The sequence below is a fragment of the Loktanella sp. Alg231-35 genome (genome assembly GCF_900143545.1).
Classification (GTDB): domain Bacteria; phylum Pseudomonadota; class Alphaproteobacteria; order Rhodobacterales; family Rhodobacteraceae; genus Yoonia.
The window spans coordinates 459,168-514,727 of the sequence record NZ_FREV01000002.1; the positions used below are offsets into that span (position 1 = coordinate 459,168).

A 55,560-nucleotide genomic window follows, 5' to 3' on the forward strand; every position below is an offset into this window, starting at 1 on the left:
TGCCGGAACCCGGCTTGATCCAGACACGGGCAACAGCGTCTTTGCGCTTGCCTGTGGCATAGGACCGGCCCAGCTCGTCACGGACGGGCTCGCGTGTCACAACAGTTTCGACCACAGCTTCTGGTGCAGCTTCCACACCTTCAGCGACTTGGCCCAGCTCTTCGAGCGAGTTTACTTGATCGGCCATTATGCAGTCCTCGTGTTCTTTTTGTTCATGGACTTAACGTCCAGAACTTCGGGCTTCTGGGCGTCCATGCCATGCTCGGCACCTGCAAAGACACGCAGGTGTGTCATTTGCTGGCGCGACAGCTTGCCACCGGGCAGCATACGCTGGACGGCTTTCATGATGACGCGCTCAGGGTGCGCACCTTCAAGGATGTCGGCCTTGGTCTTGGACTTGATGCCGCCGGGGTGGCCAGTGTGCCAGTAATACTTTTCATCACGCTTTTTACCAGTCATCTGGATTTTCTCAGCGTTGATGACAATCACGTTGTCGCCCATATCCATGTGCGGCGTGAAGGATGGTTTGTGCTTGCCGCGCAAGCGCATTGCGATGATCGAAGCAAGACGACCCAGAACAACGCCTTCAGCGTCAATCAGGATCCATTTCTTGTCGATATCCGCAGGAGTTGCGGTAAAGGTTTTCATATCTCACCAAAGGTTTGGGGTGGCCTTGCTGCCACGGTCATTCAGATTGGGGCGTTATAGAGGGTGCGTGGACGCAGTCAACCACCATTGGTGTCGAAAAATATAGCAAATTCAACGCACTATAAATTAGGTATTATTTTACCCCATACTCACGTCGCAAGCTGCTCGGCAGGTTGATCCAAAAGCCTGCGCAAGACGTCCATCGCCTCTGTAAACGCGTCATGTGACATAAACCCGTTGATAGCAATGCGCACCGCATGCACCGACCGCCCGTCACGCAACGTGAAATCCTCGGCCGGCTTAATAAGTACACCCGAGGCCTCCGCCGCTTTGCAGAATGCCGCCGCGCGCCACCCACGGGGAAGCTCTAACCAAAGGAACGGCACGTCCTCGGACCAATTCAACCGATGCCCACCCAGCACATTCACCGCCGCCCTGATATCCATTGCCACCCTGCCCTTCACGCCCTCGATGATCTCGGGCAGTTCCGGCCTTGCGAGCATATATGCATAAAGATCGGTGATCATCCGCGACACGCCAAACGAATGATAGGTCGATGTCCGCACCAGCGCCTGCCCCCAACCCTGCGGTGCAATGGCAAACCCGATGCGCAGTGCAGCCGTCAGCGTTTTTGCAGGCGAAGACACATACCAGCCCAGTTCCGGCAGCAACGCGCGATAGCTGGGGCCAATACGGTCCGTTTTCATCAAGCGGTAGCAATCATCATCAATGATATGCACGCCGTAACGTTCAGCCACCCGTGCCATTTCAGCCCGGCGCGATGGCGCCGTGGGCTTTACCGTTGGATTGCAGACCTCCGAGGCGGTGAAATAGACCTGCACGCTTTTTGATTTGATCAGCTCTTCAAAGACCGCAACAACGGGCCCTTCGTCGTCCCATGGCAGGGGCACAACCTCGGCCCGGCAAAGCAGTGCAGCCGAACGAAACCCACCATAGCTTAACTCGTCCACCGCGATGACCGGATTTGCGCCATGCAGAATTGTTTGCAGGATCATCACAATGGCGCTTTGACCACCGTGCGCTGTGACAATGTCGTCGATACCAAAGTGACCAACACTGTCCGGTGAAACTTCATTCTGAAAAGCCTCTCGCGCAGCAAGATCAGTCTCGCGGGTGGGATAGCGCAGCAAATGTTCGGGGTGCAGTTCGCGCGAAAGCGCCTGCATGCCATCGCGGATCAACTGGGATTGGCCGGTGTCGGGCACCTTGGGGCTTAGCAGGTGAACACGATCGGGCGCGTTATTTGGGGTGTCCAACATGATCGGGGGGCGGGCAATGGCAACCGCACTGGCAGCGCCGCCCGCCACATAGGTCCCACGACCGACACCGGCAACCAGACGCCCTTCGTCAATCAGCACCGAATATGCCCGCGCAACCGTGCCGGGCGTCACCCCGACCCGGTAGGCCAGCTCTCGAACCGGGGGCAGCTTTTCACCTGCGTTCAGTTGTCCTGATACAATCCCTTCCCGAATAGCCTGTGCCAGTGATTTATACTTGGATTTCCCGGCATCGGCGACATTCGGTTGCCAAATTGTATCCGATACAATCATTTCATAGACCTTATGAATTCTACTTTGTACCACTCATGTGTAGCGATTTACTACATTGTGTCAATACAATTGAAGGAGTAGTCCCATGTCACACGCGCTCCACACCGCGCAACTTGAAACTTTGAACGCCCAGTCCAAGCTGCCTTTGGCGGCTGGCCTTGCTGTCAAATTTGCGGTGATTGTGACCAATTGGGAAACGCGCCGCAACACCCGTCGTTCATTGCAGAAACTGGAGACGCATTTGCTCCATGATATCGGTATTGATCGCTTTTCTGCCCAGGCAGAGGCGTCCAAGCCGTTCTGGCAGGGCTAAACCCCTCCTGCCACTTCCTGACTGGGCCGGAACTATTCCGGCCCCTTTTTATTTGGGCGGGATCGAATAGGTTAGGCTGGCCCGCGCAACGGGCGCTGACTGCCCCGCGCTGGTGATCAATGCATCTCCCACTGCCAGAACGCGCCCCAGTTTCAGCAACCGCACATCGCAAATCAGGTCAGCACCTGCTGCTGGTTTGCGCATGAAATCAATCGAGCAACTCGTCGTTACAGCCAGCGCCACAGGACCGATACGCGCGAGAATGGCCAGATACATGCCTACATCCGCCAATGAAAACATCGACGGCCCTGACACCGTTCCACCGGGCCGCAAATGCCGCTTGCCCACTTGCAAACGCACGCGCACCCCGTCCTCGGTCAGCTCTTCAATCAGAAAGTCATCGCCAAGCTGCGGGAATTCGCGCGATACAAATGCCTGCAGCGCCGGAATATCCATCTTTGGTTTCATCTGTCTTCACCCTGGATTACGTTAATGTAAATCCAACAGAAGAGAACCAGAATGACAATCCTGCATCGCGACGACACTGACGGCATCGCCACCCTCACGATGGATGCGCCGGAACGGCTGAATGCCCTGTCTGACGCGATGCTGGCAGAGCTGCAAAGCGGATTTGACGCGATCGCCGATGATCGTGATGTGCGCGCGGTCATTCTGCGCGGGACCGGCAAGGCGTTTTGTGCCGGGCATGATCTAAAGGAAATGCAGGCCGGGCGGCAGGCCGCAGATGGCGGTGCCGCCTATTTCGCAGACCTCTTTGGCCGTTGCGCCACAATGATGCAGCGGATCCAGTCCCTGCCCCAGCCCGTCATTGCCCAGGTGCATGGCATCGCCACCGCCGCAGGCTGCCAGCTGGTCGCAACCTGTGATTTGGCGATCGCTGCCGACGAAACCCGTTTTGGCGTCAATGGCGTGAATATTGGCCTGTTTTGTTCCACCCCGATGGTCGCATTGACCCGGAATATCCCGCGCAAATCAGCCTTTGAAATGCTAACCACCGGGCGCTTTATCAACACCCGCGAAGCGCAGGAACTGGGTTTGATCAACCGCGCTGTCGCCGCCAGCGATCTGGACAGAACCACGCAAGATCTCGCCGCCACTATTGCGGCGAAACTTCCCGTTGCGGTCAAGATCGGCAAACAGGCGTTCTACGCGCAGGCGCAAATGACAACGGCCGAGGCCTATGCCTATACCGGTGATGTCATGGTGCAAAACATGCTGGATGCCCAGACCAACGAAGGGATCAACGCTTTCCTTGAAAAGCGCGACCCTGATTGGTCCTGAACCCATATTTTCCAGTTCCGATCAAACATCCGCCAGAGGCGTCCGCCCTTACAATCCGTAGATCCCGCTGAATTTTTCCTCAAGATAGTCCAGCAAAGGCCCTTCACTGGGTGCTGCCCCTGTCGCATGACCAATCGTCTCAACCGGCGTGCGCAATCCACCATACTGCTGGACAGCCTCGCGCAGCCAGGCGGTGGCCGGTCCGGCGTCACCCTTGGCCAGTTGATCATCCAGATCAGGCAGCGCCTTGCGAAGTGCCTCATGCAGACATCCTGCATAGACATTACCTAAGGTGTAAGTCGGAAAATACCCAAACAGCCCTTCGGACCAATGCACATCCTGCAAGACACCATCAGAGGGCTTATCAACCGCATAGCCAAAGTCAGCCTTGAAACGGTCGTTCCACGCCGCCTCAAGATCAGCCACAGCCAAATCACCGGCCATCAACGCCCGTTCCAGATCAAAGCGCAGTAGCACATGTAGGTTGTACTGCACTTCATCAGCCTCGGTGCGGATAAACCCAGCGCTGACGCGGTTGACCGTGGCATAGAAAGCATCTTCATCGGCAATCCCGAAATCACCAAATTGATCGCGCATCTGACCATAAAGCCATCCAGTGAACGCTCGGCAGCGCCCTAGCTGGTTCTCATATATGCGGCTCTGGCTTTCGTGAACGCCCATCGACACGCCTTGCCCGATGGGGGTCAGCAAATGGGCCGCGTCAATGCCCTGCTCATATGTGGCATGGCCGACCTCGTGGATGGTCGAATAAAAGCAGTTGAACGGATCGGTAGGAGTGGTCCGCGTCGTGATCCGCACGTCAAGGCCTGACCCCGACGAGAACGGATGCACCGCCTTGTCGATGCGGCCTTGATCAAGACTATAGCCAAAGACGGCTGCCAACTTCTCTGACAGGGCAAGCTGGGCTGCATCATCATAAGTGCCCGAAAGCTGCGCAGGTGCGGGACGGTCAAGGATCGCTGCGCGCAGGGCCACCAGCCGGGGCCGCAACGCATCAAACATCGCACTCAGGCTTGCACCTGTGGCGCCAGATTCATAATCGTCGAGCAAAGCATCATAAGGTGCGGCATCGCCAGCGATCGCTGTCGCCTCTTCGCGACGCAGAGCCACCACCTTTTCCAGCATCGGCAGAAAGGCCGCGACATCCTCATCCGCGCGGGCCTGCGCCCAGACACGGTGGGCCAGTGACGTGGTTTTGGCCAGTTCTGCGGCCAAAGCTGCGGGCACCTTTGCAGTGCGCTCAAAGCTGCGGCGGATATGGCGCAGGTTCGCGGTCGCGACCGCGTCAGCGGGTTCTGCGGCCGCAAGCCAATCGCCAATCCGCGGATCAATCCGGCGGGCATGCAGGATATTGGCCATCGCGCCATGTTCCTCGGCACGTTGTGGTGTGGCGTGCGCGGGCATCATGGTTTCCTGATCCCACCCCAAACGACCAGCAATCTGGCCCAAGGCCTCGGTCTCGCGCTGGAAGGCCATCAATTCATCATAAGCGGTCATATCTTAGCCTCGTACAGATTGGGGGATGGGATATTGGGTTAGAAAGCGACCGCGCAAGATCAGCGCCCATAGGACGACCGCACCCAACTGATGCACAATGGCAATGTGCCAGGGTGCGGAATAGATGACGGTGAGAATGCCCAGCACGACCTGCAACAACATGACCGCCATCACGGTATTAAAGGCAAAGCGCGTGTGCCCATTGGCCAACTTGCGCGCGCGTAGCCAGACAAAGATGGCATAGGCAAAAAGGCCATAACCCGCCATCCGGTGCATGAATTGCACAAGACCTGCGTCTTCAAAGAAATTGCGCCAGATAGGAGACAAACCAAATGGTTCAGGCGGCAAGAAAGCACCTGCCATCAAAGGCCAGTCAGGGTATGCGCGGCCAGCGTCAATTCCTGCCACAAGCGCACCCAGAATAATCTGCAAGAAGGCAAATGCCACCAGAATACTTGTCAGACGCGCCAGCCGCGCATCGCCGCTGCGCCGGGCCTGCAGCAGGTCAGCCTGACTGCGCCCAAGCTGATAGATGTACCAGGCAATGAACCCAAAGATCACAAAGGCAAGGCCAAGATGCGTGGCCAACCGGTAAGAGGCCACATCAAGCATGCCGTCCTTCAGCCCTGATGAGACCATCCACCAACCAATAAAGCCCTGCAAACCACCCAAGGCCCCAATGAAAAGCAGCTTTGGGGGCCAGCCAGTGGGGATTTTGCGGGTTGCAGCAAAGAAAAGGAAACCGGCAGCCCAGACAAGGCCCATCACCCGGCCTAGCTGCCGGTGGCCCCATTCCCACCAGTAGATGGTCTTGAATTCAGCAAGGGTCATGCCCTTGTTTTGCAGCTGATATTCCGGAATGGCACGGTATTTGTCGAATTCTTCGGCCCATGCCGCCTCTGACATTGGCGGCATCGCCCCGGTCACAGGTTTCCATTCGGTGATGGACAGGCCGCTATCGGTCAGGCGAGTTAGGCCGCCCACAACAATCATCACCACAACCAGACCAAAAAGGATCATCAGCCAGCCCCGGATCAGCCCACGGGCGCCTTGCCCTGCACGATCGATCACACCGGGGGCCGCGACTTGTTTTGGGGTGTCGCCAACTTCTTCAAAGATGCTGCGTTTCTCTGCCATCTCAGGCCTCCGAATTGTCTTGAGCGGAACCTATGCCTGCATTTGCGGGGCTGCAAGCGACAGGGTGCCACAGAAGCGTCAGGTAAGGTGGATCCTGATCCACCTTACATCCCATCAGCCGCGTTCTTTCCAGCGCACCATCTGGCGCATGATCCCATGCAGCATCTGCACATCCGCTCGCGTCATCGGCATCCGCGACCACAGATTGCGCAGGTTCACCTTCATGTTCTCGGCCTTATGTTCGGGAAAAAAGAACCCCGCAGTTTCCAAGCGCTGCTCATAATGTTCGCTCAGCTTTTCGATCTCGATCTGCTCGGCCCAGTCACCCAACGCATCAACGCGCGAGGCCGCTGACGGCACATCGGCCCTGCGCCATTCATACCCTGTCAGCAAGACACATTGTGCCAGATTAAGCGAAGGAAATTCAGGGTTCACCGGCACTGAAATAATCGCATTCGCCCGCGCGATATCATCGTTTTCCATGCCCGAACGCTCAGGCCCGAACATCACTGCAACCTTCTGGCCTTGGGATATGCGTGCGCGGGCATCGGCCATCGCGGCCTCGGGCGTTAGCACCAATTTGGTCAACCCCCGTGGCCGCGCAGTGGTTGCATAGACGTAGTCACAATCGGCAACTGCACCGCCCGTGTCGTCGAAAATCTGCGCTTCATCCAGCAACCGCCCCGCCCCGCTGGCCATGGCGACCGCCTTTTGGTTTGGCCAGCCATCGCGTGGCGCCACAACGCGCATCCGGTCCAGTCCAAAGTTCCACATGCCGCGTGCAGCAGCACCGATGTTTTCGCCCATCTGCGGGCGGATCAGAACATAGGCTGGTTGCAATGTCGGGCTGGGCATCAGGCTTCCTTTGTCGGTTCGCGGCGTGATACGCTGCCCTAAATCCCAAAGCAAGGATGGTACCAATGGCCTATGACGCAGGATACGCAACACTGATGCGCGAGACGCTCGGCGATGAGCCGGGGCTGTCTGAAAAGAAGATGTTCGGCGGACTTTGTTTTCTCAAAGATGGCAACATGATTTGCGGCGTGCATCAGGGTGGCGGTATGGCGCGCGTGGGCAAAGCGGCAGAGCCAGAGGCGCTCAGGATCGACGGTATTACCCCGCTTTCCTTTACCGGGCGCAAGATGGGCGGCATGGTTGATGTCTCAGAAGATGTTCTGGGCGATGATGAAAGCCGCGCCCAAATCGTCGCAATGGCGCTGGAATATGCGCGCAGCTTGCCGCCCAAGGCATAGCCAAGCCTGCAAAACCTCGCTAAAAGCGCCCGAACACTGGATCATTTCGGAATACCTCTCATGTCGGACGCTCAGGACCACCCGCAACTTTACCTGATCAGCCCGTCAGAGTTCGATCTGTCCACCTACCCCGCGCAACTGGCGGCCTGTTTGGACAGTACAGAGGTCGCTTGTGTGCGGCTTGCCTTGGGCAGCACAGATGAGGCCCGCATCGCCAAAGCGGCGGATGCTCTGCGCGAAGTCACCCACGAACGGGATGTGGCCTTGGTCATCGACAGCCACATCATGCTGGTCGAACGTCTGGGTCTGGATGGTGTCCACCTGACGGATGGCGCACGCACGATCAAGAAAGTGCGCAAGGACCTGGGTGATGATGCAATTGTCGGCAGTTTCTGCGGCAATTCGCGCCACGATGGCATGACCGCAGGCGAACTGGGTGCCGATTACGTCAGCTTTGGCCCAATTGGCACCAGCCCACTTGGCGATGGCCGACAGGCCGAGCTTGAGCTTTTTGAGTGGTGGTCGATGATGATCGAAGTGCCCGTTGTGGCCGAAGGTGCATTGACCGCTGATCTGATCCGCGCACTGTCGCCTCATACGGATTTCTTTGGCATCGGCGATGAGATTTGGAGTGCCGAGACACCCGCTAAGGCGCTCTCAGATCTGCGCCACGCCATGCTGGGCTAGGCTGCCGCGCACATCATCCTCCATCGCTTTTGCAAGTGCTTTGCGGTCCGCAAAATCGGCCACCTTGACGGGCGGATGATAGATTACCGTGATGCTGCCCTGCCGTTTGGTGGCCAAAGTTGCCAGCAAATGCGGCGCGAAATCCATATCGCCCCACCAGCCATAGAACCGCGGATCAGCCCCGTCTGGTGCCGCATAATTCAGGGTGACAGCCTGAATATTGAGCGTGTCGCGCAGCGCGGGATCAAAAAAGGCAGCAAAAAGTGCCGGTTTGAAAGGCAAAACCTGCAAACCATCGGTCGAGGTGCCTTCGGGAAAGAACAGCAGTTTGTGCCCTGCCGACAGCCTGTCCCGGAACAGGCCGATCTGATCTGCCACCTCTGCCCGGTCCCGCTTGATAAACACCGTGCCCGTTGCCCGCGCCAGCCAGCCAATACCGGGCCAGCCTGCCACTTCGGATTTAGAGACAAAATAAATCCGTTTGCGCGCATTCAGCGCAAAGATATCCAACCATGACGAATGGTTTGCCACAACCGCCCCCGCCCCCTCCATCGGCGCGCCTTGGATGCGATAGCGGATGCCCAAAAGCGCCAAAGAGGACCGGCAGACGAATTGGGTGATGAAAGGTGTGACCGGACGGCGCAGACCGTATAGCGGGCGCTCGAACAGCCGGACTAGCAACAGCACGGCCAACCCGCCAAACACAAGCGCAACCAATGGTACCGCGCGCAGCACCACCCGCAACCACCCGCCAAACCCGAATTGGGCAGGTTGCGGGCCGTTTTCACCGTACCAGGTCTCAGCCACGTGCCGCCCCTTTAGTATAGATGGATTTCTGCAAAGCGTTGATCGCCTCATGTTCAAGGATCAGACAGACATCAACAGTGTTGAAGTCGTGATCCACAAACGCACCATCACCCACAGTGGCACCAAGGCGCAGATAGCCCTTGATCAGCGGGGGCATCGCGCGGACAGCAGCCAGGCGGTCAAGCCGGTCTGCGGCTTGCATGTTCATATTCAAGGCCGTCGGGCCAATCGCCCGGACCCGCAAAGCGTCAGGTGCGCTGTGGCGATGGTGCAGCAGGCTCAGCGGGCCTGCCAGCGCATCTGCATCCGTGCCATGAAACGAGGCCACGCCAAACATCACTTCAATGCCGTGGTTGGCCACATAGTCCGCAAGCCCTGCCCATAGATGTAGCATGCCAGTGCCCCCGCGATAGTCAGGGTGCAGACAAGAGCGGCCCAACTCCAACAAGCGCCGCCCGCTTTCACGTAGCGGACGCAGATCGTATTCTTCCTCGCTATAGAATCGCCCCGCCTTTTGGGCCATCTGGGTTGTCATCAAACGGTAAACACCAACGACCTGATCGTCAGGCGAACGTGTTTCATCAAGCAACATCAGGTGACCGGCATATGGATCGAACGTGTCACGCTCAAGTCGCGCTGCGTGATCGACCAGCGGGCCATCGCCGCCCAGCTCTTTGACAAATACCAAATAACGCAGTCTTTGGGCTGCTGCGATGTCTTTCGGACTCTTCGCCACTTTAGTGCGAAACTGCGATTTCCCGCCTGTTTCTACAACTTTCAATGGGCTGCTTAACGGATTGTTTCCCAAATTAAACAGTCCTTAAGCAATTTTGCTTCATCAAAGAGATGGTCATTGACATGTGATCCCGGATGCACCCATAGGTTGTGTAGTACTCACACACTTGCGATTTCGAGCTTTACAGTTTTGCCTTCTATCACAACCTTTCCCATCTCCCGAAAGTTTACGGTAATTCTGCCATTGATATTTGACTGGACCTGTCCAACCCCCCATTCGGGTTGGTCAGGATGGCGGACCAGCATGCCAGGCTCAAGAAAATCGTTGGTTTCTTCCATGTTCCCTTCTTAGAGCGGAGTTTTTCCGATGCAACCTGATTTAGCCGCACTTGTCGGCTCACGCATTTGCCACGACCTGATCAGTCCAATAGGCGCCATTGGCAACGGGGTCGAACTTTTATCACTTACCGATGGCGACACAGGCGCCGAGATGGACCTGATTAATGAAAGCGTGCAAAACGCCTCTGCCCGGATCAGATATTTCCGGATCGCCTATGGTGCGGCCAGCGAAGAACAATTGGTCAGCCGGCCCGAAGTGTTGTCGATTTTGTCTGCCTCTGCACGCGGTGGTCGGTTCAACTACATCTGGCAGATCGATGGGGATCAGTCGCGGCGGCGGGTGCGCTGTGCCCTTTTGACACTGCAGGCCCTTGAGTCAGCATTGCCCTTGGGCGGCGATTTGCAGGTGCAGCAGGATGGCGAAAGTTGGGTTGTCCGCGCCGACGGACCTCGGATCAGCGTTGACCGCACGCTTTGGGACAATCTGCTGTCACCGCAGATCGGTTATCACCACACGGCCGCACAGGTGCAGTTTGCCTTGCTGCCAAGTGTCTTGGCTGAAGCGGGACGCAAGCTCGATTTCATTGAGCATTCAGACAGGCTCATTGCACGATTTTAGGCGCGAACTGTCCCGTCACCTGTCACGAGATACTTGAAGCTGGTCAATTGCACCGCTCCAACCGGCCCACGCGCATGCAGTTTGCCTGTCGCAATCCCGATCTCGGCGCCCATCCCAAACTCGCCTCCATCGGCAAATTGGGTTGAGGCGTTGCGCATCAGGATCGCACTGTCGAGTTCCTTGAAGAAATGTGCCGCAGCCTGATCATCGGCGGTGACAATCGCGTCGGTGTGGTTTGATCCATGGGTGCGGATATGGTCAATCGCAGGGTCAACGCCGTCGACGAGTTTGGCGGCACAGATCATATCAAGGAATTCCTTGCCAAAATCATCAGGCTTGGCCTGTATCGTGCCTGCAATCTTGGCCAGATCACCATCCGCGCGCACCTCAACACCCGCTTTGACCAAGGCATCAATCAGGATCGACCCATGCTGTGTGTAGAAACGCCAGTCGATCAGCAAGCATTCCATCGCCCCACAAATTCCAGTGCGGCGGGTCTTGGCGTTCAGCACGATCTCGAGCGCCATTGCAGGGTCAGCGGTGGCCCCCACATAGATGTGGCAAATGCCCTCAAGATGCGCAAAAACGGGCACCCGCGCTTCGCGCTGTACCAACCCGACAAGGCCCTTACCGCCGCGCGGCACGATGACATCAATATGATCGGTAGCTGTCAGCATAGCCGACACCGCAGCCCTATCGCGTGTGGGCACCAGTTGGATCGCCGCCTCTGGCAGGCCGGCTTGCTTTAGACCAATTTGCAGGCATTTGTGGATCATGGTCGCGGAATGAAAGCTTTCTGATCCGCCACGCAGGATCACGGCATTGCCAGATTGCAGGCAAAGTGCGCCCGCATCAGCCGTCACATTCGGGCGGCTTTCGTAGATCACACCGATCACCCCCAAAGGCGTGCGCACGCGCTGGATATGCAGGCCGGTGGGCATGTCCCACTCGGTCATTACCTCGCCAATCGGGTCGTGTTGTGCGGCCACATTGCGCAGACCGTCGGCCATCGCGCGAATACGCGGTTCATCCAGCATCAGACGGTCCATCATGGCCGGGCTAAGGCCCTTTTGCTCGGCATAGACTTGATCTTCGGCATTGGCGTCTATGATCTTTTGCCGGTGTTCCCAGAGCGCATCTGCCGCACCAATAAGGGCCGCATATTTACGCTCGGATCCTGCCGTTGCCAGCACTGCCGCAGCGGCGCGGGCATCTGCACCAATCTTGGCCATCATTGGTCCGATTGCATCGTGATCGTTCATCGCATCATCCATTCAAAGTACCATATCATCGCGGTGCACCAACGCAGCGCGGCCTTCATAGCCCAACACCGCCACAATGTCAGCCGACCTGCGGCCCATAATCTGGCGCGCCTCTGCACTAGTGTAGCGGATCAATCCTTGGCCCAGTTGGGCGCCATCCGCATCTGCAATCGCCACCAGATCACCACGCCCGAAACTGCCCTGAATCTGCGTGACCCCCGCAGGCAACAGGCTTTTGCCCCGCTGCAAGGCATCACGGGCCCCAGCATCGACCATAACGGTACCCTTGGGCTTCATCGCCGCAATCCAGCGTTTGCGTGCTGCTTGCGGGTCCGTTTGGGCGGTAAACCATGTGGTCTTGGCGCCACGTTCCAATTGACCGAGAGGATTAAGCGCAGTTCCCAAGGCAATCGCCATGGCGCATCCCGCCTCGGTCGCAATGCGCGCGGCCATAATCTTGGTGATCATCCCGCCTTTTGACAGACCAGAACCTGCGTCGCCCGCCATGGCTTCAATCTCAGGAGTAATTTTATCTACGATATCAAGATGTTTTGCCGTGCTCTTAATCTTTGGGTTGGCAGTGTAAAGCCCATCCACATCCGACAGAAGGATCAATTGGTCGGCACCGACGGTCACGGCAACCTGTGCCGCCAAACGATCATTGTCACCATAGCGGATTTCATCGGTGGCAATTGTGTCGTTTTCATTCACAATCGGCGTAACACCCAAGCCCAGCATCGTTTCCATTGTCGCGCGGCTATTAAGATAACGGCGGCGATCCTGCGAATCTTCAAGCGTGACAAGAACCTGACCCGTGACAATGTCATGCGGGCCAAGGGCCTCTTGATAGGCGCGCGCAAGGCGGATCTGGCCCACGGCCGCGGCAGCCTGGGACTGTTCCAAGGCAAGCGAGCTGAGTGGCAGGCCCAGAATACCCCGCCCCAATGCGATGGACCCTGACGAGACAATGATCACATCCGTCCCGCGCGCCCGGATCCGGGCCACGTCTGCGGCAAGTGAGGTCAGCCAATCCTGCCGCAAGTCACCGGTTTCAGCATCGACCAGCAGGGCCGAGCCGATTTTGACAACAAGCCGTTTGGCGTCTTTCAGGGCTGCCATGGTTCTGCCTCGCCCTGCTCCTCCTCCGCCGCTTTGCGGTGGCGCAGCCTGTTGTCGTCAATCTCGGAGCGCAAGGCGCGCAGCACGTCGGGGATGCCTTCGCGGCTGACGCCAGACATCATCATCACGGGGCCTTGGGCCACAGCGGCAATCTCATCGCGTAGGAACTCGCGTTCTTCATCGTCCAGCGTGTCGATCTTGTTCAACACGGTGATTCGGGGCTTGTCGGCCAATTCACCGCCATAGGCCTCTAACTCTTCGATGATCGTCGTGAGGTCTTTGGCAGGGTCGCCAGATGTCCCATCAATCAGATGCAACAGGACCGCGCAGCGCTCTACGTGGCCAAGGAACATATCACCAAGGCCGCGCCCTTCGCTGGCCCCTTCAATCAGACCGGGGATATCGGCGACGACAAATTCCACATCATCAATGCCCACAACGCCAAGGTTGGGAATAAGCGTGGTAAAAGGGTAGTCGGCGACCTTTGGGCGCGCATTTGATGTGGCCGCCAAAAACGTGGATTTGCCTGCATTTGGCATGCCCAGCAGGCCCACATCGGCGATCAGTTTCAGGCGCAACCAGATCGTCCGTTCAATGCACTCCTGCCCCGGATTGGCCCGGCGCGGCGCTTGATTGGTGGCTGATTTGAACTGCAGGTTGCCCCAGCCGCCGTTGCCGCCTTTGGCAATCACGATCTTTTGGCCCACCTCGGTCAGATCCGCGATAACGGTTTCTTCGTCCTCGTCAATGATCTCGGTCCCGACTGGCACGCGCAACACCTTATCAGCGCCATCCTTGCCTGTGCGCTGGCTGCCCATGCCATGCTGGCCATTGCCCGCGAAAAAATGCTGCTGATAGCGAAAATCGATCAGAGTGTTTAGGCCCTCAACCGCCTCAACAATCACATCACCGCCCTTGCCGCCGTCACCGCCGTCCGGGCCGCCATATTCCATAAACTTTTCGCGCCGGAACGAGATGCAGCCCGCACCACCGCCGCCGGAGCGAATATAGACCTTGGCAAGATCGAGGAATTTCATTTTGTTGGCTTTCTTGGACTGCGTCCTGCAGCCGATAAACTACTGTGCGGCGGTTCTCAAGCGGTCCCAGACCGGTTGCGGCAGGCGGTACTGATGCACCAGTGTGGGTAAACGCGCGGGGTTGCGTGTGTAGTGGGTCTGCCAATGAACAAACCCGAGTTTCCGCAAGATCGCAGCAGAGGCCGGATTGTCGTGCCAGACCGAGGCATAAAGGACCGTCCAGTCATAATCGGCGAATGCCATGGCAATCGCATCGCGCGCAACCCGCGTGCCGATGCCTTTGCCATGGACCTTAGGTGCAAATGTATAACCAAGCTCGCCATTGGTGACCGCCATGGACCCGATAACACGGTCGTCGATGCACACAGCCCAGACAAATCCGTGACCTTCATAAGGCTTGCACCGCCCGCGCGTGAACGCAGGCTGCGGCGGCCATGGCCAGCGACCCAACTGCCGCGCGACGGACCAATGCGAGACCATCGCGTGAACGTCATCAAAGTCATCAGCGCGCAACGCGCGGTACGTCAGATCAATCATCGCGTGCGGCCCTCCCATCTGTTGCGGGTCAGTTCCATGCTACGGCCCGGCACGTCGGCCTGCCGCGCCAGTGAATGGTGGACATGCGCGCCCACGTCCGCAAAGCCTAGTTTTTGCAGGACCCGCTGCGATCCGTGATTGCCGACAAAATGGCTGGACTTCATGACCTCCAAATTATCGGTTTGGAAGGTATGATCAACCGCCGCCTGCGCAGCTTCGGTCATGTACCCCTGCCCCCAAGCAGGTTCCGCCAGCCAGTAACCCAGCTCTTTCCCGGTCGAGACCGCCCCAACCAGCGCGTCATCGCGCAGGATCATCCAGAGCAATCCAATGTCGCCTGCCCGGTCCATTGCAAGAAATTCTTCTGCATCAGCGTGGCCGTAGGGGTGGCGCACCGGCACCAACCACTTGGAAACGTCATAGTTGCTTACGTGACGGACCACATCATCCAAATCCCCCTCGCGAAAGTCGCGGAGGGTCAATCGGGTCGTCCGCAATGTCGGGACGGTCATGACCCCAGTTTAAGGGTGTAGGTCCATGTGGGCATGGTGGCCTTGCGCGAGACGGAAAACGCCTCTGCATCGCCAAGATAGTCGAATCCACAATTGGTCAGCACGCGGGCTGAACCGGGGTTGTCCTGAAACACCTCGGCAAAAATACGATCAGAGTGGTGCGGGTTGGCTGCGATCAGCGTGCGCACGGCCTCTGTGGCAAAGCCGGTGTTCCAGAACGCTGGTGCGATCCAATAAAACACCTCGGATTGGGCGCGGTCCATGCGCTCAAGGCTGATCAGGCCAAGCGCCTCGGCGTGACCATGGGCAGAGCCGTCAATAACCCAGACATCTTCGGTCCGATCACCAAGGCTGGCGCGTTCGATCATCGCCTCAACAGACCCAGGAGGGAGTGGGTGCGGCATCGCGCGGGTGCCACGCGCCACGCGGTCATCACTGGCATACATCGCAATCAGCCCGGCATCGGACTTGCGGCACGGGCGCAGCACGAAACGGCTTGCCTCTATCGTGTCTTGCACTGTGATCTCTTCATGGCGCATTGCTTCCCTCCTCGAAAACAACTCGTTCTTTATCCACCCTTTAAAACGATATGGTGGCAAAACTATGAATAAAAAAGGGGGGACCGGTGAACACCGATCCCCCCAATTCATTTACCTTGGAATTTTCGGCTTATTCAGCGGCCTCCGCCACTGGGAGAACCGAAATAAACGTGCGGCCTTTCAGGCCTTTATGGAATTTGACGTTACCATCAACGGTCGCAAAGATCGTGTGATCTTTGCCCATGCCAACGCCCATGCCTGGCCACATTTTTGTGCCGCGCTGACGCATGATGATATTGCCGGGAACGACTGTTTCGCCGCCGAATTTTTTCACACCAAGACGACGACCAGCTGAGTCGCGTCCGTTACGGGATGAACCGCCTGCTTTTTTATGTGCCATTTGGTCTCTCCTTAACCTTTAGCGAATTCAGCAGCTTGCTTAAGCCACTCATCGCGGTCGATACGACCTTTGAAATTCAGTTTCTCGTCCATATCAGCCACATCTGCTGGCGTCCATGCGGCGATCTGCGCGAAAGTTGTCACACCTTCGGCGTGCAGCTTTTTGACGATGACCGGGCCAACACCGCTGATCTTGCTCAGATCGTCAGCTGCGTCAGACTTTGGTGCGGCTTTCGCCTTTGGCGCTGCCTTTGGCTTTTCAGCTTTCGGGGCTGCTTCTGCCTTTGGGGCTGCTTTCTTCGCAGCAGGTTCTGCTGCTGGTGCAGCAACAACGCCCGCACCTGAAACCGCGGCCATCACGCCGGATTTGTCAGCACCTTTTTCAAGGATGTCGGCAATGCGCACCAGTGTCAGTTGCTGACGGTGGCCCTTCTTGCGCTGACTGCCGTGCTTACGACGGCGCTTGACGAAGTTGATCGTCTTTTCGCCTTTGATCTGATCGATCACTTCAGCCTGGACGCCAGCGCCCGCAACCAAAGGTGTGCCCACTGTGGAGCCGACCATGAGAATCTCGTTGAATTGGATTTTGTCGCCGGCATTTGCTGCCAGCTTTTCGACACGCAATACGTCGCCTGAGGCCACTTTGTACTGCTTGCCGCCGGTTTTGAGAACCGCAAACATTTGATCTTCCTTTGTTTTCCGCGTCTCTGAGGCCCCGGACCGTTCCGGCGTTTGTTACCTGTAGACTGCGCGCCCGTGGGCGTAATTTCGCATATGTCCCCGCAAAACCCTTGCGAAGATGGCGCTATATCTGACCAATGCCCTTATAAGTCAACCCAAAAGAAGGCTCAAAGACCCATGCGCTGGCCACTGATCACTGTCCTGCTGCTTGCCGCCTGTTCCAATGAAGCCAATCATCTTGGCAACCCGTTGATGCTACCCGTTACTGGGGTCAGCACCGTGATCGGCAATGCGGCCTACGAAAAGCGGCGCGGTCAGGTCGAGCTGATCGTGAAATCCAATTATGACACCATCCGTCAAGAGATCGGCGCAGGCGGCGGGCCCGCTTTGACCAAAGCCATGGATGCCGCAGGCATTCCTGTGTCAGAGCGCCCTGCCCGCATCATCCAATTGCAATCTGATATCGGCATCTACCATGCCAGCCCCGGTGCGCTGGTGACGGCCCTGATGGTTTACGGCGGCTAGAACCCCGCCAATAGCGAGTCGCGCTTCGCAACCAGATCCCAGAATGCCTTGGATTTGGAAATCTCATTGACCACATCCGCCGGGATGCCCCGCGCGATCATCCGATCGTACAGCGCCTGTGGATAGCCTGGCGTCACCGGTGGCACGCTGACCATGGCATTGATGTCTGCGGGAATGCTTGCGGCCTCTGGTGGGCAACCGCGTGTCGGGTTGCCGCTTATGGCACGCCCGTCTGCCTCAAGTTTGACCTCTGCTGCGAAATAGATCGTGCATTCCGCCGCCAATAGCTGGACCTGACGCGGATCGTCGGCGGGCAGGTCAGGCTGCGGCGGAATGGCCGCCGTCTGATCACAAGCAGCAAGAAGCCCAAGGGCAAGAACGGCGGGTTTGATGGAGGGCACGAGAATGATCCTTGTCGTGGAAAGAGAGAGCCGCAGAATACCGCGCGCATCCGGCTTGCCAAGACCTGACCTAGAGTTCCTGACTGATCATGAACCGTGACACCGCCAACCCAAGCGCCCGCGAGATATCATCAAACATCCCGTCGAACGCGATAAACAAGGCGTCCGTCATTTCTTTCCCAGCATCCGAGCTGGAAAAGGCAATATATGCCTCCAAGTCCGCGTCAGAGAGTGGCTGATAGGCCAAAAGCAGAAAGGAATAGGCCCATTCCGTCGTGGTGTTGCGAATGTCCGGCTCTTGCGCCCAGACATCCTGCAATGCGGTCTCTGCTGTGACGCCTGCAGGCATCGCCCCGCCATCAATCAACCCCAGATAGAATGCGTAGCTTGAATTCAGCGCCCCCACGACGTTGTTTTCGATCAGGTCATTGGCGTCGATGAATTCGGTGACCATGGCATAGCGCGGCGTTTCGTCCATCGCAGCAATGGCGGCATGTTCATTACTCGCCTGCTCAACCGCATCATCCAGCATGGCCCGGCGGGCGCTGACCTCAAGGTTGATGATGGTCCGCCCCAGCTCTGAGGTGAAAAAGGCCAGCATCGCGTCAACATCGGCACCATCAAGTGCCTCGCCCATAGCACCGCGTATCTCTTCATACATCATCTCGGTGTCATAGATCTGCGAGACCGCCGCCGACCACTCGGGCGCGGCACCACCTGGCAGCATGTCATCGCCAAGCGTATCGCCATAATCCAGCCCTTCGGCGCGCATGATCTCGACCGTCTCATGCAGACCAAGTGCATCAAACAAGGCGTCAACCTGCGCATCAGCGCTGCTTTGCGGCCAAAGCGGGCTGGCTGTGAAAAAAAAGGCAGTGGTGACGAAGGCAAGTTTGCGAAGCATTGGGGGTGGCCCTAACGGTCAGGTACCTGTCAAAGCTAGGGTGTAGGTGCAGCAATGCCAAGGGCAGTGCCGCGATTGTCAGGCGGGATGATTTGGCCTTGCGCCGCCGCCAGTGGCAAAGTAACACGCGGCCACCGCGGAGAGGTGCCGGAGTGGTCGAACGGGGCGGTCTCGAAAACCGTTGTGGGTGCAAGCCTACCCAGGGTTCGAATCCCTGTCTCTCCGCCAATCCGACATTTCAATGTATTTATCTAACACTCAATAACACACATTCACCCCATATTATTAACGTGATTTATGTTGCTCGAGGTTTCACTGGATTTCGTCAGATTGTATCCGTGTACTTTCCTTGCGTGGTATGATCAGTGGTATTTCTATGGCGGCACTGAACGGCAAACTAACGAAAAAGCTGGTTGAGAACCTAGGCACCGGGCGTCACGGCGACGGCTCAGGGCTTTATCTTGTTGTCGATCCCTCAGGCGCACGGCGCTGGATTGTGCGCGTTACCGTCAAAGGTCAGACGAACCGCAAGGGCGCACCACTACGCACTGACTTCGGTTTAGGGGGCGCTGACATTGTCACGATAAACCAAGCGCGTGAGAGAGCGCTAGAGTATCGCCGGATTGCCAAGCAAGGACTAAACCCCCGATTTGCCGCCACTCAGGACATACCGACGTTTGAAGAGATAGCGCAACAGGTTCACATTGAACGCATGCCAACCTGGAAGAAGCAAAAACACGGCCAGCAATGGATCAACACCTTGCGCGATTACGCCTTTCCCAAAATGGGGCGCATGCCAATTGATAGCATCGGCCAGCCTGAGGTTCTGATGTGCCTCTCCCCCATCTGGACAGCCAAACACGAAACCGCGAAGCGACTGGCGCAACGCATCAAGATCGTTTTGGACGTGGCCAGAGGTTGATTTCGAAGCGCGGCTTTGGACCGTGCCAGCGGAGCGGATGAAGGGCGGTAAAGAACACCGCGTTCCTTTGACCAATGAAATGTTGGCGATACTGGAGCCGTTCAAGGCACTTGCGTCCGTCTATGTGTTCGAGGGGCAGAAACGCCACAAGCCGCTCTCCAATATGTCGATGCTGATGCTGTTGCGCCGCATGGGGCGCGATGGCTTCACCGTGCACAGCTTTCGCAGTTCGTTCAGGGATTGGGCAGCAGAGGCCGCTAACCTGCGAATTCGTGCACGTCATCGCCGGCAACGACGGGACGAAGTGGTCGTTCATTTTTGAATTCGAATGTCTGTTCTGGGCCCTTTGCTTAGAGGCTACGGTCATTGTTAAAATATGGAGGACACGTTACATCGACATCAGCCAAAGCAAACGGCTATGAGATTTTCTAACGAGCGGATGTTTCAGATATGCATTATTTTTCTGTTTGTTTGTCGGGTGAAAAGATAGACGCAGAGACGCTTAATCTAACATTGAAGAAGCTTGCCTTGACCGCTTGCCATCTGAAAGGTGAGCCAATTGTCCGACGGCCAGCCCATATCTATCCTGAATGTTTGTTGGGGTTTGAGGCAAAAGGGTTCGAATTATTAGAGTTGCTTCAATACCTGCTGAAACTGGAAGATGAGTTGAGAAAACAAGGCGTGCAGAGTGTCGAGGTCCATGCGCTGATGGAAAAAGGTAGCCAGATCAACGGCGAACTAAGCATCAAGGAAATCGCGATTTTATCAAAGCTCAATGCCAATTTCACGTGGTCGGTTTTATAGCAAGCAGTCGTTTGAAACTAGTTTGGCGTTAAACTTCAGATCAGTCGTTGATGCAAAATGCAGCATCGGTCAAATTAGGCTCGGAGCCGACCTTGACGCCTTCGATCTGATGCCGTTGATGCCAAATGGCCGCAAGGAGCCCAATGTGTGAATTCGTCAGCGTGCCGCCAATGTCCAGTATGCGAAACTAGTCAAATTGCTTAGCAGAGCTCTATCCAAGATGCGCCATCTTCCGAAGACCGCTGGCAAGCTTCCACAAAGCGCACGCCATCCAAACCGTCTTCAGCACCCAATGTGATGCTGGTTCTATCGTCCGAAATAATGACCTCTGCCGCCTCTCGATAGAGCGTTGCGAAGGCTTCCAGATAGCCCTCGGGGTGGCCCGCCGGAATGCGTGTAACGGCGATGGCAGCAGGATTTGCGGCTCCGCCGCCCCGAGTGATCTTTTGGGGGGCTTTCCCAAGTTCGGTAAACCACACAACGTTCGGGTTTTCCTGGGCCCAGCGAAGCGAACCTTTAGTGCCGTAGACAGCCAAAGTCAGGTTGTTCTCATTGCCGATTGCGACTTGGCTGGCCCAGATATGGCCGCGCGCGCCGCCGTCAAATTGCAGCGAGATGCGCGCGTCGTCATCGACCACGCGCCCTGCCACATGAGAGGTCAGCGTCGCACTCAGGGACGTGGTGCGCAGGCCGGTGACAAAACAGGCTAAATTATGGGCGTGGGTGCCGATGTCGCCAATGGCCCCGCCACCGGATTGGGCCGCATCCATGCGCCATTTGGCCTGCTTGTTATCTTCAGCCGGAGCCCCGCTGAGCCAGTCTTGCAAATAGTTCGCCTCAACGATCCGGATCTCGCCAAGTGCGCTTTCGGCCACCATCTGGCGTGCCTGCCGGATCATCGGGTAGCCGGTGTAATTGTGGGTGAGAAAGAAGTGCCCCTTGGAGGCTTGCGATGCGGCCGAGAGGCTTTCGGCTTGCGCCAGAGTCGCGGTCATCGGCTTGTCACAGATAACAGAGATGTCGCGTGCCAAGAACGCCTCGGCGATAGGACCATGAAGGTGGTTTGGGGTGACGATAGACACGGCATCGATCCCGTCGGACCGCGCGGCCTCGGCTTTCGCCATCTCGTTAAAGTCCGCGTAGGAGCGGTCAGCATCAATGCCGAGCTCGGCAGCGGAAGCGTGGGCGCGTGCGGGGTCCGATGAAAGGGCGCCCGCGACCAGATCAAAACAGCCGTCCAAACGCGCGGCCATACGGTGTACGCCGCCGATGAACGCCCCTTGGCCGCCACCAACCATGCCGAGTTTCAGACGCGCCATTCTAGAACCCCATCATTTTGCGCAGGGCGGCTGTATCGGACTTACCGCCTGCGAAGTCGTCAAAGGCGCGTTTGGTCCGGCGGATCAGGTGATCTGCAATGAACGGTGCGCCTTCGGCGGCCCCTTGTTCTGGATGCTTCAGGCAGCATTCCCATTCCAGCACGGCCCAGCCGTCAAACCCGTATTGGGTAAGCTTGGAAAAGATGCCCTTAAAGTCGACCTGACCATCGCCAAGTGAACGGAAACGCCCCACGCGATCGGTCCAGTCGGCATAGCCGGAATAGACGCCTTGGCGACCTGTTGGATTGAACTCGGCGTCCTTGACGTGAAAGGCGCTGATGCGGTCATGGTAGATGTCGATGAACGCCAGATAATCCATTTGCTGTAATAAGAAGTGCGAAGGGTCATAGGTGATCTTGCAGCGCGGGTGATTGTCGAGGGCGTCCAAAAAGCGCTCAAAAGTCGCCCCGTCAAACACGTCTTCACCGGGGTGGATTTCAAATCCGAAATCGACATCAGCTTCGTCGTAGATATCCAAGATAGGTTTCCAGCGCCGCGCCAGTTCTCCAAAGGCTTCGTTGATCAGGCCAGCGGGGCGTTGCGGCCATGGATAAAGATATGGAAACGCAAGCGATCCGGTAAAGCCGACGGCACCCTTCAACTCGAGGTTCTGCGAGGCTTTCGCGACCTTAGTGACCTGATCCACAGCCCAAGCTTGCCGGGCGGCGAGTTTTCCATGCAGATGCTCTGGCGCGAAAGCATCAAAGGCTGTGTCATAGGCCGGATGCACCGCCACAAGCTGGCTTTGCAGATGGCATGACAATTCAGTTATGGTCACGCCATTTTCGGCACAAATTCCAGCAATTTCATCGCAATACGCCTTGCTGGACGCGGCCTTGTCCAAATCAAAAACCCGCGCATCCCACGTTGGGATTTGCACGCCCTTATATCCCAAACTTGCGGCCCATTCAACAATTGCAGGCAGTGAATTAAACGGCGCCTCATCACCCAAAAATTGGGCGAGAAACAGCGCGGGGCCTTTGATGGAACTGGTCATGTTACTCTCCGTCTTTTTCGATCACGCCAACAAAGCGCGGGCCGCGTCGGGGCCAAGCACGTCGGGCCTGCTACAAGTGGTTGTCATTGTCAGGACCATGCCTGTTTCGCCAGCTTCCAAAATCGCCGTCATGACCTCGACCACATGGGTCGCGAAGTCTTCGTTGCAGCGATGCGGGCGGCCTTCGGCTATTGCCAAGGCCATGTCCGCCAAGCCCGCACCACGGTAGTTGGCTTGGGTTTCTTCGAAATTGGGGGTGTTGAACGGATGATCCCATGATTTCTCGACAGGATCACCGCTGCGTTCGGTCACGGTCAGGATGCCACCAAAGAAGTTTGGGTCCGGCAAGTTCATCGTGCCTTCGGTGCCGTAAAGCTCCATGATCGGATGGTTGCTGGCCCACACATCCCAGCTGGCCAGCAGGGTAATGATCGCGCCGCTTTCAAAGGACAGAACGGAATGGATCGTGGTCGGGGTCTCAACTGGCACGGTTTCACCGTCGCGTGGGCCATTTTGGATGGTGCGCGTTTCGCTGGCCATGCCTGTGAAGCTCGTCACTTTTTTCACAGGGCCAAGCAGGTGCACCAGATTGCAGATATAATAGGGACCCAGATCAAGGATCGGTCCGCCGCCCTTTTGAAAGAAGAAGTCAGGGTTCGGATGCCAATCTTCCATACCGCTGGACATGACCACAGCCGCGCCAGAGGTGACTTTGCCGATTTCCTTTGTATCAATAAGATTGCGGGCCAACTGATGGCTGCCGCCCATGAACGTGTCAGGTGCCGATCCGATCCGCACATTGTTCGCTTTGGCGATGTCGCCCAACTCTTGTGCTTCCGCAAGGCTGAGAACAAAGGGTTTTTCGGAATAGACGTGCTTGCCCGCCTGCAAAATAGAGCGAGACACAGAAACGTGGGCCGCAGGGATCGTGAGGTTGATGACCAGATCAACGTCCGTCGCAGCCAGCAGATACTCAACCGTCTCGGCCCGAACATCGAACTTGGCAGCCTGCGCGCGCGCATTGTCCATGTTGATATCGGCGACCGCAACGATCTCATAGCCTTTGAACATTGAGGCTAAGCTCAGGTAAGCCGTTGAGATATTGCCGCATCCGATGATGCCAACGCCAAGGTTCTTAGTCATGGCCGTCCTCCCACAAAGTCTTGAAAGCGGCCGCGGAGCGGGTGGCGTAGCCGATCGGATCGCTCGGTTTGTCGTGCTCCAAGGCATAAACTAGATCACTCGATGCACTGCGGCAGGCCTGCAAAAGCGACGCCCAATCCATTGTGCCTGCACCTAGATCGGACCAACCGTCCTGATCTAGATTGGTCCCGCTGGGTGCAATGTCTTTGACGTGAATAGCCGACAGGCGGTTGCCATAACGCTGGATGTATTCGATCGGGTCACGTCCGCCGCGCACGATCCATGCCAGATCGGCCTCCCACGCAATATCGGGTGCCGTGTCGAGCAAGATGTCCATCGGCGTGCTGCCGTCATCCAACGCCACAAATTCAAAGTCGTGGTTGTGCCAGCCGAACGTGATGCCGCGTGCAGCGTATTTCTTGCCCGCATCGTTCAGGCGCTTGCCCAGTGCGGCCCAGCCTTCGGCGGTGTCGGGGCGGTCTTTTTCTTCAAGGTAAGGCGCGAAGACACGGGTTATCCCAAGGCCCTCTGCAATGCCCATTGTGGCCTCGAAATCAGACGCGATATCGTCTAGCCCCATATGGCCTGACGGCATGGAAATCCCGTTGGCATCCATCGCCGCGCGGTAGGCCGACGGGTCGCCGTAAACACCGCCGTAGCCTTCGACAGTGGTGATCCCAAGGGCGGGCAATTGCGCCAAGAGTGCGATTTGATCAGCGCAGTCGCGCATCGAATAAAGTTGCAGTGCTGGTGTCATGTGTCTGGTTCCAAAATTAGAGACGGATTTCAGTTTTCTCGTCGAATAGGTGCAGCCGCGCCGCATCGAACCCGATTGTCAGGGTATCGCCAGATTTCAGGCCAGATTGCCCTTCGGTGCGCACGCGCACGGACTGGCCCGCGAAGTTTACCCAAACCAAGGTGTCAGAACCCATCGGTTCCACGATATCGATCTCGGCAGTGCCGGTGTAAGTCGCGCCTGCGGCGGCATCGCCTGTCAGGATGTGTTCTGGGCGAATGCCGAGCCACGCAGCAGTGTCACCACGGGTTTGCGTTGCGAATTCATAACCTGTTGCGTCGATCGCGAAGCCGTCACAGGTGAATGTCGTGGCGCTCAATTGGCCCGTAAACAGGTTCATCGCAGGAGAGCCTATAAAGTCCGCTACGTATTTGTTGCACGGCTTTGCGTAGATCATTTCAGGCGTGTCCAACTGTTCGATCATCCCGCCTTTCATGATTGAAATGCGGTCGGCCAGCGTCATCGCCTCGACCTGATCGTGGGTCACGTAGATCATGGTGTTCTTCAACTGCTGGTGAAGGCGTTTCAGCTCGACCCGCAGATCAGTGCGCAGCTTGGCATCGAGGTTGGACAGAGGTTCATCGAACAAGAACACGTCCACGTCACGCACAAGGGCGCGCCCAATGGCGACACGTTGGCGTTGCCCGCCTGACAGCGCGCCGGGCTTGCGATCCAGCAGCGGTTCGATCTGCAAGACTTCTGCCACTTGCGCGACCAGCTTGGCGATTTCGGCTTTTGGTACCTTGGCGTTTTTCAGGCCAAACGAAAGGTTCCCGCGCACCGTCATTTGCGGATAAAGCGCGTAGGATTGGAACACCATGCCGATGCCGCGATCGGATGGTTCGGCCCATGTGACGTTTTCACCTTTAATGAAGATTTTCCCGTCAGAGACATCCAGCAGCCCTGCAATGCAGTTCAGCAGTGTCGATTTCCCGCAGCCGGATGACCCCAACAGCACGAGGAATTCGCCTTCTGCGATGTCGAGGTTGAGTTGCTTGAGGACCTTTACGGCCCCGAAGTTCAGGTCTAAATCTTTGATTTCTACAGAGTTTGCCATGTGTATATCAGCCTTTGACTGCGCCGGCGGCAATGCCGCGGACAAAGAGTTTGCCAGAGGCAAAATAAATAACGAGAGGGACCAGACCGGTCAGTAGTGTCGCCGCCATATTGACGTTGTATTCTTTAACGCCCTGCACCGAGTTCACGATATTATTGAGCTGCACAGTCATCGGATATGTAGCGGGTTTGGTGTAGATCACCCCGAACAGGAAGTCGTTCCAGATGCCTGTGACTTGCAGAATGATCGCGACCACAAAGATCGGCAGAGCCATCGGTATCATGATCTGGAAATAGATCTGCCAGAACCCTGCCCCGTCCACACGCGCAGCTTTGAATAGCTCTTCGGGAATGGAGGTAAAGTAATTGCGAAACAGCAGCGTCAGGATAGGCATACCGAAGACCGTGTGCACAAGCACCAGCCCCCAGATTGACCCCATCAGCCCGATTTCGCGCAGCATAATCACGATGGGGTAAAGCATGGTCTGATAGGGAATAAAGGCGCCGATGATCAGGATCGTAAAGAAGGTTTCGGAGCCTTTGAATTTCCAATTGCTCAGCGCGTAGCCGTTGACGGATGCAATCGCGATGGACAGCAGGACCGACGGAACCAGAATACGCACCGAATTGCCAAAGCCACGCGATAGACCGTCGCAATTGATGCCAGTACAGGCCTCTGACCATGCTTTGACCCAGGGTTCGAACGTGATTTCCATTGGCGGGCCGAACACGTTGCCCATACGGATTTCCGGCATCCCCTTGAGGGAGGTGACGATCATCACATAAAGTGGCAACAGGTAATACATGGAGACCATGATCAGCGTTCCGTACAGGAAGATGTTGGAACGCGAGAAGGCTCTTTTGGGTTTTGGCCCACGCGGATCGACAGAGGTGTTTGTTGTCATGTCAGCCACGTTTCCGGCCTCCGAATTCGAGGTACGCCCAAGGGATCAGGATAATCACAACAGAGCAGAGCATCATGGTTGACGCGGCAAATCCTTGCCCAAGGTTTTGGGCGCGGAACATCAGTTCAATCACGTATTTCGCGGGCACTTCTGAGCTAAGCCCCGGTCCGCCGCCCGTTTGGGCAACGACCAGATCATAAAGCTTGATGATGCCCGCCGCGATCAGCACCAGTGCTGTCACAAACACGGGCCGCATCATTGGGATAATCACCATGACATAGGTTTTGACTGTACCGATCCCGTCGACCCTGGTGGCTTTCCAGATGTCTTCATCAATGCCGCGCAGACCTGCCAGCATGATGCACATGATCAACCCCGACCCCTGCCAAATGCCCGCAATCAGCAGACCAAACATCACAATGTCAGGGTTGTTCAGCGGATCGAAGTTAAACGTCGTCCAACCCCAATCGCGCACAACACTTTGCATCCCAAAATCGGGATTCAAAATCCACTGCCATGCAAGGCCGGTCACAACGAATGACAGGGCAAAAGGATATAGGAAAATGGACCGAAAAACACCTTCGAACCGGATCTTTCGATCAAGGCACGCCGCGAGAGTGAAACCGATAACCAAGGTCAGGATCAACGAGCAGATGCCATAAATGCCAAGATTCTTGATCGAAATCATCCAACGATCAGACGACCAGAGCCGTTCGTATTGATCAAAGCCGACCCAGTTGGTCTTGGGCAACATGCGCGAACCGGTGAAAGAATATGTGACAGTCCATGCGGTCCCGCCCACAAAGACGACAAGGGCCGTCAGGATCATCGGCAACGACGCAAGCTTTGCCATCCAGTTCTTGAGCAGCTTGCGCGGGCGCTTGTTTTTATGTGCAGGGGGGTCCGAGGCCACGGTCATCGTGTCGGCTCCATTTAGATTGTCAAAAGGGGTATTGGATTATTAATGGCTCGGCGAACACGCCGCCAAGCCACTTATCGCAGTGAGGAAATTAGTCTGCATTTTCGATGATGTCAGCGTAGGTTGCTTGAGCGTCTGCTGCGGACATGTCGCCGGACCAGAACTGTGCCTGCAGATCTTCGATCTGGAGGGTTGTGTCCTGAGAGAACGAGATGTCTCCCGATGGCAAAACGCCACCGTTTGCAAGGATTTCAAGGCCCTTTTGCATGCAACCGTTTGCTGTGGACATATCGATGTCACCGCGCACTGGCAGCGAACCCTTGGCAAGGTTGAAGGACACCTGAACTTCAGGTGAGATCAGCAATGCAGCAAGCTCCAGTTGCGCAGCTGTGATTTCAGGATCGTCGTTCACTGGGAAGTAGAATGCATCACCACCCGTGTCGATCACAGGGTTCAGACCAAGACCTGGCAGGCAGGAGTAATCAGTCCCCTCAACTTGTTCAGCAACAGAGAATTCACCCTGCGCCCAGTCACCCATGATTTGTGCACCAGCTTCGCCCGTGATGACCATGTTTGTGGCCATGTTCCAGTCCTGTACGTTGGATCCTCTTGCCAGCTCGCGTGCGGCGACAACAGCTTCAAAAGCGGCAGTGTATTCTGGGCCGCGTGCCGCATCAGCGTTCTTGTCGATGTTAACCGCGTCCCAAGCGTCCTGACCGGCAACCGCAAGTGTGATCGCGCCGAATGCGATGTTTTGCTGCCAGCCTTGCTGACCCATCGCCAATGGCAATGTTCCAGCGGTTTGGAGATCGGCAGCAGACGCTACGAATTCGTTCCAATCCGTTGGCACTTCGAGCCCAGCGTTTTCATAAGCGGCGTGAGACAACCAGATCCACTGTGCGGAATGGATGTTAACCGGAACACAGTAAATTTTACCGTCCAGCGTACAGGCCTCCAGCAAGGAAGATGGGTTCACGATGTCAGCCCAGCCGCCAGCTTCGGCAACCTCTGTTAGATCAAGAAGCAAGCCAGCTTCGATCAACTCTTCCGCTTGACGGCCGTGGTTCAACTGTGTCGCAGCCATCGGATCACCGCCGATGATGCGCGAAATAATGATGGGGCGCGCTGTGCCGCCGGAACCGGCGATTGCGCCATCGACCCACGTGTTGCCTGTGGCGTTCCAAGCGTCGGCAAATTTGCCCACGGCGGCGGCTTCGCCACCAGAAGTCCACCAATGGGTGACTTCCAGCTCAACGCCTTGGGCTGTTGCCACGGTTGCAGATGCAGCAGTGAGTGCGGTCCCCACCAATAGAGACTTCAAGATATTTGACATTTTTTTCCTCCCAGAAACGCGGCTTTGCGCAAGGTAATTTGAAATTGCATGGTGCTCTCCTGACCTTGCAATCGATTACATAGTGATCTGGCATTGATGTTTGTGTCAACAAAATATGTAATCGATTGCAAATCGGAGCTAAACGCAGGGCAATCAAGTGGTAAAAACCTCGACACTTCAGGACGTTGCACGGGTTGCAAAAGTCTCGACTGCGACGGTCTCGCGGACGCTATCAAACCCTGACGTCGTATCCGAATCAACAAGGCGACGGGTGTCAGAGGCCGTCAAAGTGACTGGCTATCGGATAAATCGCGCCGCGCGAAACCTGCGCACCCAGCGCTCACATTCGGTCCTGGTTTTGCTTCCCGATCTGGCCAATCCGTTCTTCTCGACGATCCTCGAAGGCATCTCTCGTATCTTGTCACGACAAGGATATTCGATGCTTATTGCCAGCACCAAACAGGTGCTCGACAGCGGGGATCGGCTGACCGATTATCTGGATGATGCCCGCGCCGACGGAATGATCATTCTCGATGGCGGGCTTGATCCAGACGTTGTTGAAATGCTCGAAAACGCACCGCAATCCAAACGCGTTCTCTTTGCCTGCGAGTGGATCGACGGTGCGAATTTTCCATCAGTTCGGTGTCAAAACCGCCAGGGTACGCGCACCGCGGTGGACCATTTGTATGACCTCGGCCACCGCAAGATCGCCCATGTGACCGGTCCTGAGGGCAATGTTTTAATGCACACCCGCAAGGACGCCTTTGTTACCGAATTGGGAAAACTAAATCTTGAGCTGAAGCCGGAGTGGATCATTGCTGGTGATTTCTCGCTCGCGGCGGGGTGTCAGGCTGCGCAGGCGTGGATCACTTTAGACGATCGCCCCACAGCGGTTTTCTGTGCGTCCGATCAACTAGCGATGGGCTTTATCGCAGAACTATCGCGCTATAGTTTCAAAGTGCCTAACGATGTGTCGGTTATGGGGTTTGATGACATCGATTTGGCGGAACAGTTCATTCCGCCGCTGACGTCGATCAGGCAGGATCGCCTGATGATCGGCGAAACCGCAGCGAAAATGCTCATGGAGCGGATCTTAGCCCCCAATGAAGAGCATTCGGTGCACGCCGCAGTCTTGCCGGTATCGCTCGTTGTTCGAGAAAGCACGGCATCACTAAACTGACCGAGAAAGCCTTTGGATTCAGAGAAGGTGCTAACATCTCACCCGTAACAGTTCGTTGATGTCGACGACAGAAAGCGGCCATTGTCTTCGCAAGAACCGAGACCAGCTACGTCCGCAACCAAGTCATCTGGCCCCCGATTTTGCTGCATCATGCATGAACGGCTGGTTTGGTGAAATTGCTGATCCGCGTTCGCACCCGCAGCAAACACCAGTTATGCAGCCAGCGCCGCAAAACGCCACGGCATCAGCTCGTCAATGCGGTTGATCTTGTGATCCGCGATACGTTCCAACACCCAAGTCAGCCATGCCTGGGGATCTACATTGTTCAGCTTGGCAGTCTCGATCAGGGTGTATGCAATGGCTGCCGATTTGCCGCCACGCAGCGATCCCATAAACAGGTAGTTCTTTCTGCCCGGTACAATAGGGCACATCGCGCGTTCGGCTGCCCAGTGATTGGGACCCTTGGGCATCGTAAGTAGCAACTATTCTGCTATGACATAGACTTATTCTAACAGTCTCCTGTGGTACAATATGGGGTATTTTTCTGCATATCCATGTTTGTTAAAGCAATAACAATACTTTACGTGATAATCGCGGCGGACTATCTCTCCGCCAATGTCCCTCGCGACCTTTCCCCCAAAATCCATCCCTACGATCCAAAACCGACATAATGCGCCGTGAAACCGGTCTAGACAGGTCTGTTCAGCCCAAGGCAAAGTTCTGGACAATACTGTATAGGCTTGCGAGCGAAGGATCTGAATATGAAGTCGCATTATCAGGCTGTGATCATCGGCGGTGGTGTTGTTGGCACCTCTGTTCTTTATCACCTAGCAAAATTTGGCTGGAAAGACGTGTGTTTGATCGAACGCTCGGTGCTGACGGCGGGGTCAAGCTGGCATGCGGCGGGTGGTATTCACGCGCTGAACGCTGACCCCAACATCGCCAGCCTACAGGCCTATACCATCGATCTGCTGCCCGAGATCGAAAAGGAATCGGGCCAGAACATCGGCCTGCATATGACCGGGGGCATCACGCTGGCGGGCACTCCTGACCGATGGGAATGGCTGCAATCGGCCTATCGCACCTTTCAGTCCATCGGCATTGATGACTGTCGCCTGATTGGGCCTGAAGAGGCCAAAGAGCTGTGTCCGATCATGTCCACCGATGGGATCATCGGGGGTATGTGGGCCGACCGCGAAGGATACATCGATACAACAGGGACCGTGCATGCCTATGCCGGGGCTGCCAAGAAACATGGCGCCGAAGTGATCGAGCATAACCGAGTTCTGGAGTTGAGCCAGACCGCCGATGGTTGGGAGGTTGTGACTGAAAAAGGCACGATCCATGCTGAACATGTGGTCAATGCCGCGGGCCTTTGGGCCAAGCAGGTGGGCCGTATGGCGGGGGTTGAACTGCCGGTGTCACCGCTTAACCACCACTACCTGATCTCGGACACGATCCCTGAATTGGAAGCGCTGGATTTCGAAGTGCCGATGACCGTGGACCTCGAAGGGTTCACCTATATGCGCCAAGACCAGAAAGGTATCCTGCTGGGTATCTACGAGATCGACCACCAGCATTGGAACATGGATGGCGCGCCATGGGACTATGGATTTGAGTTGCAGCAGGAAGACCCGGACCGGATCGAAAAGGAGCTGATCCTGGGATTCGAACGCTATCCCGCGCTGCAAGAAGTTGGTGTGAAGACCTGGGTGAACGGTGCTTTCACCTTCTCGCCTGATGGCAATCCTTTGGTCGGTCCTGTGCGCGGCAAACCCGGCTATTGGTGCGCCTGCGCTGTCATGGCGGGCTTCTTGCAGGGCGGCGGTGTGGGTAAATCACTGGCCGAATGGATGATCCATGGTGAGCCTGAGGCGGATGTGTTCGGCATGGATGTCGCCCGCTATGGCGATTACGCCGAGAATAAGCAGTTCATCAAAGAAACCACCGGCCAGTTCTACACCCGCCGGTTCGTGATGACCTACCCCAACGAACAACTGCCTGCAGGTCGCCCGATGAAAATGGCTCCGGCTTATTCTGATATGACGGCGGCTGGCTGTCAGTGGGGGGCAAGCTGGGGGTTGGAAGTGCCGCTGTACTTCGCACCAACGCCTGATTTTGAAGAGAAACCCTCGCTCAAACGCTCGAACGCGCATGAAATCGTCGCAACAGAATGCAAGAACGTGCGTGAAAACGTAGGCCTTCTGGATATCTCTGGTTTCTCACGGTTTGAGGTGTCCGGTGCCGGGGCCAAGGCGTGGCTGGATCACATCATGGCCTGCAAGATGCCAAAGCCCGGGCGCGCCAAACTGGCGCCGATGCTGTCGCCAGAAGGACGCATGAAGGGCGATCTAACCGTGTTCAACTGGGGCGATGGCACCTATTGGATCATGGGATCGTACTATCTGCGCGATTGGCACATGCGCTGGTTCCACGACTATATGTGCGATGAGGTTGAGGTGAATGACGTCTCTGACGCGATGGTTGGCTTCTCGCTTGCTGGGCCGAACAGCCGGAAGGTGCTGGAAAAGCTGACAGACGGGAACATTGGTGCCCTGCCCTTCATGGGCTGTGGTGACTTTGATATCGGTCTGCATAAGGTCAAGATCGGGCGTTTGTCGGTGGCCGGTGAATTGGGGTATGAAATCCACTGCCCGGCGGTCCATCACATCGCCCTGCGCAATCTGCTGCTTGAGGCCGGAGCGGATCTTGGCATCGGCGAATACGGGTTTAACGCGCTGCTTTCGTTGCGTCTGGAAAAGAGCTTTGGCATCTGGAACGCGGAATTCACGCAAGCCTATAGCGCCGCACAAACCGGCATGGATCGGTGGATTGCATGGGACAAGGGTGATTTCGTGGGCAAAGAGGCTGCCATGACAGAACGTGATGGCAATGGCCCCGCCCAGCAATTGGTCACACTGCACGTACATGCCGAAGATGCAGACGCGAGCGGATACGAACCGATCTGGAAAGACGGCAAACGCGTTGGTTTCGTAACATCCGGTGGCTACGGGCACACGACGGAGATGTCGCTGGCCATGGCGATGGTCGATAGCGATTTGGCGGCCGAAGGAACCGAACTCAAGGTCCATATTGTGGGTGTTGAACGCAAAGCGACCGTCATCGCCCCCTCACCCTATGACCCACAGGGTCAGGCGATGCGCGGATGAGCGCGACCAAGCAACCCAAACGCAAAGGGCGGCGTGGACGCGGCAACGCGCCTGCGGCCCATCGCGCGGTGAACTATCGGCAGTTGCGCAATCCGTTTCCGCCGATGGACGTGTTTTCCGCTGATGAAATCGCGAATATGCATGAAACGGCGCTGCGCACGCTGGAAGAACTGGGGATGAAGGTCTTGCTGCCCGAAGCGCGCACGGTCTTTGCCAAGGCGGGCGCGCGGGTCGATGATGACATGGTCTATATCGGGCGCGATCTGGTCGCGGCGGCCATCGCATCGGCACCAAAATCCTTCACTTGCAAGGCGGGTGCCACCCACCGCGATTTCCAGATGGAACTGGGCGCGCTGACCTTTCAACCCGGTGCTGGTGCGCCCAATTGTACTGACCTCAAACGCGGGCGGCGTGCTGGCACGGGCCGTGATTTTCGCGAGTTGATCCAACTGACACATCATTTCGATGTGTTCCAGATGGTCTCGCCCTTGGTGGAACCACAGGATATCGCAACCAATCTGCGCCACTACTTCACGGTTGAGGCGCAGCTGACACTCACCGACAAATTCCCATTCTTCTTTTCGCGCGGCACGCCACAGGTCATAGACAGTTTTGAAATGCTCAAAGATTTCCGTGGCTTGTCGGACGAAGCTTTCGCAGCTGATGCGCATTGTTACACGATCATCAACACCAACAGCCCGCGCACGCTGGACATTCCCATGGCGCAAGGCCTGATTGATTTTGCCAAAGCCCGGCAACTTTCCATTGTTACGCCGTTCACCCTTATGGGTGCCATGGCCCCGATCACGGTGGCAGGCGCGATCACGCTAAGCCATACCGAAGTGCTCGCCGCTCTTACCCTGACCCAATTGGTCAATCCAGGTGCGCCCGTCTGCTATGGGACCTTCACGTCAAACGTTGACATGAAATCAGGCGCACCCGCCTTTGGCACGCCCGAACATTTCCAAGCCTCATTGGCTGCCGGGCAAATGGCCCGGCTGCTTGGGCTGCCATGGCGCAGCGCGGCTGGATCGGCGTCCAATGCCAACGATGTGCAGGCGGCCAATGAAAACCAATTCGGGCTGTGGGGCTGCCTGATGGCTGGGGCGTCGGTGATTATCCACTCCGCCGGTTGGCTCGAAGGTGGGCTGTCAGTGTCTTACGAAAAACTGATCTGCGATGCCGAAGTGCTGAACATGGTCGCAGAACTTTGCGCCGGGCGCGGTGCGGGCACGGATGAGATCGGATTTGACGCCATGGCAGAGGTCGCCCCAAGCGGGCATTTCTTTGCAACAACCCAGACGATGGCCCGCTACAACACCGAATTTTATGAACCTATCGTGCATGACTATGCCAATTTCGGGACATGGACGGAACGCGGCAGCGTCGATGCCTCCACCCGCGCCACCGCCGTCTGGGAAAAGATACTGAAAGAAGACAAGCGACCGGACGTGAACCCCGATAAGGTTGCAGCACTCCAACACTATATTGCGAAACGCAGCGCCGCAGGCGGCGCACCACCAGAAAGCTAGGATGAACCGCGACACCCCCCTTCTTGACCGGAACAATCCTGACAAGGAGCCCCTTGGCGGGCACACGAAAGTCACGCGCGATGACTGGTTGAATATTGCACGGGATATCCTTGTCAATGACGGGGTCGCAGAGGTGAAAGTTCTCAAACTGGCCGAACTCTTGGGTGTCTCTCGCTCCAGCTTTTATTGGTACTTCACGAACCGCAAGGACCTGCTGAACGCATTGCTGGATGAATGGAGCAATCGGAACACGGCCCGCCTTGTTGCGCATTGCCAAAGAGACACGAAAAACATCTCTGCTGCGCTGTGCAACTTCTTCCAATGCTTCGTGAACCCGGCAATCTTTGATACGCGGCTTGATTTTGCGGTGCGCGAATGGGCGCGCCGCGATCCGGGATTGCGCGCGCGGATTGATGATGCGGATGACACGCGGATTGCCGCAGCGGTCGCGATGTATGCGCGGCATGGCTATGGGGCTGTGGATGCCGATGCCCGCGGGCGCATTCTTTACTTCATGCAGCTGGGCTATCATGCGCTGAAAAAGTCCGAGCCGATGGAAGAACGCATGTCGCGGATGGTGCCCTATATGCGCGGCTTTCTGGGGCAAGAGCCCGATCCGGGCGCAATCGCGGATTTCTTTGCCTATATTACGGACAACGATCTGCGCTAGAGCTTGTAGACGGGCAGCAGGATGGGCTTGCCGCATTTCGTTTCACCAATCGGGAAAAACGGCAAAAAATGGAACAACATCGCACTATAACTATCTGTTTTTGAGTCATTTTTTATCTCGCAAGTACCAACTCAGCCTTCAACCCACCAAGCCGGTCACTTTCGCCCAACCGCAAAACACCGCCATGGGTGCGCGCAATATCGGCCACAATCGATAGCCCCAAACCAACACCGCTGCCCTGATCCTGATTGCGTGCGGGGTCAAGACGGACAAAGGGGCTGAGCGCTTCGTCATAGCGATCGGGCGGGATGCCCGGCCCGTCATCCTCGACCCAGAACCGGACTGCGCGATCTGTGACGCTCACCCCAATCTCGGCCTTGGTCCCATAGCGCAGGGCGTTGCCAATCAGGTTATCCAACGCGCGGCGAATGGCCATAGGCCGCAGGTTGACCGGATCAGGCGGGCCTTGCATGTCGCCAAGGGCTACATTCTGTTCCATCCGCCTTGCGTCTTCATAGATTGCTTGCAGCAGATCGGCGGGCACGGTTTCTTCGAGGCTGTCACCGGCGTCACTGCGGGCGAAATCAAGGAAGGCATTTAGCAGGTGTTCCATGTCATCGACATCGCGCTGCAACGGTGCAGCATCTGCGTCATCCAGCATCGACAAACCCAGACGCATTCGCGTCAACGGCGTGCGCAGATCGTGACTGACGCCCGATAGCATCATGGTCCGGCTTTGTGACTGACGCTCGATCCGGTTACGCATATCGAGAAAGGCCATGCCAGCCGCCCTGACCTCTACCGCGCCGGTCGGCGTAAACGGCGTGATGCGCCCCTTGCCGTAATCAGCAGCCGCCCGCGCCATACGCTTGATCGGGCGCAACTGGTTGCGCAGGAAAATATAGGCAATCGCCGTCATGAACGCCCCAAGGATCACCATAATCACCAATAGTTGGTGTGGGTTCGACGCCGATACACGCTTGCGGCTGATATCCATCTTGAGCGGGCCATGCCGCGTCTCGACCCAGACAACCACCCGGCGATGATCCGCGAGTGACACTGCCGCGATTCCCGTCAGACCTTCGCGTAGAATGGCGATCACTGTATCACCGGTCAGGTCCTGAAATGGCACGATATCCGCTGGTACAGCTTCATTTGAGGGCAGTTGTGTGTCGATCTCTAATGGCCCACCCAGCTTTGCAATGGCCGTTTGGGCCTCTTGCAGGGTCCGGGCCTCGTTTGCTGTTGCCACCAAAAACCGCAGTTCGATGTTCACAGCACTTGTCATCAGCCGCGTGACCCCGTCAAAGTGGCGTTGAATGAACACCACAGAGACCAGCAATTGCAGCAACAACACCGGCAGGATCAGGATCAGCGCGGCACGCGCGTAAATCCCGCGCGGCATGTAGTTTTTGAGCCATCGAAAGAACATGCCCCCACGCTATCTGCGACCGGACCAAAGGCAAAGCACAGATCATGAGCAATACGAATGAATTTGCCCCAGTGCCCGGAGAACCTCTGAGCCTTGCCGATGATCTGGTCTTGGTTTTGGCCCCTAATCCATCGCCGATGACCTATCTGGGCACCAACAGCTATCTGGTTGGGCGCGACACGCTGGCGGTAATTGACCCCGGCCCCGCGGACGACATGCACCTTGCAGCATTGTTGAAGGCCATCAATGGGCGGCCCGTCGAACATATCCTGCTGACCCACAGCCATCTGGATCATTCGCCGCTGGCCCGCCCACTGGCCCGCGCCACAGGCGCGCCGGTTCTTGCTTTTGGTGACAGCAGCGCCGGGCGCAGTGCCGCGATGATGCAACTGGCGCAAGATGGATTGGTCGGTGGTGGTGAAGGGATCGACCCGGATTTCCAACCGGATCAGATAGTTACGGACGGTGCCGTTATCGCAGGAAATTGGGGTACGGTGACAGCGCATCACACCCCCGGCCACATCGGCAATCACCTATGTTTTGCATGGGGTGACGCGATGTTTACAGGGGATCACGTCATGGGGTGGGCCAGTTCATTGGTCTCGCCGCCTGATGGTGACCTAACCGATTTTATGGCGTCCTGTGACAGGCTGGCGGCGATCAAAAGCACGATCTACTACCCCGGCCACGGCGCCCCCATTCAACTGCCCATGGACCGTTTGCAATGGCTGATCACGCATAGAAAAGGACGTGAGGCGCAAATCCTGCGCGCCCTGTCTCAAGGGCACAGCACCACCACAGCCATCACACAGACCGTCTATGATGATGTGCAACCTGCCCTTTTGCCCGCCGCCGAGCGCAATGTGCTGGCACATCTCATTGACCTTTATGGGCGCGGTATGATCACCGCACAGCCTGCCCTTTCAGCACAGGCGGAATTCAACATTCGCAAGACCAAAACCCCGCCTGCATAAGTTTCCAAATTTCTGCGCAAAACCCACTAGACGTCCCTGAATCGCATTGCTATAGGAGCCTGAGTGTTCCGACGTAGCTCAGCGGTAGAGCAGTTGACTGTTAATCAATTGGTCGTAGGTTCGATCCCTACCGTCGGAGCCAATTTCCCAATTTAGGCCGAAATTGGCAGTGAAAAGTACCCGCAGCTTTGCGCGCTAAGACAGCCGAATAGCGATGTTCTTGGTTTGGACATAGTTCCACAGCGCCTCGCGTCCTTTTTCGCGCCCATACCCCGATTTGCCAAAGCCGCCAAAGGGTGTTTCAACCCCGCCTGCGAACCATTCGTTCACAAAAACCTGCCCGGCCCGGATCTGGCGTGCAGATCGTGTGGCACGGTCAAGGTCACGGGTGAAAACACCGCCGACAAGCCCGTAGGGCGTGCCATTGGCAATCCCGATCGCCTCTGCCTCATCCCGGAACTTGAGGACCGATAGCACAGGCCCGAAAATCTCATTGCTGGCGATATCCATATCAGGGGTCACATCTGTCATCACCGTCGGTTCCAGAAACGCGCCCGGCCGATTGAGCTTGCGGCCCCCGGTGGCGATCATTGCCCCCTCGCGCTGCGCGTTTTCGATGATTCCAACCGCGCGATCGCGTTGCCCGTCAGAGACCATCGCCCCCATGTTGGCCCCAGTCGTATCCCGCTCAATCCCCGGCCCGACGGAAAGGGATTTGGCGATCCCTACCGCACGTTCGACCAGTTCATCGTGACGGCTTTCATGTACGATAACCCGCGACATCGCTGAACAGACCTGTCCTGCGTTGAAGTAGATACCCCAGCGGATATCCCGCTCAAACGCATCAAGATCCGCATCATCATGCACAATTGCGGCCGATTTGCCGCCCAGTTCCAGCACACAAGGCACCACATTGCCTGCCGCAGCCTTGGCAATGGCGATCCCTGTGGGCACAGAGCCGGTGAAAACAATTTGGTTCACGTCCGCATGACCAGCCAAAGTCGCCCCCGCATCATGACCCAGCCCGCACAGGATATTTACGGCACCTGCCGGGAAACCTGCCGCTTCGGCCGCTTTGGCCAGATAGGCATTCGTCAGCGGTGTCATTTCGGGTGATTTGATCACGCAGGCATTGCCGGTCGTCAAACCCGCAGACAAAGATCGCGCGCTCATCTCAATGGGGTAGTTCCAGGGGATGATCTGGGCCGAGACGCCAAAAGGTGCGTTCTCGGTAAAGTCGAAATAACCTTTACCCAATGGGATCGAGCGCCCCTCGACCGTGCTTGCCTGATTGCCGTAGTATTCAAAGTAGAGGGCGGCACCCGCAACTTCGATATGTGCCTCCCACAGGGGTTTACCCTGTTCGCGTGTCAGGGTTTCGGCAATTTCGTCTTTGTGTTCCAGCAGATAGCGCCCCATGGCCTGCACCATGCGCCCCCGTTCAATCGGGCGCATGTCCGTCAGAACACCTGACATATGGACACGCCGTGCTGCTTGCACCGCGCGGTCCACATCGGCGGCATCCGCCAGCGCATGTTCGGCCAATTTTTCACCCGTCGCTGGGTCGGTCACATCAATGCGACCTGCCCCGCCATCGACCCAGACACCATCAATATAGTTCTGCCAATATGGTTTGATCTGCGCCATGTGCTGCCCCTTTTGAAGCCTGTCTGGTGGTTGTCATCCGCAACCTAAGCTGCCGCATCGGCATCTAGCCGTCGGACAGCGACATTTGACAAGCCAATTAGCCGGGCCGACTAGGCGGGCCGCTCGGAAATCACAACCAACGGGCGGAAGGATGCGTCTTGCAGCAGCTTGGCATCCGCCTGCATGAGCGCACCAAAGCCCGCAGCCCCTGACGGGGTTGTGGGAATACCCAAGGATGTCACCTGTTCTGATGCACCAATGCCTTCGGCCTCGGTCAGCGTGGCATAGCGTACGTCGCAGCGTTCAAGAACGCTCCAGGCCACGATGGAAGGGTCCTTGCAATCCAGACGACCCATAATCGATTCCGGACCTTCACCGCGGCTGGGCTTGCCTGCCAGATGGCTGGCCTGCAGACAGGCCGCTGATACAGGTTCGACCACAATCAATTCGGGTTGTTCGGTCCAGTTCAGGCGGATCATATGCGCCATTGCCGCGGCCAAGCCGCCGACACCGGCCTGCAAATAGACATGGGTGGGCCATTGACCTGATGCTTCAAATGTCTCGCGCAGCTCTTCTGGGATCACGCAATAGCCTTCCATGACCCATTTGGGATAGACCGTGTAGCCCGGCCATGTGCCATCTGCGAGCAGGATATCACCCGCCTGATCGGCATCCTTAGTCGCGGCGGCGACACTATCTTCATAGATCGCACCAGAGCGCACAACGCTTGCACCAATCGCACGCAAACGATCGGCAAAACTCTCTGGCACCGTATCAGCCAGATGGATCCGTGCCTTGGCACCTGCGGCACGGGCGCCAGCGGCTACGCCAATCCCGTGATTGCCGGCGCTGGCACAGACAAAGGTTTGGGCCGCAATAAACGCCTGCGCCTGGGGTGAAATCTGCGCCTCTGGCAAGAGCGCTTCGCCGGTTTGAGCCTGCCATTTCGCATCAAGAATGCGCGCCACGGCGTAAGGTGCCCCCAGCGCCTTGAACGCGCCCAACCCCAAACGGTTGGTTTCATCCTTGGCCAGCACGGCACAACCGCCGAGGCCTTTCAACGTCGTCACAGGTGTTGGTTGATAATCATCACGGGCCTGAAAGAACGCACGCGCGGCGGCAAAATCGGGGGCGAAGCTGAAGTCATCTGTCATATCCATAAGGCAGAACATTATAGGCCGTCGCTGAAATTTAATTGCAGCGTTTGCGCGTTTCGCGATAATCTTTTGCATCACCTCGCAATGACAAACCCGGAAACAGCCATGACAACACAACTTGATGACACTGACCTGACGATTCTGCGCACGTTGCAAGAGGACTGCAAAATCGGGCTTGAGCAGCTGGCCCATGAATGCGCCCTATCGGTGCCTTCGGTTCAGCGGCGGCTAAAGCGGCTGCGCCAATCCAAGTTGATTGAAAAGGAAATTGCGGTCCTTGATCCAACCAAGTTCGATTACAAGATGACCTTTATTGTTTTGGTCGAACTGGACCGCGAAACGCTGCAACAGTTGGACCTGTTCCGCAAACGCGCCAAGGCCGAACCCCAGGTGCAACAGTGTTACTATGTGACCGGAGACGCGGATTTCATTCTGGTATGCTGTGCCAAGGACATGCAAGATTTTGAAGAACTGACGCATCGGTTGTTCTTTGAGAATTCCAATGTGCGCCGGTTTCGGACCTCTGTGACGATGGATCGAACAAAGGTCAGCCTTGGTTTGCCGATTTGAGTGCCATGATGGAAACTTGCACCACAGGCCCAAGTTGCGAGAAAATTTATGCACAATCGGGACAGAGACGATGTTTTGCGGCGCTTTGGCCACGATAGCATCGCCTGAATGAAGCAAACGGGATGGGCAATGCAGGATTTTGACAGCAGAATGGCAGCACTACGCCATGACCTGCACAAGCATCCCGAGCTTGGTTTTGACCTATCCCGCACCAAAAGCATTATCGCCGCCCGCCTGCGCGATCTTGGGCTGGAGGTCAATGAAGGCGTCGGGGTTGTTGGTGTGCTGCGCGCTGGTGATGGAAACCGGGCGATTGGCCTGCGCGCCGATATGGACGCCCTGCCAATCACCGAAACCTCTGTGCATGATCACGCATCGCAAACCTCCGGTGTGATGCATGCCTGCGGTCACGATGGGCATACCGCAATGCTGCTTGGCGCCGCAGAGCGGTTGGCCAGTGATCCGTCGTTTCAGGGCACGGTCGTGTTCATTTTTCAGCCGAACGAGGAACACGGGCTGGGTGCCCGCGCGATGATCGATGAGGGGGTTCTGACCCAGTTCCCGCTTGATGAAATCTACGCCATCCACAACCTGCCCGGTGCGCCCTTGGGCGAGGTTTCGACCCGCGCCGGGATCATCTGCAACAGTGAAACGCTGTTCGAGATTGCTGTGCAGGGGCAAGGTGGCCATGCTTCGATGCCGCAAACCGGTGTGGATGCGATTACCGTGGGGGCAGAGATTGTATCGGCGCTGCAAACCATCGTCGCGCGCAAACTGCCGCCAGCCTCTGGTGCGGTAGTGTCAGTGACAGAATTCACGGCGGACGGTCAGCGAAACGTGCTGCCCGGCAATGCGGTTCTTAAGGGTGATTTTCGTGCGCGTTCCCCGCAAGACCGCGCCGAGATCGAACGCTTTATGCGCCAGATCGCCACCGGGATAGGTGCGGCGCATGGCGTGAGTGTCACGGTGTCATTCGACACACAGTTTGTTGAGACGATCAATGCGGCAGGTCCAGCCGATGCTGTCTATCGCGCCGCCGAGGCCGCCAATTGCCCATTGATCCAAGACAGCGCACCGATGAGCTTTTCCGAGGATTTTGCGCAATTCGCAGCCGAGGTTCCGGGCTGTTTCTTGCTGCTAGGCAATGGTGCGGATGGCGCGCATGGCCAGCCGCTTCATGCCTCGGACTATGATTTCAACGACGCGTTATTGCCGATTGGCAGCGCGTTTTGGGTGGCACTCGTCAAGGATCGCCTGCCGCAACACGGAGGTGCTGCATGACCAACGCACCCGCACGCGGCTTTACGACCGCGGAATTTGCAGCGCGCACCGCCAAGGCACAGGCCGCCATGGGCACGTCGGGGTTGGCCGGTCTGTTGCTGATGACCGAGGCAGAGGTGCGCTACTTTACTGGATTTCATACCCTGTTCTGGCAAAGCCCCACGCGACCGTGGTTCGTGTTCCTGCCCGCGAGCGGCAAGCCGATTGCGATTATCCCCGAAATCGGCGCCGATCTGATGCGCCGGACATGGCTGGATGACATTCGCACCTGGGCGGCCCCTGCCCCGCAGGATGATGGGATCAGCCTGTTGACTGATCTGCTCTTGCCTTTCGCTGCCGCCGGGGCTGCCATTGGGCTGATGAAGGGCCATGAAACCCATCTGCGGATGCCGCTGGGCGATTTTGAGCGGTTGTCAGGGAACCTCAACGGACTGCGCTGGGAGGATGCAACGGATATTGTGCGCGGGTTGCGCATGGTGAAGTCCGAGGCCGAGATTGCAAAGCTTTGGCATATCTGTGCGATTGGTTCTGCGACCTTCGGCGCGGTGCCAGACTTTGCCAAGGTTGGCACCCCGCTCGACGACGTGTTCCGGGCCTTTCGTGGCGAAGCGCTGGCACAGGGGGCCGATGATGTGCCCTATCTTGTCGGCGGCGCAGATCAGGGTGGGTATAGTGACGTGATCTCGCCCCCGTCGTCGCGACCGCTGAAAAGCGGCGACATCCTGATGCTGGACACAGGTGCCACTTGGGACGGTTATTTCTGCGATTTTGATCGCAACTGGGCGCTTGGCTCAGCGGATGACACATCGCGGCAGGTCTACGAGGTTCTGTGGGAGGCCACAGAGGCCGGTATCGCGGCCGCCAAGCCCGGTGCGACCTGTCGCGACCTTTTCCATGCGATGCAAAGCGTTATTGCCCGTTTTGATGATACAGGCGGCGATGTTGGACGGCTGGGGCATGGGTTGGGCATGCAATTGACCGAATGGCCCTCGCATGCGGCATGGGACGACACGATCATTGCCGAAAACATGGTCCTGACGATTGAGCCGTCATTGTCTTATGATCGAGGGCAGATCATGGTGCATGAGGAAAACATCGTTGTGCGACCGACAGGGGCAGAACTGCTGACCACCCGCGCCGCACCAGAGCTGCCAGTGATCTAGGGGGCATGGCATGAAACTTCCATATCAGACAGATAGCGGGATCGGCACGCGGGCCAATTTCGGCGTGATCGTTCTTGAAACGGATGAAACGCTAGAGTATGAATTCCGCCAGATCTTCAGCGGCGACGGGATCGCACTTTATGTCAGCCGTATCCCGATGGTTGCCGAAGTCCGCCCTGATACGCTGGCGCAGATGTTGCAGCATATCCCCGGCTCTGCACGGTTGTTGCCGCCTGCGTTGTCATTGGATGCCATCGGATTTGGCTGCACCTCTGCGGCGACAGTGATCGGACCAGAAAAAGTGGCAACGGCCATCCACACGGTTTGCGGGGATGCCAAAACATCCAATCCGCTTTCTGCGATCATTGCTGCCGGGCAGGCTCTTGGTGCGCGCAAACTGGGGTTTGTGACACCTTATGTTGCCGAAGTTTCAGCGCAAATGCGCGACAGATTGCAGGATGCCGGGTTTGATATTGCGGCTTTCGGATCCTTTGAAGAAGGCCGCGATCCGGTGGTCGCGCGCATCACCCCGGCCTCTATTCTGGCGGGCATCGAAGCGGTCGCCGCCGCGGCCCCCAGCGATGCCATCGTGGTATCCTGCACCAACTTGCGCTGCCTTGACATCATCGCCGAGGCTGAAGCGAGAACCGGCGTGCCCGTGATCACCAGCAATCAGGCGCTGGCCTGGCACATGTTGCAGCTTGCCGGGATTGAAGTAACCGCGTCCAAGTTTGGCCGGTTGTTTGGGCAGTCAAAAGAACCGAAGCGCTTTGGGGTTGCGTCATGAACCTCGGGTCGTTTTAGTATGTGGAACGAAATTGCGGCCACGCAGCCGCGCCGTCAAGGAGATGCCGATTTGGCCACCGCCACTGATGAAAGAGCATTCGTTGAGTTTGAACGTGTGCAAAAAAGTTATGACGGCGAGACGCTTGTTGTAAAAGATCTCAACCTTTCGATGCCCAAGGGCGAGTTTCTGACAATGCTTGGGCCGTCGGGGTCTGGCAAAACCACCTGCCTGATGATGCTGGCGGGGTTTGAGACGGCAACCCACGGCGATATCCGCCTTGATGGTAATCCGATCAACAATATCCCACCGCATAAACGCGGCATTGGCATGGTCTTTCAGAACTACGCATTGTTCCCGCATATGACCGTGGCCGAAAACCTGTCCTTCCCGTTGGAAGTCCGCAAGATGGGTAAATCGGATCGCGAGGCCAAGGTGAAGCGTGCCCTTGATATGGTGCAGATGGGCGCTTTTGGTGGCAGGCGACCTGCACAGCTTTCTGGTGGTCAGCAGCAGCGTATCGCGCTGGCCCGCGCGCTGGTGTTTGAACCGGAGTTGGTGCTGATGGACGAACCTTTGGGTGCGTTGGACAAACAACTCCGCGAAACGCTGCAGTTTGAAATTACGCGGCTTGCGCATGATCTGGGCATCACCGTGGTCTATGTGACCCACGACCAAACCGAAGCCCTGACGATGAGCGACCGTGTTGCCGTTTTCGAGGCAGGCCGCATTCAACAGCTGGCCCCGCCGGATGAACTTTATGAAGCTCCGATCAACAGTTTTGTTGCGCAATTTATTGGCGAAAACAACACGCTAGAAGGCGTTGTTACAGCGATTGAAGGCGAGGCCTGCACGGTCAAACTGGATAGCGGCGATATCATTGATGCCAAACCGGTGAATGTCTCAAGCGTTGGTGAGCGGACCAAAGTGTCGATCCGGCCTGAACGTGTAGAGTTCAACCGCGAGCGGCTGCATGCCGATGCGCATACGCTGAAGGCTGAGGTGCTCGAATTTATCTATATGGGTGATATCTTTCGGACACGCCTACGGGTGGCCGGAACCGATGATTTCATCGTCAAGACACGCAACGCACCTGATCAACGCCGCCTGACACCGGGCGAGCAGATCGAAATCGGCTGGTTGCCAGAAGATTGCCGCGCCTTGGACGCCTAAGGCACGATTGCAAAGCGTTAGCCGCTGCGTTTGGCGGTCAACGCTCTTAGAGAAAATCAGACGCATTCTAACGGGAGAAAAAGAATGAAAAAGTCAATAATTCTAGGCACATCAGCCATTGTTGCTGTTGCTGGCTTTGCCTATGCCGATGGCCATATGGCCAGCGACATGACATTGGTCAGCTGGGGCGGCGCATATCAAGTGAGCCAGCAAAATGCCTATGTCGAACCTTATGTCGCCAACAACGAAGGCGTAACGGCTGTTTGGGACGAAAGCTCGTCCGAGGCTGTGGCCAAGCTGCGCGCGATGAACGAAGCGGGTAACGTCACTTGGGACGTCGTCGACGTGGTTGCCGCTGATGCTATCCGTCTTTGCGACGAAGGCCTCGCACTTGAGATCGACCATGATGAAATGCTGGCAGACGGTGATGACGGGTCATCCGCCTCTGACGACTTTGGTGATCTGATCGTATCCGACTGCTTTATTCCGCAGATCGTGTACTCTACCACGTTCGGCTATCGCGATGATCTGGTCGGTGACACGCCGCCTACAAGCGTCTGCGACGTCTATGACCTTGAAGCCTATCCCGGCATGCGCTCGCTTGAGCGTAACCCAATTGCCAACCTTGAGTGGGCATTGATCTGTGATGGCGTTGATATTGCAGATGTCTACGACGTGCTTGAGACCGAAGAAGGTCAGGACCGTGCGTTCGCCAAGATGGACACCATCAAAGACAACGTGATCTGGTGGTCTGCCGGCGCCGACACGCCACAGCTGCTTGCTGACGGCGAAATCGTCATGGGCTCCACCTACAATGGCCGCCTGTTCAGCCTGATCGAAGAGCAGGATCAGCCTGTTTCGATGCTGTGGGATTGGCAGATGTTTGACCTTGACGGCTGGATCATCCCCGCCGGTCTGAGCGCGGAGCGTGAAGCACGTGCGCTGGACTTTGTCCGCTTTGCCACAGACACACAGCGTCTGGCAGATCAGGCCAAATACATCAGCTACGGCCCTGCCCGTGCGTCTTCTGCACCGCTGGTCAGCACACATGAAACACTGGGTATCGATATGGCACCACATATGCCAACCGATCCTGCCAACTCGGTGAACACCTTCCTGTTCAACTACGAATGGTGGGCTGATTACCGCGACGATCTGGATGCAAAATTCCAGGCATGGCTCGCTCAGTAAATGCATGAACGAGGGCGCGTTTTGGCGCGCCCTCGACATTTAGGATACGTTTTATCATGACAGACGCCACTGGTCCGATCGTTGCTGCGGATGGCCGCCCTCTCAAGGTTAGCCTGAACCGCGCCCTGCGCCGCGAAAAACTGCGCGCGTTCCTTTTGATCCTGCCATTGCTGGCATTTGTCGTGATCTCTTTCATCGCGCCGATTTTTGATATGCTGTTCCGCTCGGTTCAGGATGACATCACATCGCGCACCCTGCCCCAGACCGTCGTGGCCCTGAATGACTGGGATTACACCGGCGAGGCGCTTCCGTCTGAACAGACCTATGAAGCGCTGTACTATGATATGTTCATGGCAGCCGAGGCGAAAAAGCATACCGCGTTGGGCAGCCGCTTGAACTATGAAACCACCGGTATTTCATCGCTTTTCCGCCAAACTGGCCGGGCGCTGGATGACGTCGGCGAAGATGTCATTGAAGCCATGGAAGACGCCAGTGCGGCATTCGACGACAGCGCCTTCTGGGCCGGTCTTTTCCTCACCGAGGATCGCAGTGCGGGCAACAATGCGGCATCGACGCGGGCCTGGGCATCGACCGTGTCAAACCAAGCGCTGCGCCTGCCCGCTGACGTCTATCTGTCAAACGCCGCTGAAGCCGCCCTGCCCAATGCCGCCCGTCAATACGCCGCCTTTGCGATGTTCACCCATACCGTCGATGAAGACGTGCCCGCCGAGGAAGACCCTTGGGAAGCCGTCTGGATGGCTCTCGCCCAAGACCTCACAGCCGGAGCGCTGACCTATGACGGACCAGAGACCGCAGATCTATTGGCAGCACAGACCGCCGTGGCCGGGCCCATGGCAGGTTTCGCCTTTACCGATGCGTTCCTTGAACAGGATGAAGACTGGGGCGATGCCAGCGTTTGGGGCACGATCCAGACATTCTCTTCGCCCTATACGGCTGGCTATTTCCTGACCGCTATTGACCTTGAGCTGACGCCAGATGGCGCGCAGGCGGTTGAGGATGACGTGGCCATCTACGTTACCCTATTCTGGCGCACGATGTGGATGTCGATGACAATCACATTCTCTTGCATCTTGCTGGGCTACCCTATCGCTTGGCTGATGGCGAACCTGCCTGATCGCAGCGCCAACCTGATCATGATCCTTGTGCTACTGCCTTTCTGGACGTCGCTGCTGGTACGCACCTCTGCATGGAAGGTGCTGCTGCAACAACAAGGGGTGATCAATGATGTGCTTGTCTGGGTTGGCCTTGTCGGTGATGGATCGCGATTGGCCCTGATCAACAACGCGACCGGCACGATCATTGCCATGACCCATATTCTGCTGCCCTTTATGATCCTGCCGCTTTATTCGGTGATGAAAGGCATCCCGCCCAGCTATCTGCGCGCCGCGAAATCGCTGGGTGCGACCAACTGGACAGCCTTCTGGCGGGTCTACTTCCCGCAATCGGTGCCGGGCATTGGCGCGGGGTCGATCCTCGTCTTTATCCTGTCCATTGGGTATTACATCACGCCGGAAATCGTGGGCGGCACCAAGGGTGTCTTTATTTCAAACCGGATCGCCTATCACATCTCCAGTTCGCTGAACTGGGGTTTGGCGGCGGCCTTGGGCACCATTCTACTGGTGGTCGTTCTGGCGCTTTATTGGGCGTATGATCGGATCGTCGGCATCGATAACGTAAAGTTGGGGGGCTAGGGCCATGGGATTGCCACCATATGCAACAACCGGTCAGCGGATCTGGTACTACAGCTTTCGTGTGATCTGTGGGTTGATCCTGTTCTTTTTGATCGCACCCATCATCACGATCATCCCGCTCAGCTTTAACGCGCAGGATTTCTTTACCTTCACCCCCGAGATGCTGCGGTTTGATCCTGCGGGTTATTCGCTCAAACACTATCAGGCGTTTTTTGGCACCGAAGGTGCGCCTTGGACCGGGCTGATCGTGGGGGCGTTGATTGGCTTGGCTGTCTTTGCGGCGCTGTTCTACTGGCGCGGGTCCAAGAATGTGCTGCCCATCATCGTGGGCGCTGCCCTTGGTTTGGTGATCGGCAAGATGTGGGGGATTGAGGGGACCGAGTGGATGACCCCGCTTAAGAACTCGCTCAAGATCGCGCCCGTTGCGACGCTGATTTCTGTGTCACTGGGCACTTTGGCCGCCATCGGGTTAAGCCAAGCACATGTGCCGTTCCGCCGTGCCATCATGGCGATCCTGATCTCACCGATGATTGTGCCGCTGATCATTTCGGCGGCGGGCATGTATTTCTTTTATTCGCGGATTGGGCTGCAAGGCACCTATTGGGGCGTTGTGCTGTCGCATGCGGCCTTGGGCGTGCCCTTTGTCATCATCACCGTGACCGCCACGTTAGTAGGCTTTGACAAATCACTGACGCGTGCTGCGGCCAATCTGGGCGCGAACCCGGTCACGACCTTCTTTCGGGTGCAGATGCCATTGATCCTGCCGGGTGTGATTTCGGGTGGTCTTTTTGCCTTTATCACCTCGTTTGACGAGGTGGTTGTCGTGCTTTTTGTTGGCTCTGTCGGACAGCAAACCCTGCCTTGGCAGATGTTCACTGGCCTGCGCGAGCAGATCAGCCCAACCATTCTGGCTGCGGCAACGGTGCTGATTTCCATCTCGGTTGTGCTCTTGGTCACACTGGAACTGCTGCGCCGCCGGTCGGAACGGTTGCGGGGCATGACCCCCGGCTAAATCTGCCCAAGATTTATCTTGATCTGTGCCCCGGTTCTTTTAGAACAAGGGGCACAGGACAGGCGATGGCGTCGCCAGCATATGATATGCACCTCCTGACATCATCTTCCTGAACGCCGGGACTTTTCTTTGCCGCTTTCGCGGTTCTGAGGAGCCTTATGCCTCAGACCGATGCGGCTTCGGACCAAAGGAGCCATTCGATGGATCGCCCAGAGTTTTACCGCTTTCATCAGGGGCAAAAGACCCTGCCCTTCGCAGATGCCGAATACGAGGCGCGCCTTGCCAAGCTGCGCGCGCATATGGCCGCAGAAGGCATTGACGCCTGCGTCTTTACGTCGATGCATTGCGTCGCCTACTACAGCGGTTTCTTGTATTGTTCGTTCGGCAGACCCTATGCGCTCGTCGTGACCGCATCGGAGAACGTCACCTTCAGCGCAGGCATTGATGCCGCCCAGCCGTGGCGGCGCTGCTATGGCGAAAACATTACCTATACCGACTGGGCGCGGAACAACTACTGGCGTGCTATCCGCTCTGTCACCGGTACGGGCAAGACCATCGGCTATGAAGGTGATCACCTGACACTGGCGCAAAAAACACTGCTCGACGAATTCCTGTCGCCCAAGGCAACCGCAGACGTCGCCGCCGCATCCATGCGCCAGCGCATGCATAAATCAGCCGCAGAGATTACGCTGATCAAGGCAGGCGCGCAGGTTGCGGACGTGGGCGGTTATGCCGTCAAGGACGCGATCAAAGCAGGCGTACGCGAGATTGACGTGGCCATGGCCGGCCGTGACGCAATGGAGCTGGAGATTGCCAAGCGGTTCCCGGATGCCGAATACCGCGACACTTGGATTTGGTTCCAGTCTGGCATCAACACCGATGGCGCACACAACCCAGTCACTGCGCGCAAGCTGCAGGCGGGCGATATCCTGAGCCTCAACACTTTCCCGATGATCAGCGGATATTACACAGCGCTGGAACGCACGTTGTTTGTGAAAACGGTCGATGCTGAAAGCCTCAAAATCTGGGAGGCCAACGTCGCCGCCCATGAATACGGGATGAGTTTGCTGCAACCCGGTGCAAGTTGTGCGGAGGTGACCGAGAAGATCAACACTTTCTTTGCTGAACGCGACCTGCTGCAATACCGGACCTTTGGCTATGGGCATTCTTTTGGTGTGCTGTCGCATTATTATGGGCGCGAAGCCGGGTTGGAGTTGCGCGAAGACATCGACACGGTGCTTGAGCCGGGCATGGTTATCTCGATGGAGCCGATGCTGACGATCCCCGAAGGCACACCCGGTGCGGGTGGGTATCGCGAACACGACATTCTGGTCATCAATGATGATGGGAACGAGAACATCACCGGCTACCCCTATGGGCCGGGTTTCAACGTGGTTGGTTAATTTCATCCAGGCGCAGCATGTCGTGCTGCGCCTGATCATTTTGGGCCCGCAACGATGCGGGCAAACACCTTATTCTTTCCACTCATTCAACAAGGTTCGCAGCTCGTGCCGCGTCAATCCGATATCCTTTAGCCACCGGTCGTCCTTGCGCAGCAGCATCCAAGCTGTCGCTTGCCGTTGATCACGCAGGACCTTCAAGTTCTTCCAAAATCTCCAAAGCATCTCTGCCCTCCAGTCCAGTACTGACAGCAGGATTCAACGAACCGTTGACATCAATCAAACGAATAGTAATGATGTATGATATCTGTTTTTCGAATGGGTATATGACATGCGACCACCCCTTGATAGTGACCTGATGCGCAGCTTTCTGGCGGTTGTCGATGCTGGCTCTGTGACCCGTGCGGCGGATCAGATCGGCCGGACCCAATCGGCTGTGTCCATGCAAATCCGCAAACTAGAAGAAAGCCTAGGTCAGGGTATCTTTGTGCGTGAACCGCGCGGCGTCAGCCTGACCGACCGCGGCAAGCAACTGCTGCCCTATGCCCGCCGAGTTGTGGGCCTGCTGGACGAAACGGCAACAGCGTTGCGGGAAAAACCCCTGTCAGGTCCGGTGCGTGTTGGGATCCCGGATGAATATGTGCAAAGCATCTTGCCCTCTGTTCTGGCCTCGTTTTCCCAACGCCACCCCGAAACACAGGTGACTGCACGCTGCGACTTTAGCGCGCCGCAACTGGCCGCGCTAAAGGCCGATAAGATTGATCTTGCCGTGGTTTACGAAGGGTACAGCGAAGATGAGGTAGAGGTGCTGGCCGTCGATCCTACTGTCTGGGTCACATCCGTTTCTCATGCGCAGCATTTGCAACGGCCCTTGCCCATATCAATCTATTTCAGCTCTGACTGGTGTCGCGACTATGCTATTCATTCCTTAGAGCAGATCGGCATGGACTATTACCCCGCCTTCGAGTGCGACACCTCAGGCAGTATGCGCAGCGCCGTCATCAATGGCATTGCAGTCGCACCCTTGGCGCGCAGTTCCATCCCGCCGGGGTGTCGGGAATTGACGGCTGAGGACGGCTTTAACACCATTGATAATGCCCGCGTGGTGTTGCACCGCAATCCGGCCGGCACATCACCCGCGATCGAAGCGATGGTTGTCACATTGCGCGACGCATTCTGTCCGTTGATTAGCGACGGTCAGGACTTTGAAATATAGCAGCTTTCGCCCGGCCCTCAGGATCATGTCGACACTAGACTGACGGCAGGAACTGCGCCAAAGCGTCGTCAAACCACTGCCACCCCTCCAGCTTGCCCTTGTCAAACATCACGTAAATCGCCCGGTCAAACTGCGGCGCATCTGTCAGATGAAACAGATCACCGGCGGCCAGCGCCCCGCCCGCCACACGCGCAGGAAGGTATGCGCTGCCCCCATAACGCAGCAGGTGGTCCAATCCGATTGCCGCATTGCTGATGCTCACACGGGCCGTGCCTGCGTCGGCGAAGGCCAGGGTATGGTCCCTCTCAAACCGCTCGCCTGCTTCGACAAACACATAGTCGGGATCAAAGCGGATCGGGCTATCGGGGGATGTTGACACCAGCATCAATTGATCGGGCTGCAACGCCATCTTTCCGTGTTGTGGCGTCTGCCCAGGACGATAAGTGAATGCCACATCCGACTTCCCTTCGTCCAGCCAGCGCATAACTTCGGATTGGCTGCCCAGCCAGATTGACAGGTGAACCTCTGGGCAAAGCGCCGTCAGCCGCTGCACGAACACCTCGCCCAAGCCCCCCCAGAGATCGTACTCACATGCAAAATTGCAAAACCCCGCTGTGCCCATCGGTATGGCCACATCCTGTCGGGCCTGCTGCCAGAGGGTGCTGATCGAATTGGCATAGCGGCGCAGCTTGACCCCCGCCGCAGTTTGCGTGGCCCCGGACTTATTACGGATCAGCAGGGTTTGGCCCAACTCATCCTCAAGCGATTTCAGCCGGGCCGTGACCGTGGATTGGGTGACGTTCAACACCTCAGAGGCGCGCACAAGGCTGCCCGTTTCGATGATCGTCAGGAAGGTACGGAGTTCTTGCAGGTTCATGTCATAACGGTTCGGATATTTTGCATTTAATGTCCATTATTATTTGATTTCTTGCTTTCATCGCTTGGCGTAACGTAATCACCAGAGGAGAGCCAACATGCAAACCATTGACCGCGAGACCTTCATTGCAGCCATGCGCCGGGTCACAACCAGCGTGAGTGTTGTCACAACGGATGGTCCTGCGGGGCGGCATGGGGCCACAGTTTCGGCGTTTTGCTCTGTCTCAGCTGATCCGCCCACTGTTCTGGTGTGCTTGCATGGCGGGTCGCGGACTGCCGGACTTGTGGGCGACAACGGTGTCTTTCGGGTGAACATCCTGCCCGCTGAAGCCTCGGCAATCGCAGATCGCTTTGCAGGCAAAGACGACGCTGACCTCACAGACCGGTTCGACGGGATCGAGACCACGGGCGATGTGCCCGAAATTGCTGGCGCTACCTCGCTGAAATGCACTGTCACGCAAACCGTGACCGAGGGCAGTCATCTGATCTGCTTTGGTCGCGTCACAGACGTGACCTTGGGGCGCGACATTCCGTTGACATATCTTGCTGGCGAATACTGCCAGACACCCACGTTAGAGGTGCCGCGATGACAGCCCAAACCTATCAGATGTTGATTGACGGGGCTTGGGTGGATGCCGCCAACGGCGCGCGGTTCGATAGCGTCAATCCAGCAACCGGCGCGATCTGGGCCACAATCCCCGAGGCCACCGCAGTAGACGTTGACCGCGCCGTCAAAGCCGCTGCGGCTGCGTTGGAGGGCCCCTGGGGCCAAATGACGCCAACCGCGCGGGGCAAATGCCTGCGCCGCCTGGGTGATCTGCTGGCCGCAAATTCAGAAGCTATCGGCCGGATCGAGACGACAGACACCGGCAAGATGTTCAAGGAAACCGCGTGGCAGGCCACTTACATTGCTGAGTATCTGCACTTCTATGCCGGCGCTGCGGACAAAATCCATGGTGAAACCCTGCCCATCGACAAACCCGATATGTTTGTCTTTACCGACCGGGAACCTGTTGGCGTTGTTGCCGCCGTCATCCCTTGGAACAGCCAGATGTTCTTAAGTGCCGTCAAAATCGGCCCGGCATTGGCGGCAGGCAACACGATTGTGCTGAAGGCCTCAGAACATGCCTCTGCGCCACTGCTGGAATTTGGCAAGCTGATTGCTGATGCGGGCATCCCGGACGGTGTTGTCAACATCGTCACAGGGCACGCAGACCCCTGCGGCAAGACACTCACGACGCATCCTCTTGTGGCCAAGATCGCATTTACCGGCGGTCCGGCCACGGCGCGGCACATCGTGCGCAATTCGGCCGAGAACTTTGCCGAAGTGTCTTTGGAACTGGGCGGCAAATCCCCTTTCATCGTTTTTGACGACGCAGATCTGGATAGCGCCGTCAACGGATCGGTTGCAGGGATATTCGCGGCCACCGGGCAAAGCTGCGTGGCGGGTTCGCGGCTTTATCTGCATGAAGACATTGCCGATGCATTTCTGGAAAAGATGGTCGCAATTGCCAAAAACATCCGCATTGGCGACCCGCAGGCCGATGAAACCGAAATGGGGCCGCTTTGCACCATTGGTCAGTTGGATCATATCGAACAGCAGGTTGCCTTGGCCCGCGACGAAGGAGGCGACGTTCTGTGCGGTGGCGCGCGCCCTGCCCTTGGCGGTCTTTACTATGAACCCACGATCATCGCCTGCCCGCGTCAGGACATGACGATTGTGGATACCGAACTTTTTGGTCCTGTTCTGGCGGTTCAGCGTTTTCGCACTGAAGACGAAGTCGTGGCCATGGCCAATGACAGTGAACACGGGCTAGCGGCGGGCATCTTTACCCGCGACAGCGCGCGCTCCGTTCGGATGTCGAAACGGGTCAAGGCCGGGATCATCTGGGTGAACACCTATCGCGCCATCAGCCCTGTTGCCGCCTTTGGTGGCATGAAATCCAGCGGCTATGGCCGCGAGGCTGGGATGCAGGCCGTCTATGACTACACCCGCCCTAAAACCGTCTGGATGAACCTGTCTGACGATCCCATCGCAAACCCATTCAAGCCGAGGTAGCCCCATGAAATTCCATCTTGCTATCAATCTGGAACGGATGAACGACACAACATCGATGACCGAAGTGCGCGACCATACCATTGAGATGGTCAAAATGGCCGACCGTGCCGGGTTCGAGATTGTCTGGGCCGCCGAACACCATGCGCTTGAGATGACAATCGCCCCCAACCCGTTTCAACTGATGACATGGTGGGCCGATCATACTGAGAATATAGGTGTCGGCTGTGGCGTGGCGAATGCGGCCTATTGGCATCCGATCAAA

General features: G+C 57.0%; 60 protein-coding genes, 2 tRNA genes and 1 pseudogene (2 of these 63 running past the window's edge). 29 read left to right on the top strand and 34 right to left on the bottom strand.

What is annotated here, in order from left to right; all coding sequences use genetic code 11:
* The 3 genes from rpsI to DHN10_RS05840 form a co-directional block, all read right to left on the bottom strand.
* Positions 1-187: the start of a 30S ribosomal protein S9 gene (gene rpsI / locus DHN10_RS05830; RefSeq protein WP_108814288.1), read on the bottom strand. Its footprint begins 314 nt before the window's first position; 187 of the gene's 501 nt are visible here — the first part of the coding sequence; the start codon lies at positions 185-187; its stop codon lies off the left edge, out of view.
* Positions 187-648: a 50S ribosomal protein L13 gene (gene rplM, locus DHN10_RS05835; protein ID WP_108814289.1), complete on the bottom strand. Its 462-nt coding sequence runs from the start codon at positions 646-648 to the stop codon at positions 187-189. The genes rpsI and rplM overlap by 1 nt, the downstream gene beginning before the upstream one ends.
* A 149-nt stretch (positions 649-797) precedes the next feature.
* Positions 798-2,219 (bottom strand): aminotransferase-like domain-containing protein, encoded by a 1,422-nt coding sequence (locus tag DHN10_RS05840; protein ID WP_108814290.1) that lies wholly within the window; start codon positions 2,217-2,219, stop codon positions 798-800.
* An 85-nt stretch (positions 2,220-2,304) separates the two neighbouring features.
* Between DHN10_RS05840 and DHN10_RS05845 the strand changes: the two genes are divergently transcribed.
* A complete protein-coding gene (locus tag DHN10_RS05845; protein WP_108814291.1) occupies positions 2,305-2,532 on the top strand; it encodes a DUF1127 domain-containing protein in 228 nt (75 codons plus the stop codon).
* 48 nt (positions 2,533-2,580) lie between these two features.
* On the opposite strand, the gene DHN10_RS05850 is transcribed toward DHN10_RS05845, so the two are convergent.
* On the bottom strand, positions 2,581-3,000 hold the full coding sequence (locus DHN10_RS05850; protein WP_108814292.1) for a PaaI family thioesterase: 420 nt from the start codon (positions 2,998-3,000) through the stop codon (positions 2,581-2,583).
* 30 nt (positions 3,001-3,030) lie between these two features.
* On the opposite strand from DHN10_RS05850, the gene DHN10_RS05855 reads away from it, so the two are divergent.
* Positions 3,031-3,834: an enoyl-CoA hydratase gene (locus tag DHN10_RS05855; protein ID WP_306419256.1), complete on the top strand. Its 804-nt coding sequence runs from the start codon at positions 3,031-3,033 to the stop codon at positions 3,832-3,834.
* Between the two features lie 48 nt (positions 3,835-3,882).
* Here DHN10_RS05855 and DHN10_RS05860 read toward each other — a convergent pair whose 3' ends face one another.
* The 3 genes from DHN10_RS05860 to DHN10_RS05870 all read right to left on the bottom strand — a co-directional run bounded on the left by DHN10_RS05860 (position 3,883) and on the right by DHN10_RS05870 (position 7,344).
* Positions 3,883-5,352, bottom strand: a complete 1,470-nt coding sequence (locus tag DHN10_RS05860; RefSeq protein WP_108814294.1) for a carboxypeptidase M32 — start codon at positions 5,350-5,352, stop codon at positions 3,883-3,885.
* A 3-nt stretch (positions 5,353-5,355) separates the two neighbouring features.
* Positions 5,356-6,489: a heme A synthase gene (gene ctaA, locus DHN10_RS05865; RefSeq protein ID WP_108814295.1), complete on the bottom strand. Its 1,134-nt coding sequence runs from the start codon at positions 6,487-6,489 to the stop codon at positions 5,356-5,358.
* A 114-nt stretch (positions 6,490-6,603) separates the two neighbouring features.
* Positions 6,604-7,344, bottom strand: a complete 741-nt coding sequence (locus DHN10_RS05870; RefSeq protein WP_108814296.1) for an RNA methyltransferase — start codon at positions 7,342-7,344, stop codon at positions 6,604-6,606.
* Positions 7,345-7,409: 65 nt separating this feature from the next.
* Here DHN10_RS05870 and DHN10_RS05875 point away from each other — a divergent pair, with 65 nt between their 5' ends.
* Positions 7,410-7,742 carry a TfoX/Sxy family protein gene (locus DHN10_RS05875; protein WP_108814297.1) on the top strand — a complete coding sequence of 111 codons (333 nt, stop codon included), beginning with the start codon at positions 7,410-7,412 and terminating at the stop codon, positions 7,740-7,742.
* A 60-nt stretch (positions 7,743-7,802) separates the two neighbouring features.
* Positions 7,803-8,429 carry a thiamine phosphate synthase gene (locus tag DHN10_RS05880; protein WP_108814298.1) on the top strand — a complete coding sequence of 209 codons (627 nt, stop codon included), beginning with the start codon at positions 7,803-7,805 and terminating at the stop codon, positions 8,427-8,429.
* On the opposite strand, the gene DHN10_RS05885 is transcribed toward DHN10_RS05880, so the two are convergent.
* The 3 genes from DHN10_RS05885 to DHN10_RS05895 all read right to left on the bottom strand — a co-directional run bounded on the left by DHN10_RS05885 (position 8,400) and on the right by DHN10_RS05895 (position 10,310).
* Positions 8,400-9,236 carry a lysophospholipid acyltransferase family protein gene (locus tag DHN10_RS05885; protein WP_234417043.1) on the bottom strand — a complete coding sequence of 279 codons (837 nt, stop codon included), beginning with the start codon at positions 9,234-9,236 and terminating at the stop codon, positions 8,400-8,402. The two genes, DHN10_RS05880 and DHN10_RS05885, sit on opposite strands and share 30 nt — an antisense overlap.
* Positions 9,229-9,972: a GNAT family N-acetyltransferase gene (locus DHN10_RS05890; RefSeq protein WP_234417044.1), complete on the bottom strand. Its 744-nt coding sequence runs from the start codon at positions 9,970-9,972 to the stop codon at positions 9,229-9,231. The genes DHN10_RS05885 and DHN10_RS05890 overlap by 8 nt, the downstream gene beginning before the upstream one ends.
* 158 nt (positions 9,973-10,130) lie before the next feature.
* On the bottom strand, positions 10,131-10,310 hold the full coding sequence (locus DHN10_RS05895) for a DUF3553 domain-containing protein (RefSeq protein WP_108814301.1): 180 nt from the start codon (positions 10,308-10,310) through the stop codon (positions 10,131-10,133).
* Between the two features lie 28 nt (positions 10,311-10,338).
* Between DHN10_RS05895 and DHN10_RS05900 the strand changes: the two genes are divergently transcribed.
* Positions 10,339-10,929, top strand: a complete 591-nt coding sequence (locus DHN10_RS05900; protein WP_108814302.1) for a histidine phosphotransferase family protein — start codon at positions 10,339-10,341, stop codon at positions 10,927-10,929.
* Here the strand turns inward: DHN10_RS05900 and DHN10_RS05905 are convergent.
* The 8 genes from DHN10_RS05905 to DHN10_RS05940 form a co-directional block, all read right to left on the bottom strand.
* Positions 10,926-12,191 carry a glutamate-5-semialdehyde dehydrogenase gene (locus DHN10_RS05905; protein ID WP_108814534.1) on the bottom strand — a complete coding sequence of 422 codons (1,266 nt, stop codon included), beginning with the start codon at positions 12,189-12,191 and terminating at the stop codon, positions 10,926-10,928. The two genes, DHN10_RS05900 and DHN10_RS05905, sit on opposite strands and share 4 nt — an antisense overlap.
* Before the next feature lie 12 nt (positions 12,192-12,203).
* The gene (gene proB / locus DHN10_RS05910) at positions 12,204-13,310 is read right to left on the bottom strand and encodes a glutamate 5-kinase (protein WP_108814303.1); all 1,107 of its coding nucleotides are present in this window, start codon (positions 13,308-13,310) and stop codon (positions 12,204-12,206) included.
* Positions 13,298-14,347, bottom strand: coding sequence for a GTPase ObgE (obgE, locus tag DHN10_RS05915; protein WP_108814304.1), 1,050 nt, complete (start codon positions 14,345-14,347; stop codon positions 13,298-13,300). Before obgE ends, proB begins: the two co-directional genes overlap by 13 nt.
* A 39-nt stretch (positions 14,348-14,386) precedes the next feature.
* Positions 14,387-14,884 carry a GNAT family N-acetyltransferase gene (locus DHN10_RS05920; RefSeq protein ID WP_159086932.1) on the bottom strand — a complete coding sequence of 166 codons (498 nt, stop codon included), beginning with the start codon at positions 14,882-14,884 and terminating at the stop codon, positions 14,387-14,389.
* The gene (locus DHN10_RS05925) at positions 14,881-15,396 is read right to left on the bottom strand and encodes a GNAT family N-acetyltransferase (RefSeq protein WP_108814306.1); all 516 of its coding nucleotides are present in this window, start codon (positions 15,394-15,396) and stop codon (positions 14,881-14,883) included. Before DHN10_RS05925 ends, DHN10_RS05920 begins: the two co-directional genes overlap by 4 nt.
* Positions 15,393-15,935 carry a GNAT family N-acetyltransferase gene (locus tag DHN10_RS05930; protein ID WP_108814307.1) on the bottom strand — a complete coding sequence of 181 codons (543 nt, stop codon included), beginning with the start codon at positions 15,933-15,935 and terminating at the stop codon, positions 15,393-15,395. The genes DHN10_RS05925 and DHN10_RS05930 overlap by 4 nt, the downstream gene beginning before the upstream one ends.
* A gap of 130 nt (positions 15,936-16,065) precedes the next feature.
* Positions 16,066-16,335: a 50S ribosomal protein L27 gene (rpmA, locus tag DHN10_RS05935; RefSeq protein WP_108814308.1), complete on the bottom strand. Its 270-nt coding sequence runs from the start codon at positions 16,333-16,335 to the stop codon at positions 16,066-16,068.
* Positions 16,336-16,346: 11 nt separating this feature from the next.
* Positions 16,347-17,015, bottom strand: coding sequence for a 50S ribosomal protein L21 (locus DHN10_RS05940; RefSeq protein WP_108814309.1), 669 nt, complete (start codon positions 17,013-17,015; stop codon positions 16,347-16,349).
* 177 nt (positions 17,016-17,192) lie between these two features.
* Between DHN10_RS05940 and DHN10_RS05945 the strand changes: the two genes are divergently transcribed.
* A complete protein-coding gene (locus DHN10_RS05945; RefSeq protein ID WP_108814310.1) occupies positions 17,193-17,540 on the top strand; it encodes a hypothetical protein in 348 nt (115 codons plus the stop codon).
* Here the strand turns inward: DHN10_RS05945 and DHN10_RS05950 are convergent.
* Positions 17,537-17,941, bottom strand: coding sequence for a hypothetical protein (locus tag DHN10_RS05950; protein ID WP_108814311.1), 405 nt, complete (start codon positions 17,939-17,941; stop codon positions 17,537-17,539). The two genes, DHN10_RS05945 and DHN10_RS05950, sit on opposite strands and share 4 nt — an antisense overlap.
* Before the next feature lie 70 nt (positions 17,942-18,011).
* On the bottom strand, positions 18,012-18,845 hold the full coding sequence (locus tag DHN10_RS05955; protein WP_108814312.1) for a DUF2059 domain-containing protein: 834 nt from the start codon (positions 18,843-18,845) through the stop codon (positions 18,012-18,014).
* Positions 18,846-18,983: 138 nt separating this feature from the next.
* On the opposite strand from DHN10_RS05955, the gene DHN10_RS05960 reads away from it, so the two are divergent.
* The 4 genes from DHN10_RS05960 (at position 18,984) to DHN10_RS05970 (ending at position 20,571) form a co-directional block, all read left to right on the top strand.
* Positions 18,984-19,073, top strand: a tRNA-Ser gene (locus tag DHN10_RS05960).
* Positions 19,074-19,203: 130 nt separating this feature from the next.
* Positions 19,204-19,767: a tyrosine-type recombinase/integrase gene (locus tag DHN10_RS19985; RefSeq protein WP_234417045.1), complete on the top strand. Its 564-nt coding sequence runs from the start codon at positions 19,204-19,206 to the stop codon at positions 19,765-19,767.
* Positions 19,768-19,804: 37 nt separating this feature from the next.
* Positions 19,805-20,089: a hypothetical protein gene (locus DHN10_RS19990; protein ID WP_234417046.1), complete on the top strand. Its 285-nt coding sequence runs from the start codon at positions 19,805-19,807 to the stop codon at positions 20,087-20,089.
* A 128-nt stretch (positions 20,090-20,217) separates the two neighbouring features.
* A complete protein-coding gene (locus DHN10_RS05970) occupies positions 20,218-20,571 on the top strand; it encodes a hypothetical protein (RefSeq protein ID WP_108814313.1) in 354 nt (117 codons plus the stop codon).
* 200 nt (positions 20,572-20,771) lie between these two features.
* Here the strand turns inward: DHN10_RS05970 and DHN10_RS05975 are convergent, their stop codons facing one another.
* The 8 genes from DHN10_RS05975 to DHN10_RS06010 all read right to left on the bottom strand — a co-directional run bounded on the left by DHN10_RS05975 (position 20,772) and on the right by DHN10_RS06010 (position 29,099).
* Positions 20,772-21,890 (bottom strand): Gfo/Idh/MocA family protein, encoded by a 1,119-nt coding sequence (locus DHN10_RS05975; RefSeq protein WP_108814314.1) that lies wholly within the window; start codon positions 21,888-21,890, stop codon positions 20,772-20,774.
* 1 nt (position 21,891) lies between these two features.
* Complete coding sequence (locus tag DHN10_RS05980) at positions 21,892-22,947, bottom strand: sugar phosphate isomerase/epimerase family protein (RefSeq protein WP_108814315.1); 1,056 nt, start codon at positions 22,945-22,947, stop codon at positions 21,892-21,894.
* A 21-nt stretch (positions 22,948-22,968) separates the two neighbouring features.
* Positions 22,969-24,090: a Gfo/Idh/MocA family protein gene (locus DHN10_RS05985; protein ID WP_108814316.1), complete on the bottom strand. Its 1,122-nt coding sequence runs from the start codon at positions 24,088-24,090 to the stop codon at positions 22,969-22,971.
* Positions 24,083-24,847: a sugar phosphate isomerase/epimerase family protein gene (locus tag DHN10_RS05990; protein ID WP_108814317.1), complete on the bottom strand. Its 765-nt coding sequence runs from the start codon at positions 24,845-24,847 to the stop codon at positions 24,083-24,085. Before DHN10_RS05990 ends, DHN10_RS05985 begins: the two co-directional genes overlap by 8 nt.
* Positions 24,848-24,863: 16 nt before the next feature.
* Positions 24,864-25,943, bottom strand: coding sequence for an ABC transporter ATP-binding protein (locus DHN10_RS05995; RefSeq protein WP_108814318.1), 1,080 nt, complete (start codon positions 25,941-25,943; stop codon positions 24,864-24,866).
* Positions 25,944-25,950: 7 nt separating this feature from the next.
* Complete coding sequence (locus DHN10_RS06000; RefSeq protein WP_108814319.1) at positions 25,951-26,847, bottom strand: carbohydrate ABC transporter permease; 897 nt, start codon at positions 26,845-26,847, stop codon at positions 25,951-25,953.
* Position 26,848: 1 nt separating this feature from the next.
* A complete protein-coding gene (locus tag DHN10_RS06005) occupies positions 26,849-27,766 on the bottom strand; it encodes a carbohydrate ABC transporter permease (protein ID WP_108814320.1) in 918 nt (305 codons plus the stop codon).
* Between the two features lie 91 nt (positions 27,767-27,857).
* The gene (locus DHN10_RS06010; protein ID WP_108814321.1) at positions 27,858-29,099 is read right to left on the bottom strand and encodes an ABC transporter substrate-binding protein; all 1,242 of its coding nucleotides are present in this window, start codon (positions 29,097-29,099) and stop codon (positions 27,858-27,860) included.
* Positions 29,100-29,256: 157 nt separating this feature from the next.
* Here DHN10_RS06010 and DHN10_RS06015 point away from each other — a divergent pair, with 157 nt between their 5' ends.
* Entirely contained in the window at positions 29,257-30,279 is a 1,023-nt protein-coding gene (locus DHN10_RS06015; RefSeq protein ID WP_108814322.1) for a LacI family DNA-binding transcriptional regulator, read from the top strand.
* A 212-nt stretch (positions 30,280-30,491) separates the two neighbouring features.
* Here the strand turns inward: DHN10_RS06015 and DHN10_RS06020 are convergent.
* A pseudogene (locus tag DHN10_RS06020) lies at positions 30,492-30,725 on the bottom strand (transposase domain-containing protein); the annotation flags it as partial.
* A gap of 315 nt (positions 30,726-31,040) precedes the next feature.
* Here DHN10_RS06020 and DHN10_RS06025 point away from each other — a divergent pair.
* From DHN10_RS06025 to DHN10_RS06035, 3 genes are read left to right on the top strand one after another with little or no spacing between them, the layout of a single operon-like run.
* Positions 31,041-33,449, top strand: coding sequence for a GcvT family protein (locus DHN10_RS06025; RefSeq protein WP_108814535.1), 2,409 nt, complete (start codon positions 31,041-31,043; stop codon positions 33,447-33,449).
* Positions 33,446-34,981 carry a trimethylamine methyltransferase family protein gene (locus DHN10_RS06030; RefSeq protein WP_108814323.1) on the top strand — a complete coding sequence of 512 codons (1,536 nt, stop codon included), beginning with the start codon at positions 33,446-33,448 and terminating at the stop codon, positions 34,979-34,981. The genes DHN10_RS06025 and DHN10_RS06030 overlap by 4 nt, the downstream gene beginning before the upstream one ends.
* A gap of 1 nt (position 34,982) precedes the next feature.
* Complete coding sequence (locus tag DHN10_RS06035; RefSeq protein WP_108814324.1) at positions 34,983-35,651, top strand: TetR/AcrR family transcriptional regulator; 669 nt, start codon at positions 34,983-34,985, stop codon at positions 35,649-35,651.
* A gap of 112 nt (positions 35,652-35,763) precedes the next feature.
* On the opposite strand, the gene DHN10_RS06040 is transcribed toward DHN10_RS06035, so the two are convergent.
* Complete coding sequence (locus DHN10_RS06040; RefSeq protein ID WP_108814325.1) at positions 35,764-37,083, bottom strand: ATP-binding protein; 1,320 nt, start codon at positions 37,081-37,083, stop codon at positions 35,764-35,766.
* A 44-nt stretch (positions 37,084-37,127) separates the two neighbouring features.
* Between DHN10_RS06040 and DHN10_RS06045 the strand changes: the two genes are divergently transcribed.
* Both DHN10_RS06045 and DHN10_RS06050 read left to right on the top strand, forming a co-directional pair.
* Positions 37,128-38,057: an MBL fold metallo-hydrolase gene (locus tag DHN10_RS06045; protein ID WP_108814326.1), complete on the top strand. Its 930-nt coding sequence runs from the start codon at positions 37,128-37,130 to the stop codon at positions 38,055-38,057.
* Between the two features lie 67 nt (positions 38,058-38,124).
* Positions 38,125-38,199, top strand: a tRNA-Asn gene (locus DHN10_RS06050).
* A gap of 53 nt (positions 38,200-38,252) precedes the next feature.
* Here the strand turns inward: DHN10_RS06050 and DHN10_RS06055 are convergent.
* Both DHN10_RS06055 and DHN10_RS06060 read right to left on the bottom strand, forming a co-directional pair.
* A complete protein-coding gene (locus DHN10_RS06055) occupies positions 38,253-39,704 on the bottom strand; it encodes an aldehyde dehydrogenase family protein (RefSeq protein ID WP_108814327.1) in 1,452 nt (483 codons plus the stop codon).
* A 110-nt stretch (positions 39,705-39,814) separates the two neighbouring features.
* Positions 39,815-40,858 carry a pyridoxal-phosphate dependent enzyme gene (locus DHN10_RS06060; protein WP_234417047.1) on the bottom strand — a complete coding sequence of 348 codons (1,044 nt, stop codon included), beginning with the start codon at positions 40,856-40,858 and terminating at the stop codon, positions 39,815-39,817.
* Between the two features lie 108 nt (positions 40,859-40,966).
* Here DHN10_RS06060 and DHN10_RS06065 point away from each other — a divergent pair, with 108 nt between their 5' ends.
* The 9 genes from DHN10_RS06065 to DHN10_RS06105 all read left to right on the top strand — a co-directional run bounded on the left by DHN10_RS06065 (position 40,967) and on the right by DHN10_RS06105 (position 51,150).
* Positions 40,967-41,431, top strand: a complete 465-nt coding sequence (locus DHN10_RS06065; RefSeq protein ID WP_108814537.1) for an Lrp/AsnC family transcriptional regulator — start codon at positions 40,967-40,969, stop codon at positions 41,429-41,431.
* Between the two features lie 108 nt (positions 41,432-41,539).
* On the top strand, positions 41,540-42,712 hold the full coding sequence (locus DHN10_RS06070) for an amidohydrolase (protein WP_373456670.1): 1,173 nt from the start codon (positions 41,540-41,542) through the stop codon (positions 42,710-42,712).
* The gene (locus DHN10_RS06075; RefSeq protein ID WP_108814329.1) at positions 42,709-43,875 is read left to right on the top strand and encodes a M24 family metallopeptidase; all 1,167 of its coding nucleotides are present in this window, start codon (positions 42,709-42,711) and stop codon (positions 43,873-43,875) included. Before DHN10_RS06070 ends, DHN10_RS06075 begins: the two co-directional genes overlap by 4 nt.
* Positions 43,876-43,885: 10 nt before the next feature.
* The gene (locus DHN10_RS06080; protein WP_108814330.1) at positions 43,886-44,662 is read left to right on the top strand and encodes a maleate cis-trans isomerase family protein; all 777 of its coding nucleotides are present in this window, start codon (positions 43,886-43,888) and stop codon (positions 44,660-44,662) included.
* Positions 44,663-44,731: 69 nt separating this feature from the next.
* Entirely contained in the window at positions 44,732-45,832 is a 1,101-nt protein-coding gene (locus tag DHN10_RS06085) for an ABC transporter ATP-binding protein (protein ID WP_108814538.1), read from the top strand.
* An 84-nt stretch (positions 45,833-45,916) separates the two neighbouring features.
* Entirely contained in the window at positions 45,917-47,023 is a 1,107-nt protein-coding gene (locus DHN10_RS06090) for an extracellular solute-binding protein (RefSeq protein WP_108814331.1), read from the top strand.
* A gap of 56 nt (positions 47,024-47,079) precedes the next feature.
* A complete protein-coding gene (locus DHN10_RS06095; protein ID WP_108814332.1) occupies positions 47,080-48,735 on the top strand; it encodes an ABC transporter permease in 1,656 nt (551 codons plus the stop codon).
* Between the two features lie 4 nt (positions 48,736-48,739).
* On the top strand, positions 48,740-49,747 hold the full coding sequence (locus DHN10_RS06100; RefSeq protein WP_108814333.1) for an ABC transporter permease: 1,008 nt from the start codon (positions 48,740-48,742) through the stop codon (positions 49,745-49,747).
* 200 nt (positions 49,748-49,947) lie between these two features.
* Positions 49,948-51,150: an aminopeptidase P family protein gene (locus DHN10_RS06105; protein ID WP_108814334.1), complete on the top strand. Its 1,203-nt coding sequence runs from the start codon at positions 49,948-49,950 to the stop codon at positions 51,148-51,150.
* 69 nt (positions 51,151-51,219) lie between these two features.
* Here the strand turns inward: DHN10_RS06105 and DHN10_RS19665 are convergent, their stop codons facing one another.
* Positions 51,220-51,372 carry a hypothetical protein gene (locus DHN10_RS19665; RefSeq protein ID WP_159086933.1) on the bottom strand — a complete coding sequence of 51 codons (153 nt, stop codon included), beginning with the start codon at positions 51,370-51,372 and terminating at the stop codon, positions 51,220-51,222.
* Positions 51,373-51,478: 106 nt separating this feature from the next.
* On the opposite strand from DHN10_RS19665, the gene DHN10_RS06110 reads away from it, so the two are divergent.
* Positions 51,479-52,363: a LysR family transcriptional regulator gene (locus DHN10_RS06110; protein ID WP_108814335.1), complete on the top strand. Its 885-nt coding sequence runs from the start codon at positions 51,479-51,481 to the stop codon at positions 52,361-52,363.
* 34 nt (positions 52,364-52,397) lie between these two features.
* Here DHN10_RS06110 and DHN10_RS06115 read toward each other — a convergent pair whose 3' ends face one another.
* A complete protein-coding gene (locus DHN10_RS06115) occupies positions 52,398-53,240 on the bottom strand; it encodes a LysR family transcriptional regulator (RefSeq protein ID WP_108814336.1) in 843 nt (280 codons plus the stop codon).
* Between the two features lie 97 nt (positions 53,241-53,337).
* Here DHN10_RS06115 and DHN10_RS06120 point away from each other — a divergent pair, with 97 nt between their 5' ends.
* The 3 genes in view from DHN10_RS06120 to DHN10_RS06130 are tightly spaced (at most 4 nt apart) and all read left to right on the top strand, a layout consistent with a single transcriptional unit that may run on beyond the window.
* Complete coding sequence (locus DHN10_RS06120; protein ID WP_234417048.1) at positions 53,338-53,829, top strand: flavin reductase family protein; 492 nt, start codon at positions 53,338-53,340, stop codon at positions 53,827-53,829.
* Positions 53,826-55,298 carry an aldehyde dehydrogenase gene (locus DHN10_RS06125; RefSeq protein ID WP_234417049.1) on the top strand — a complete coding sequence of 491 codons (1,473 nt, stop codon included), beginning with the start codon at positions 53,826-53,828 and terminating at the stop codon, positions 55,296-55,298. The genes DHN10_RS06120 and DHN10_RS06125 overlap by 4 nt, the downstream gene beginning before the upstream one ends.
* Before the next feature lie 4 nt (positions 55,299-55,302).
* Positions 55,303-55,560: the 5' end (the start) of an LLM class flavin-dependent oxidoreductase gene (locus DHN10_RS06130; RefSeq protein WP_108814337.1), read on the top strand. The gene runs 774 nt beyond the window's last position; only the first 258 of its 1,032 coding nucleotides appear in the window; its start codon is at positions 55,303-55,305; its stop codon lies beyond the right edge, outside the window.

Coding starts and splice junctions, on each gene's coding strand:
- DHN10_RS06000 (WP_108814319.1), bottom strand. CDS start 26,847: ATGACAACAAACACCTCTGTCGATCCGCGTGGGCCAAAACCCAAAAGA.
- DHN10_RS05845 (WP_108814291.1), top strand. CDS start 2,305: ATGTCACACGCGCTCCACACCGCGCAACTTGAAACTTTGAACGCCCAG.
- DHN10_RS19665 (WP_159086933.1), bottom strand. CDS start 51,372: ATGCTTTGGAGATTTTGGAAGAACTTGAAGGTCCTGCGTGATCAACGG.
- DHN10_RS06095 (WP_108814332.1), top strand. CDS start 47,080: ATGACAGACGCCACTGGTCCGATCGTTGCTGCGGATGGCCGCCCTCTC.
- DHN10_RS19985 (WP_234417045.1), top strand. CDS start 19,204: ATGATCAGTGGTATTTCTATGGCGGCACTGAACGGCAAACTAACGAAA.
- DHN10_RS06100 (WP_108814333.1), top strand. CDS start 48,740: ATGGGATTGCCACCATATGCAACAACCGGTCAGCGGATCTGGTACTAC.
- DHN10_RS05905 (WP_108814534.1), bottom strand. CDS start 12,191: ATGAACGATCACGATGCAATCGGACCAATGATGGCCAAGATTGGTGCA.
- DHN10_RS06120 (WP_234417048.1), top strand. CDS start 53,338: ATGCAAACCATTGACCGCGAGACCTTCATTGCAGCCATGCGCCGGGTC.
- DHN10_RS19990 (WP_234417046.1), top strand. CDS start 19,805: ATGAAGGGCGGTAAAGAACACCGCGTTCCTTTGACCAATGAAATGTTG.
- DHN10_RS06025 (WP_108814535.1), top strand. CDS start 31,041: ATGAAGTCGCATTATCAGGCTGTGATCATCGGCGGTGGTGTTGTTGGC.
- DHN10_RS06110 (WP_108814335.1), top strand. CDS start 51,479: ATGCGACCACCCCTTGATAGTGACCTGATGCGCAGCTTTCTGGCGGTT.
- DHN10_RS06125 (WP_234417049.1), top strand. CDS start 53,826: ATGACAGCCCAAACCTATCAGATGTTGATTGACGGGGCTTGGGTGGAT.
- DHN10_RS06040 (WP_108814325.1), bottom strand. CDS start 37,083: ATGTTCTTTCGATGGCTCAAAAACTACATGCCGCGCGGGATTTACGCG.
- DHN10_RS05930 (WP_108814307.1), bottom strand. CDS start 15,935: ATGCGCCATGAAGAGATCACAGTGCAAGACACGATAGAGGCAAGCCGT.
- DHN10_RS05940 (WP_108814309.1), bottom strand. CDS start 17,015: ATGTTTGCGGTTCTCAAAACCGGCGGCAAGCAGTACAAAGTGGCCTCA.
- DHN10_RS05975 (WP_108814314.1), bottom strand. CDS start 21,890: ATGGCGCGTCTGAAACTCGGCATGGTTGGTGGCGGCCAAGGGGCGTTC.
- DHN10_RS05870 (WP_108814296.1), bottom strand. CDS start 7,344: ATGCCCAGCCCGACATTGCAACCAGCCTATGTTCTGATCCGCCCGCAG.
- DHN10_RS05985 (WP_108814316.1), bottom strand. CDS start 24,090: ATGACTAAGAACCTTGGCGTTGGCATCATCGGATGCGGCAATATCTCA.
- DHN10_RS05945 (WP_108814310.1), top strand. CDS start 17,193: ATGCGCTGGCCACTGATCACTGTCCTGCTGCTTGCCGCCTGTTCCAAT.
- DHN10_RS06055 (WP_108814327.1), bottom strand. CDS start 39,704: ATGGCGCAGATCAAACCATATTGGCAGAACTATATTGATGGTGTCTGG.
- DHN10_RS05840 (WP_108814290.1), bottom strand. CDS start 2,219: ATGATTGTATCGGATACAATTTGGCAACCGAATGTCGCCGATGCCGGG.
- DHN10_RS06010 (WP_108814321.1), bottom strand. CDS start 29,099: ATGTCAAATATCTTGAAGTCTCTATTGGTGGGGACCGCACTCACTGCT.
- ctaA (WP_108814295.1), bottom strand. CDS start 6,489: ATGGCAGAGAAACGCAGCATCTTTGAAGAAGTTGGCGACACCCCAAAA.
- obgE (WP_108814304.1), bottom strand. CDS start 14,347: ATGAAATTCCTCGATCTTGCCAAGGTCTATATTCGCTCCGGCGGCGGT.
- DHN10_RS05850 (WP_108814292.1), bottom strand. CDS start 3,000: ATGAAACCAAAGATGGATATTCCGGCGCTGCAGGCATTTGTATCGCGC.
- DHN10_RS05970 (WP_108814313.1), top strand. CDS start 20,218: ATGCATTATTTTTCTGTTTGTTTGTCGGGTGAAAAGATAGACGCAGAG.
- DHN10_RS05860 (WP_108814294.1), bottom strand. CDS start 5,352: ATGACCGCTTATGATGAATTGATGGCCTTCCAGCGCGAGACCGAGGCC.
- DHN10_RS06070 (WP_373456670.1), top strand. CDS start 41,540: ATGAAGCAAACGGGATGGGCAATGCAGGATTTTGACAGCAGAATGGCA.
- DHN10_RS05995 (WP_108814318.1), bottom strand. CDS start 25,943: ATGGCAAACTCTGTAGAAATCAAAGATTTAGACCTGAACTTCGGGGCC.
- DHN10_RS06080 (WP_108814330.1), top strand. CDS start 43,886: ATGAAACTTCCATATCAGACAGATAGCGGGATCGGCACGCGGGCCAAT.
- DHN10_RS06045 (WP_108814326.1), top strand. CDS start 37,128: ATGAGCAATACGAATGAATTTGCCCCAGTGCCCGGAGAACCTCTGAGC.
- DHN10_RS05980 (WP_108814315.1), bottom strand. CDS start 22,947: ATGACCAGTTCCATCAAAGGCCCCGCGCTGTTTCTCGCCCAATTTTTG.
- DHN10_RS05895 (WP_108814301.1), bottom strand. CDS start 10,310: ATGGAAGAAACCAACGATTTTCTTGAGCCTGGCATGCTGGTCCGCCAT.
- DHN10_RS06005 (WP_108814320.1), bottom strand. CDS start 27,766: ATGACCGTGGCCTCGGACCCCCCTGCACATAAAAACAAGCGCCCGCGC.
- DHN10_RS05900 (WP_108814302.1), top strand. CDS start 10,339: ATGCAACCTGATTTAGCCGCACTTGTCGGCTCACGCATTTGCCACGAC.
- DHN10_RS06035 (WP_108814324.1), top strand. CDS start 34,983: ATGAACCGCGACACCCCCCTTCTTGACCGGAACAATCCTGACAAGGAG.
- DHN10_RS05920 (WP_159086932.1), bottom strand. CDS start 14,884: ATGATTGATCTGACGTACCGCGCGTTGCGCGCTGATGACTTTGATGAC.
- DHN10_RS06105 (WP_108814334.1), top strand. CDS start 49,948: ATGGATCGCCCAGAGTTTTACCGCTTTCATCAGGGGCAAAAGACCCTG.
- DHN10_RS06030 (WP_108814323.1), top strand. CDS start 33,446: ATGAGCGCGACCAAGCAACCCAAACGCAAAGGGCGGCGTGGACGCGGC.
- rpmA (WP_108814308.1), bottom strand. CDS start 16,335: ATGGCACATAAAAAAGCAGGCGGTTCATCCCGTAACGGACGCGACTCA.
- DHN10_RS05990 (WP_108814317.1), bottom strand. CDS start 24,847: ATGACACCAGCACTGCAACTTTATTCGATGCGCGACTGCGCTGATCAA.
- DHN10_RS06115 (WP_108814336.1), bottom strand. CDS start 53,240: ATGAACCTGCAAGAACTCCGTACCTTCCTGACGATCATCGAAACGGGC.
- DHN10_RS05880 (WP_108814298.1), top strand. CDS start 7,803: ATGTCGGACGCTCAGGACCACCCGCAACTTTACCTGATCAGCCCGTCA.
- DHN10_RS06075 (WP_108814329.1), top strand. CDS start 42,709: ATGACCAACGCACCCGCACGCGGCTTTACGACCGCGGAATTTGCAGCG.
- DHN10_RS06065 (WP_108814537.1), top strand. CDS start 40,967: ATGACAACACAACTTGATGACACTGACCTGACGATTCTGCGCACGTTG.
- DHN10_RS06090 (WP_108814331.1), top strand. CDS start 45,917: ATGAAAAAGTCAATAATTCTAGGCACATCAGCCATTGTTGCTGTTGCT.
- DHN10_RS05925 (WP_108814306.1), bottom strand. CDS start 15,396: ATGACCGTCCCGACATTGCGGACGACCCGATTGACCCTCCGCGACTTT.
- proB (WP_108814303.1), bottom strand. CDS start 13,310: ATGGCAGCCCTGAAAGACGCCAAACGGCTTGTTGTCAAAATCGGCTCG.
- DHN10_RS06060 (WP_234417047.1), bottom strand. CDS start 40,858: ATGACAGATGACTTCAGCTTCGCCCCCGATTTTGCCGCCGCGCGTGCG.
- DHN10_RS05955 (WP_108814312.1), bottom strand. CDS start 18,845: ATGCTTCGCAAACTTGCCTTCGTCACCACTGCCTTTTTTTTCACAGCC.
- rplM (WP_108814289.1), bottom strand. CDS start 648: ATGAAAACCTTTACCGCAACTCCTGCGGATATCGACAAGAAATGGATC.
- DHN10_RS05875 (WP_108814297.1), top strand. CDS start 7,410: ATGGCCTATGACGCAGGATACGCAACACTGATGCGCGAGACGCTCGGC.